Origin of the sequence: Arthrobacter sp. LAPM80, from assembly GCF_046736435.1 — a bacterium.
Classification (GTDB): domain Bacteria; phylum Actinomycetota; class Actinomycetes; order Actinomycetales; family Micrococcaceae; genus Specibacter.
Genome location: NZ_JBCHVD010000016.1, coordinates 1 through 57,671, shown reverse-complemented (window position 1 = coordinate 57,671; position 57,671 = coordinate 1). Strand labels below are relative to the sequence as shown.

The following is a 57,671-nucleotide window of genomic DNA, read 5'->3' as shown; positions in this document are numbered from 1 at the left end:
AGCATGTTGTGGGATACAGGGACATCGCCAAACTGCCAGGCTTCGAACACGCCGATCTGGACACAGTAATCGAACTTCTGGAACAGTGCGGGGACTTCATGGCTGACGCCGTGGCACCGACAAACCGCCAGGGTGACACCCAGGGGTCACGGCTCCGGCCCGACGGCACGGTGGTCACGCCCGACGGCTTCAAGGAGGTTTACCACCAGTACGTCGAGGCAGGCTGGGGCTCGGTGCCGCTGCCGGAGGAATTTGGCGGTGGAGGTTTCCCCCGCACAGTTGGCCTGGTGATTCAGGAGCTCATGACAAGCGCCAACATGGCCTTCTCGCTGTGCCCCCTGTTGACGCAGGGCGCCATTGAGGCCCTCCTTCATTACGGCAGTGACGCCCAGAAGGAGACGTTCCTGCCCAAAATGGTCAGCGGCGAGTGGACGGGCACCATGAATCTCACCGAGCCGCATGCCGGTTCGGACGTGGGCGCATTGACAACCAAGGCCGTCTCCAACGGCGACGGCAGCTTCGCCATCACCGGCCAGAAGATCTTCATCACCTACGGCGACCATGACATGGCTGAGCAAATCGTCCACCTTGTCCTGGCCCGTACCCCCGGCGCCCCCGAAGGCACCCGCGGTATCTCCTGTTTCATCGTGCCGAAGTTCCTGCTCAACGACGACCGAACCTTGGGAGAGCGCAACACCGTCACCACCGTTTCTCTTGAGCACAAGATGGGCATTCACGCCTCCCCCACTTGCGTGCTGTCATTCGATGGCGCCACCGGTTATCTCATTGGCGAGGAAAACCTCGGAATGCGCATTATGTTTGTCATGATGAACAGCGCCCGCCTCGGCGTCGGCGTCCAGGGCCTGGCCCTTGCCGAACGCGCCTACCAGCAGTCCCTCAACTACGCCCAAGAACGCCGGCAGGGCTTGGCCATTGGCGCAACGGGCACCAGTTCGGCCATCATCGACTTCCCGGACGTGCGCCGCATGCTGATGACACAGCGCGCCAGCATTTCGGCCCTGCGCTACCTCATGCTGCTCGACGCATCGTACGTGGACGTGAGCACGCACGACCCGGATCCCGCAGTGAGGACCCGAGCCAACGAGATCGTCGGCCTGCTGACGCCGATTTGCAAGTCCTACGGCACGGACCTGGGCAACGAACTGACCTCCCTGGCCCTGCAAATCCACGGCGGCATGGGCTTCATTGAGGAGGCCGGCGCCGCCCAGCACATGCGCGACGTGCGCATTGCGGCCATTTATGAGGGCACTAACGGCATCCAGGCCGCGGACCTTGTTGGCCGCAAGCTGGGGATGCGCGGGGGTGCCTCCATCCTTGAGTTTCTGGCCCAGATGCGTGAAGTCGAACAAGAACTGGCCGACGCCGGACCCGCCTTCGACTCCATCCGTGCCGAACTTGTCAGGCAGTTCGACGCCCTCGGCGAAGCCACGCGCTGGATGCTGAAAACCGGTGCACAGGACCCCAACGCGGCGCTCTCCGGTTCGACGCCGTTCCTGCGCATGTGGGGCCTGTGCACCAGTGCGTGGATGCTTGCCCGTGCGGCCGTCGCAGCCCAATCGGCGGGCGACCCTGAACTGGCCCACAGCCAGCTGGTGCTGGCCCGGTTCCATGCCGAGCAGTTGCTCCCGCAGTCCGCCAGCCTGCTGAGCGCCGCCACCGCCGGTTCCGAGGACCTGTTTGCCCTCGATGCGCGCCAGCTTGCCGGCACCGCAGGCAAGGTACGCAGCTAACGGGATCTGACGTTCGGACAATACCTAAGCGGCTCCCCGGACCTGCCCACCCCTGCGGGATGTGGGCGGCCCCCCGCAGGACAACATACTGGTATCGCCCGACAACTCAGGGTTGCCGTGAACGCGGCTTCGGCACATGGCCGCACGCACTGGGCAGGTGGCCATGGATTGACGGGCGCCCGGATCCGACGCCGCGCTATGGCAGATCACTGACGACCACTAATTCAGCCACCGGTGATCTCATTCACCCTAGAAGAGCTACCGAAAGCTCCGTCCTAACACCCGGGGCAGTACCGAAATCACCACGAACCGCGGAGTCCCTTTCGCCGGACAGGTCAAACTCCGCAGACAAGTCCCCGCTAGGACAGCCAGGCAAGTCAGCTCGATACTTGTCCGGTCGGGTACCGAGGGAATCGGCACGGCCAGTTAAAAATGGTGGGGAAGTGTGACGGTGGCTGTGGTGCCATGGCCAGGTTCGCTGGTGAGGCTGATAGTGCCGCGGTGGGCCTGGATGAGGTTGTTGGTGATGGCCAGTCCCAATCCGGCTCCCGGGATGGCGGCTTTGAGTACGCTAGCGGAACGGAAGAATTTAGTGAACGCGTTCTCGAGTTCCTCCGGTGTCATCCCGATTCCAGTATCAGTTACTTCGACGACGATGGACTTGGGTGTGTGGCGGGCGGTGATGGTGATGTCGCCGCCGGGAGAGTATTTGATTGCGTTGGAGATCAGGTTGTCCAAGATCTGGCCGATCCGAAGTGGATCCACAACTGTCGGCAGGACGGGCGGAATATCGGTGGCTATCAAAACATTATTGGCCTCCGCCCGTAGCCTTGCAGCGGTGACACGGGCGCGGATGAGTTCTGCGAGGTCGGTAGGCCGCGGTTCTATGGTGATTCCAGCTTCGGCGGTGGAGAGCAGATCATTGACTAGCTGCATGAGTCGTTCTGAATTGCGCATGGCCACAGTCAGCGACGCGCTAATGTTCACTGGTAGATCCGGCTCGTCAAGGGCCAGATAAAGGTAGCCGATAATGGAGGTCAGCGGCGTGCGTAGTTCGTGGGAAACGTTGGACACAAAGTGCTTTTGAGCGGCCATGGCGTTGATCAGGGATGTTACATCGCCACAGGAGATGACAGTGCAAGTTGAATCATCATCATCTTTGAAGTTCAGCGCCGACACGCTCAGCGCCCGAAGTGAATCCGGCGGGCCGATCCAGATAATTTCATCCGAAAATGACTCGCCCTGGGCCGCTCTCACCATTGGAATTTCCTGGGCAGATAGGGCAGTGGTGCCGTCAGGACCATAAACCAGCATTTCTGTCACCTGGCCGGAGCCGGAGCCCTCGGGAGTCGCATAATTCAGGTCGTATTGGTATCGGCTGTTACTTGTGGTGGGATTACCCTCGGCGTCCACCACGGCGATGCCGACATCGACGCTATCCAGGATGGCCTGGAGCAGGGATTCGTTTCTGCGGCTCTGCTTTAGCGATGCGTGTAGATCTTTATCTTTTTGGATCAGGGTTTCTCGGTGCGCTGCGGTCTCCGCTTCGGCCCTAATTCGGGCGTTGACGGCCTCTTGTGCTATTCGCAAGGAGGATTCAAGTTCCTTTTCGTAGCTGCGGCGCCGGGGAGCACTGAACACAATGATTTTATCCACCGCCGCCTTACCCGGGGCCGATGGTGAACGGGTGGCTGAAAGTAGGGCCGGATGATGCTGACCACCGTTCCCGATAATGTCCGCTGCAAGTTCGTTGAACTCCCCCGTGGACGCCAAATGGGGCAGGGCATGGGTCGCATACATGATTCTGTCTGCCACAGGGAAAAGTCTCAGTAAGTTCATGCCCAGCACGCTGGTGCGTTGCAGTCCCGACCAGACCAAAAAGGTGTCATTGACTTCTAAGATGGTCCCGTCGGTGCTGGTGATGATGTAACCAGCCGGCGCTTGGTGGAACAGAGCCTCGAAGTCTGTCAAGAAACAGGACTCAGCGTTTGTAATATCCATTAGATGGCGACGCTCAGTCGGGGCTCCACCTGCGGTGCGGTGCCGAGGTGTAGGTAGTTCACAATGGCTTCGGCGCTTTCGCCGGGGGAACTCACATGGGGGCAGTGGCCGGTCGCCGTGAGCTGAACCAAGTTGCTGTGGGGCAAGTTTTCCTGCAGGTAGTGGCCGATGTGGGCCGGGGCCAAGAGGTCATCGGTGCATTGCAAAATCAGGGTAGGCACGGTGACGTCTTTGAGCAGGTGGCGGACGTCGGAGAGGAAGGCGACACGGGAGAATTCCCTAGCGACCATCGGGTTGACCCGGCGGAAGGAGGCCTCCAGTTCACTAGCATTGTCCGGAGCATTTGGTGTCCCCATGATGACCGGTGCCATGGTGGCCGCCCAGACCAAGTAGTTAGCATCCAGAGATGACAGCAACGCATCGAGGTCCTCTGCGGTGAATCCGCCGACGTAGCCATCTGCGGGGTAGTCCAGGTAGCTGGGAGATGATGCCAGAAGCACTATTTTTCCCAAACGCCGGGGGTCCTTCACCGCTGCGGCGATGGCGATCATACCGCTGACACTGTGGGCAACGAGGGTTACATCAGATAAATCCAATGCGTCACAAATCTCTATCACATCTCCGGCGTAGCCGTCTAAAGTGGCGTACTTGACAGAGTCGTAGGAGGCCAAGTCCGAATCTCCTGCTCCAACATGATCAAAGAGCACCACACGGTGGGTTTCGATGAAATAGGGCAACATTTTTTCCCAGGTTCCACGGTCACAGCCGAACCCATGGGCGAACATCACCACAGGCCCGTCTTCGCGACCAAGGATGCGGGTGTTGTTGCGGGTGAAGACGTCAGTCATCGGAGCATCTACCTGTCGATTCTGGTGTGAGGACGATGACTACAGGGAGCCATCGGAACTGATTGGCGGGTCCATACCGCATCCGAAAATCAGGGCAAAACTCTAATTTTACATGGGATACGAGACGCTCAAGTCGCACTTACAGGATTTCTCGAAGGCCTGCCCGAGCGTATCTGGCTCTCCGTGGGTCGTGGTGAAATCCACTATTGTGATGGATGATTCACCGCTGTTCTGGCGGCAGTCGTGAGCATATTACGAGTCGCGTATTTGGTGCTATTGACGAAGCCGCGGCCGGTTCTTTTTGACGTGTTTGTTGCTGGTTGGATTCCTTCGCAAGTTTTTCAAGGTGGTCCTTGGCAAGCTCGGCGTTTTCCAAGGAGCCGGTGCGCAGCAGTGTTCCAACCTGGTCTGTCACGTCCCGTGCAGCCTTGAGCTTGCCGGTGGGATCGTCGCTGGTAAAGACTTTCTCCGATCTCGCTTTGGCTGGTTCCGAAAGGGAATCGGCGGCCCGCAGGAGCACCATCCGTTGCGCCCCGACCCCTGTATGGTCGCGCCCGTCAACAACACCAAGGATCTGCCGGGTATCCAAGTCAACAATCGTTGTCATCTTTTCGGCTCGATTCGCTGCCATGGTCAACGCGTTGTGCGCCAGCCGGCGCGTGGAACGAGCCCTCGGCACGAACCACTGCGGGATAAGTTTTCCGTCCGCACGGACCCGCCTCTGACTTTGGAATTCGTTGAGGCCATGCTCGCCACTACCTGCAAGGATTCAGATGGTTTGCTCGTCGTAGCCGAAACGGCGCGCTGTCATCTGCATCGACGGCAAACAGTCTGTATGAAAGTGGCACGAAACTGAGACCTTCAGTGATCGAGGGGAGGACATCGTTGCAGTTCAGGGCGATCCGCTTATGACAGCCAGTTCGGGTTCCCACACCTCCGGAGTGAACGCGGGCCTTGGGAGCCACGCCCCGCCAGGGTTGGGTGGTCAGGAGAGTCCGGCGTTGCGGGGAGGCGCGTACGCGAAGACAAGCAACATCGGGTGTTTGAAGTGGCTGACCAGGATGTTCTCAACCCCGGCGCAGTAGACGTTCTCGCCGCCGGTGATGATCATGTCCTTCTTCCTGTCCACACCCAGACAAAGCCTTTCCCCTGTTTCTCGGACCAGGTCCCTGGGTGGAACCAGCCGCCTTGAAGGCTGCGGCCGGCTCCTCTGGCTTGCCCCAGCAACCCTCCATCATGGTGGGGCCAAGGAAGAGGATCTCTCCGACCGCGCCGCGCGAGACGTCGTTCAGGTTCTCGCCAAGGTCCCGGCGTACGATTCGGCCTGTTCGGACACAGGGACGTTTTCAGCATCGGGGTCTGCGCAGATCGCTCGCCACTGGGTTGGCACGTTAGAGACAACGGCTCATCGAGAAGGTCATGTGGACCGTTGCCGACAGGGTGCCCACGCATTACGAAGAGGTGGTTGGCTCGCTTCCTGATGGGACCGCCGCTTTGACAAAGATCCGGGCGGAGGTTGACGCACATCTGTCCTACGTGCTGCAAGTGTCCGGCTACACCACGGCCTCGGTGCTCAATGCCGCACAGGTGCCCGAGCATGTCCGCGGCAGTCCCGTCGCCAAAGAGCACCTGTATAGCCGCTATTGGCGGAACCTCGTTGACCTGGGCTGCCTAGCCGGCCGGCCAACCCTTCCCATGATGCTGCTGAGCTTCCGTCTGGCCCACAGTCGCTACCTTCGCATGTTCCGGCGCCACCCGTCCGTGCGGAAGCTGCCCTCCGCTCGTGGTGGCTGGCGGCATGCTGTTTCTGGCCTCCGCCACGATCCGCTCCTTCCGCATCTTTGCCCTGGGCCTCCTGCCCGACTGAACCAGGACGGCGGAATCTCGTCGGCCTCGTCAGCCTCGGCGTTCTGCGTCCACCCGGAACAAGGCGTCCTGTTCCGGGTGGCCCGGACCGGGGCGGCACTGGACACCACCTGATGCGGTTCGCCGCGCCGATCCGGCAAAAAACACCGATCAGTAACGTATCCGTGGGCTGCCCACAGCTCTACCATTGGGAGCATTGAATGATTTATGTGCGGGCAGCGTTGTCGGGGGAGACCGGGGGCGCTGACGGTGCGGAATTTTTGGGGCTGCCCAACCCACCACTCTCCATGACGGAATCAGGCACCGGCCTGTCCACGTGGGCGGAATGATGCCATACGAGAAGGCACTCCCTTGGCAACTTTGGACATTCACGAATTATCGGCAACACTGACCGCGGCCAACGCTCGTTGGATCCCACGCATCACACCCCAGTCCCTCATGGGCGACGACGACAAGAAGGCACTTCTGGGTGTCGTTTTCACCCCGGCTGACGTGGCACTGCGGGCGGCGGGCCCGCAGGCCTCCGCTCCCGCCGGACCGGTCGCGTTTGCCCCCGAAGTCGACTGGCGCAACAAGAACGGCAATCATGTCACAGGCGTCGAGGACCAGAAGTACTGCGGTGCCTGCGTCTCTTTTGGTTGCACCGCAGTGGTTGAATCGATGGCATCCATTGAGTTGGGCCAGCTGTTGGATCTTTCTGAGGCTGACGCCCACTTCAACTCCAGCCACGGTCCGTCCTGTTCTGGTTGGGACACCGACTCCTGCATGACCCAACTGCAGGCCCGCGGCGAGGTGACTGATGCTTCCTTGACCTACATGAGCGCCTTTGACAACCCCCCGGTCATCGATCCGGCCACGAGCCTGTGGAAGCCGTACGTGCGTCCGACACCGAACCGCCCGGCGACCCAGGTGACCATCACCAGCCATGGACTGATCTCCGACATCAACGCGCGCAAGCAGTACCTTGATACCATCGGTCCCTGTGCGGCCTGCTTCGACGTCTATGACGACTTCTACAGCTATTCAACAGGGATCTACCACCATCTGAGCGGTAATGCCGTGGGTGGCCATTGTGTCGAGGTCATCGGATACTCCGAATCGCAACAGTGCTGGATCGCCAAGAACTCCTGGGGCACGGGTTGGGGCATGTCGGGTTTCTTCATGATCGCCTACGGCCAGTGCAACTTTGACGTCTACGCCTTCGCTAACGCACAGGGCGTGCAGGTGCCCTCTGCCCAGGGCTGGAGTGGCTGGGAGTCGCTGGGCGGGGTGATCACGTCCAAGCCAAGCGCCGTCTCGTGGGGGTCAGACAGGATCGACGCCGTCGCACGCGGCACGGACTCGGCCGTCTGGCACAAGTGGTGGGACGGCAACTCTTGGAATGGCTGGGAGTCGTTGGGTGGCAGCTGCCAGAGCGGTCCGGCCATCTGTTCCTGGGGTTCGGGGCGGCTTGACATGTTCGTCGTCGGAACCGACCATCAGCTCTACCACAAGTGGTTCCAGGCTGCCTGGAGCGGCTGGGAGGCTCTGGGAGGCATGCTGTCCTCGGACCCGACGGCGGTTTCGTGGGGGCCCGACAGGATCGACGTATTCGCCCGCGGGATGGACTCGGCCATGTGGCACCTGTGGTGGGACGGAAGCCACTGGGGCGGCTGGGAGAGCCTGGGCGGCGTGTGCGACTCCTCCCCCGCAGTCGCGTCCTGGGCCGCCAACCGGCTCGATACCTTCGTCAAGGGAACCGACAGCCAGCTGTACCACCAGTGGTGGGACGGAAACGCCTGGAGCGGCTGGGAGGGGCTTGGCGGCTACGTTGCAGGTGACATTTCGGCAGTCTCGTGGGGTCCGAACCGGATCGACATGTTCTATCCCGGTGTCTCGTTCGGCATGATGCACCGCTGGTGGGACGGGGCATGGAGCACGGAGGAGAACCTCGGCGGGGTGCTGTCCTCCGGAACAGGTTCATCCTCCTGGGCCTCGGGGCGCCTTGACTGCTTCGTTGAAGGCACCGATTCTGCCATGTATCACAAGTGGTACGCCTGAGGGCCGGCGGACGAAGTGATCACGGTCCATGCCGGAGAGATGTTCGACGTTGAATTCCGGGCGACACCCGCCACCGGCTACCAGTGGCAGCTGGCCGGGAGTCCAACCGGCGTCGAACTTGTCGGCGACTCCTTCAACGCCGACACCGGCAAGGACCCCGCACCGGTGCCCGTCGGGGGCACCCAAGCCTTCCATTTCCTGGCGGGCGAGTCGGGAAACACGACCCTGCACTTTGTCTTGAAACGGTCGTGGGAGTCGGCCTTCGTGGAACAACACGAGGAGGAGGTGGTGGTGCTGCCCTAAGCTTTGCCGCCACCTTCACCTCATTGGCGGGTGGCCGCTGTTCTTGGTGTGGGCTGGGCGCCTCGCGCATGCGCATGAGCAATGCTCGAATCACTTGCCCAGCAAGGACAATGCAATGAAATTTCATCCTTTGGCTCGCAACCCGGGCCACACAGGCACGGCGATGCTCGCCGCACTGGTGCTCCCATTCGCGGCACTCGTAGGCTTGCCGCTGGCACGGGCAAGGGCGGCTGCGGCGGTGACGTTGCCGGATGTGAGAATTCAGGTCCCGGCCAGCCTCATTGCGATCGGAATTGACCCCGCGACAGCCCATCCCGTACTGCGATCCACGCACATCACGTGGGATGCTGGCACGTCCACGTTTGTGCCGTCCATCGGCGTCTTCTCACCGCCGTCGGAGTACCAGTTTCCCTTGACAAGGTTCACTCTCAACGCCGTGAGCCCTGACGGAAGCATCGGATCCGTCGTGGCCACCAGCGCCAAGTCCGACTATTGCATCACGGGCGACAACCGCGTTGGCGGGGTCGCCAACACACCCGCACAAACATTCATCCCGCAATCCAACTGCACCGATCCGAGCAAACCGCGGGGCTGGTCGGTTGGCTGGGGCGACCAATATGACCAGACAGACGCAGGCCAACCCATTGACCTGAACGGCGTCCCGGCTGGCACCTACATCCTGCGGGCCATTGCAGACCCGCAATATGTGCCGGTGGACGCCGACTCCACCAACAACGTCACAGACACAACGCTGGCGATCAGTGGAACACAGGTCACTGTCCTCTCCCAAAGCAATCCAGGCGTTACCCCGCCGACCGTCTCGCTCACGCAACCCGCCCCGAACAGCGTGGTTGGCGGCACCGTCACGGTGTCCGCAACGGCGGCCGCAACCGCTCCTGCCACGATTGCTTCGGTCCAGTTCCTCCTCGATGGGCTCCCGCTCGGCGCACCCGTGACCGCGGCCCCGTACAACTTTGCCTGGACAGTCGGGTCAACGCCCATCAGCAGCCACACGCTGTCGGCCCGGGCCACGGACTCGGCCGGCAACAGCGGCACGGCCACGGCCGTCACCGTGAACGTCCTGCCACAACCGGGAACAGTCTCGGTTGACGCTTCAGTTGCAGCGCAGGGCGGCGGCGGCGCCGCGACGCCGGCATTCTCCACGTCCGTCGCCGGCGAAACACTGCTGGCGGAAGTTTCAACGGACGGCCCTACGGCGGCCGGCCAGACCGCAACTGTCAGCGGTGCAGGCTTGAGCTGGTCACTCGTGAAGCGCGCCAACAGTGTTTCCGGCGCCGCGGAAATCTGGACGGCGAAGGCTCCGGCAATTCTGTCGAATGTCGTTGTCACATCTAAGGCGACTCAGGGCGGGGCGAGCCAGCAACTCAGTGTCCAGGCCTTCATCAACGCAGCCGGAGTGGGGGCATCGACGGCCGCCTCGGCTGCCACCGGCGCTCCCAGCCTCTTTCTCATGGCGACAGCCGCCGGGTCGGTGGTTTACGCCGTCGGACATGACTGGGACAACGCCACGGCGCACGTTCCGGGGACCGGCCAAGCACTCATCAACCAGTGGCTGGACACCGGTTCGGGAGACACATACTGGGTACAGTCAACGACAGCGGCGACAACGGCAGCTGGGCGCACGGTGGCCGTCAATGACACCTCGCCAACCACCGACCAGTGGAACCTTGCTGCCGTGGAAGTAACACTGGCCGGCACGACGCCGCCTCCCGTCGACACGGTGCCGCCCACGGTTGCGATCATCAACCCTACCGCCGGGCAGGTCGTTTCCGGGCAGATCAGCGTGGCCGCCAACGCCAGTGACAACGTCGGGGCGGCATCCTTCCAGTTCCTCCTCGATGGCAAGGCACTTGGCGCAGCGTCGACAGCTCCCCCATATGCGCTCGCGTGGGACACGACGACGGCAACGGCAGGAACCCACGCGCTGTCCGCCGTGGCGACCGATCCAAGCGGGAACACCGGCACGGCCGCCACTGTCACGGTTACGGTACAAAACCCGGGGCCGCCCATGACGTGCTTCGTGCTTCAGACGCAGACCAGCGTTCACGGCAGGGGAACCTTGAAGGCCCCCTCGTTTAAGACCGCCATGGCCGGTTCCTACGCACAGTCGGGCGATGCCGAGGTGTGGCAGGCAAGCGCACCGGCAATCCTTGGCGCCGCAACGATCACCTCGGCGCTGAGTTCCGCCGGCTACTCCCAGAATCTGGCAGTGGCCGCCTTCGAGGGCGCCAAGGGAATCGGCGCCATCGCGACGGGTTCGGCAACGACGGGTGCACCGCATGTAAACGTCACCACGACCGCTGCCGCGTCCCCGGTCTTCGGGGTGGGCCACGACTGGGACAACGCGGTCACACGCACGCTTCCGACGGGATTCGTCATGTCCAACCAGTACCTGGACAATTCCTCGGGCGACACCGCCTGGGCTGAGTACACGAATCAAATCACCGGAGCGGCAGGGACCATTGTTTCGATCGGTGCAACGGCCCCCACAACAGACCAATGGAACATGGTGGGCGTGGAACTGCTCAACAGCGGCAATTGATGCGGCGCTGGAAAGAAGGACAAAATGACACGCAAATCAGTGGTCGTGTGCAGCAGTCCCTTGGAAGGACATGTTTCCCCCATGCTGGGAGTTGCCCTGGGGCTGATCGAGCGAGGATATCGCGTCAGGTTTCTGACAGGGGCGCGGTTCGCGGAGGCTGTGGCAGGCATCGGTGCAGAATTTCTGCCGTTGCCTGCCGAGTCGGACTTTGACCCTGCCGACGTGGTTGTCACAAGCACTGGCGGCAAACGGCTTTCGGGCCCTGCAGCACTGCGGGAAAACATCAAGACTATTTTCCTGGATCCGGCGGCAGGCCAGTACCGTGCCTTGACGGCAGCACTCGACGCCGAGCCGGCCGACGCAGTTCTGGCCGAAATGGCGTTCGTCGGGGCTGCCGCACTGACAGCCCAACCGCGCGGGCAGCGACCCCTTGTGGCGGCCTGCGGGATCATCGCGCTTGGGCTGTCCAGCCGGGATTGCGCTCCTTTTGGCATCGGAATCCCGCCAGGTTCGGGCGGTCTGGCACGCCTCCGGAACCGTGCCCTGAACTGGGCGGTGAAAAACGTGGTCCTGGCCAGGAGCCAGCACCAGGCGGAGCGAACACTCACGGAGTTGACCGGCCGTGGCTTGTACGGCCTATTTTTCATGGACTGGGTCCGCCGGGCCGAACTCATTGTGCAATTCACGGTCCCCGGCTTCGAGTATCCGCGCAGCGACGCCCCCGAATCCCTGCATTTTCTGGGGCCGGTTTCGCGACTTGCACTTTCCAACGCCTCGCTGCCGGACTGGTGGCCCGAGCTGGACGACGGCCTGCCAGTGGTGCATGTCAGCCAGGGAACGGTCGCCAACCTGGATTTCAGTGAACTCATCATGCCCACCATGGCAGCCCTTTCCGGGCAGGAATTGCTGGTGGTTGTCAGCACTGGGCACCGCCCCGTTTCCGAACTCGGAGCATTGCCCGGCAACGTCAGGGCCGCCGAGTTCCTGCCTTATGACCGGCTCATGCCCAAGGTCAATGTCGTCATCACCAATGGCGGCTATGGCGGGCTGCACTACGCCCTGGAGCGTGGCGTGCCGGTCGTGGTGGCCGGCGACACCGAGGACAAGCCCGAGACGGCCGCCCGCGTTGCATGGACAGGCGTGGGAATTGACCTTCACACGGGGGTGCCGAGCGAAGCCGCCATCCGCACGGCAACCCTACGGGTGCTCTCGGATGACCGCTACCGGCTCGCCAGCCAGCGCATTGGTGCCGAGATCTCCACATCACCGGGAATCGACGGGCTGGCAGGACTCCTGGAGGCCCGGGCTTGAACGCAGCTGCCGGCGGCGTCCATCCGGTTGTTCACCTGCCCCCATCCGTTACCACGGCCGGGAGGTACGGTCCATCGGCCAGCCCAGGGCGAGCATGAGCAGCCTCGAGCCAATGTTACGTGCGTCGAAACACCGCTTCCCATCGCCAGGCGTTGTTGGGCGCCCATGCCCTGAAAGCACCAACATGGCGAACAGCGGTATCGCCTCGGTGCTGCGCTCCTTCAAAGGCTTCAGGTGCGTCGTCGACACCTACTGTCTCCCAGCCTCGCTGGGCGCCTTGCATGAATTCAAGTATGCTGCAGGGCATCCACGCCACCCGTCCCGTGGCTGCTGTGGGGGAAACTCAATCGATCGCGCTGTCGATATGGTCATTCGCTGGTGATATATCAGCCGCGGATGACCATATCAACAGCGCGGCGTGAAAAGGGGGCGGCAGAGACCATCGGCACCCGGGTTGTGCACACATCTTGCCCGCCAGCCCCCACCAGCCGCAAATGGGCAACAAAAAACCGCTCAAACTCTGACTTTCACCAGTGTTTGAGCGGTTTTTGTTCGGTCGGGCTGACAGGATTTGAACCTGCGACCCCTTGACCCCCAGTCAAGTGCGCTACCAAGCTGCGCTACAGCCCGATTGGTTCAGTCCGCTGGGAAACAATCTCCCCTGGCTGAACCACCTGAAGTAGCTTACCCTAGATTTTTTAGGAGTAAGACCAAACAGGATATTTTGTGAGCCACGTTACTTTTTCCGGCTCCGCTTTTCACGCACGCGCATGGCAACCTCGATCGGTGTGCCCTCGAAACCAAAGGTTTCGCGCAGGCGGCGGGTGATGAAACGGCGGTATCCGGGGTCAAGGAACCCGGTGGTGAACAGAACGAACTTCGGCGGGCGGCTTGAGGCCTGGGTGCCGAAGAGGATACGGGGCTGCTTGCCACCGCGCACGGGGTGCGGGTGCTCGGAGACGAGTTCGCCTAGGAACGCGTTCAGGCGGCCCGTGGGGATTCGACGGTCCCAGTTTTCCAGTGCCAGGTCCAGGGCAGGAACCAGCTTGTCCTTGTGCCAGCCGGTCTTAGCCGAGATGTTCACACGCGGTGCCCACTCGACGTGCGCCAGGTCCTGCTCGATTTCGCGCTCAAGGTACTTGCGGCGTTCGTCGTCAAGGAGGTCCCACTTGTTGAAAGCGAGCACCAGGGCACGGCCCGATTCAATGGCGAGCTGCAGGATGCGCACATCCTGCTCACTCAGCACCTCGTCGACGGCCAGCAGCACAACGGCAACTTCGGCCTTCTCGAGTGCACCCTGGGTGCGCAGTGAGGCGTAGAAGTCGGCGCCTTGTGCCATGTGCTGGCGGCGGCGGATGCCTGCCGTGTCAACGAAGCGCCACGTGCGGTCGCCCAATTCGATGAGTTCATCAACGGGGTCGCGGGTGGTGCCTGCCACGTTGTCAACTACAACGCGGTCGGTGCCGGCCAGCTTGTTCAGCAGGGACGACTTGCCCACGTTGGGGCGCCCGATCAGGGCAATGCGGCGCGGGCCGCCCGTGCGCTCAACGCCGGCGACGGCGGAGAACTCCGGCAGGACGTCCATGACGCGGTCAAGCATGTCTGCAACACCGCGGCCGTGGACGGCCGAAACCGGGTACGGCTCGCCGAGGCCAAGGCCCCAGAGGGTGGCAACATCGGCTTCCTGGACCAGGTCATCGATCTTGTTGCCGACCAGGATGACGGGCTTCTTGGCCTTGCGCAGCATGCGCACGATCGCTTCGTCGGAGGAGGTGATGCCGACGATGGCGTCAACGACCAGGAGCACGGCGTCTGCCATTTCCACGGCGATCTCGGCCTGCTCGGCCACGCGGAGGTCAAGTCCGCGGGCGTCGCGCTCCCAGCCGCCGGTGTCCACCAGCGTGAAGTTGCGGCCGTTCCAGTCGGCCGTGTACTGGACGCGGTCGCGGGTGACGCCGGGGGTGTCCTCGACAACTGCCTCGCGGCGGCCAAGGATACGGTTTACCAGCGTGGACTTGCCAACGTTGGGCCGTCCCACAATGGCGAGCACCGGGTCCTGGCGCAGCGCGTCGAAGCTGGATCCGTCGTCGAACTCGCCGGACAGCAGTGCTGCATCCTCGTCGTCGAGCTCGTAGCTGGCCAGGCCCGCAAGGAGGCCGGCCGCGCGGGCGTCGGCGTCCTCATCGGAGATGGCAGCGAGCCTCTCGGCGATCTGGTCTGTACCGGAGGGTACGTATTCCGGGTGACCAAACTCACCGTCACCGACGGGTGTGGTTGACTTGGAGTCGCTCATGGTTGCTGTCCTTTGTGCTTTGAAGATAGGTGATCATCCGCAGGCAAATCCTGCCCTGTGGCGGCTTGCGAAGCGGCAATGTGTGCCGCCAGCCGCAGGCGGATTTGTTCGGTTGCTCTGTCCATTGAAACACGGCCGGAAACTCCCGGCTCGCGCGTTATTGCCAACGGTTCCCCAAACACCACATGCAGCCTTCGCCGTGGTGCCGGAATTTTGTCGCGGTGTTCCCCGCTGTGCCGGGTGCCCAGGATGGCAACAGGCACGACGGCGGCTCCGGAGTTCAGCGCCAGCCACGCGACCCCGCTGTTCATGCTCGCGGCGTCCCCGGTCCCCCGGGTGCCTTCGGGCAGGATCCCCACGCAGTCGCCGCGGTCAAGGACCGCCTTGGCGAATTGCAGGGCTGCGCGGTCGCCGTCGCGGTTGACGGGTATTTGGCCTGATGCGTGCAAGACCCGCCCCAGGAAGCCTTTGAACATGTCGTGGCGGACCATGACATGCATGTAGCGGGGGCCGGCGCCGACCATGACGGGGCCGTCAAGGTAGCTCAGGTGGTTGGCCGCAAAGACGACAGGGCCTTGCGCCGGGACGTTTTCACGTCCCAGAACTGTGGTTTTGTACACCACATGGTCAAGGATGCGCCCCAGCGGCCGGCTCCAACGCGTTTTCCACCGCGGCGGTGGCGCCGTCAGCACCAGCAGGTCACTGCTGCTCATGCAGCGGGACCGGCATTGACTGCCTTGCGGACCACGGCGATGACGGCGACAACTGTTTCCTCGAAGTTCAGCTCGGAGGAGTCAACAGTGTAGACACCGTCGGCCGCACGCTGGAAGTCAACGACAGTCGAGTCCTTGGCGTCCCGGGCAAGCACCTGTTCCACCAGCTGCTCGGCGCTCTGCGTGCCACCTAACTGCAGGCCGCGACGGCGCAGGCGCGCCTCCTCGCTGGCAGTCAGGATCAGGCGGGCCTCGGCGTTCGGTGCCACGACGGTGGTGATGTCCCGGCCCTCGACGACGATGCGGTGCCTGTGCTCGGCGATCAGCGCCCGCTGGCGGCGCACCAGTTCGGCGCGGGCGCCCAGGTTGGTGGCCACGGCGCTGACTGCCGCCGAAATCCCGGGTTCGCGAATGGCGTCGGTAACGTTCACACCGTTGACCTTGAACAGCTCGGTCTCGGGGACCATGCTCTGCTCAAGCTTAATGGTGCGTGCGGCTGCCTCGACGGCCGCGGCGTTTTCAAGGTTGATGCGCCCGTTCAGGCAGTGCCAGGCCACGCTGCGGTACATGGCGCCGGTATCCAAAAATGCCAGGCCAAGGCGCTGTGCGACAGCCTTGCTGACGCTTGATTTTCCCGAACCGGAGGGTCCGTCGATGGCTACAACGAGGGGCTTGCCCTGGCGCAACTGCTCATGTTCTGTCATTGCAAGACCTTCCAACCGCGTACAGTCAATTCATCCACCAGCGCCACCCTCCGGGAGGGCAGCACTGAAAGCTCAACCATGCCCACCTGCAGTCCGGCAGAGTGGTCGAGGCGCAGGTCCTCGACGTTGACCCCAATCTCGCCGATCTCGGTCAGCAGCAGCGCGATCTGGCCGGGCTTGTCATCGACGAGCACGGTAAGCCACGAGTACTGCTGGGCCGGGCCGCCGTGCTTGCCGGGAATCCGGCCCTGCCCAGCATTTCCTTCGGCGATGAGCTGGGCCAGATCCAGGCGTGCACCGGGCGCCGTGGGTGCGCTGAGCGTGTTGATCAGCCTGTCAAGGTCGGTGCGGACGCCCTGCATGATCTCCAGTACCTTAGGGGCGTTGGCCCCGAGGATCTGCACCCACAGCGAGGGATCACTGGCAGCAATCCTTGTCACGTCACGCAGCCCGTTGCCGGCCAGGGACAGCGCATGCTGGGGCGTGTCAGCCAGCCTACTGGCCACCAGCGAGGACATGATCTGGGGCAGGTGCGACACAAGCGCCACGGCTTCATCGTGCTCGTCGGGGGCAAAACGGAACACCACGGCGTCGAGGTCGATCGCCAGCGAATGCGCCACCTTGATGGCGTGTTCCGAGCTTGCTTCCGACGGGCACAGCACCCACGGCATGGAGTTGAAGAGTTGCCCCCGGGCAGCCACGGGACCCGAGCGTTCACGCCCGGCCATGGGATGTGTGCCGACGTAGCGCCCAAGCGCCGTGGGTGCAAGGGACTCGACGGTTTGAAGTTCGGCCAGGACGGAACCCTTTACGCTTGCAATGTCAACCACGACGGCGGACGGGTACCGTGCGAGGGCACCCGCCACAACCTGGGCGGTCACGTCAGGCGGGGCAGCCACGACCACCAGTTCCGGGGTCAGGTATTCGGCCGCGTCAAAGGCGCGCCCGGCGCCAATGTCCACGGCGACGGCCTGGGCGGATGGTGAGGGGTCGCTGACGATCACGTCAATGCCGTGGGCGCGCAGACCCAAGCCAATGCTGGCTCCCAGCAAACCGCTGCCAAGAACAAGCACAGGCCCCAACAAGTGCGAAGGATTCATCCGTTGCTTACATCCCCACGTCTGCGAGCAGGTAGCCGACCTCGTGACGGCCCAGAACACGGATGCTGCCCTGACGCTGGTCTCCCAGAGCGATAGGGCCGAACTTCACGCGGACAAGGCGCTCAACCGGGTATCCGACTGCTTCGAACATGCGGCGCACAATGCGGTTCCGCCCGGAGTGGATAACAACTTCGGCAAGGACGTGGCCGGGGGTCGAGTCAACGAGGCGGAAGGAGTCAACCTTTGCCCAGCCATCCTCGAGTTCCACGCCGTCCTTGAGCTGGGCTCCAATGCCCTGGGCCATCGGGCCGCGAACCTGGACCAGGTACGTCTTGGGGATGGCGTACTTGGGGTGGCTCAGGCGGTTGGCAAGTTCGCCGTCGTTCGTCAGGAGCAGCAGGCCCTCGGTGTTGTTGTCCAAACGGCCAACGTGGAAGAGGCGCTCGGCAGTCTGGCGCTTCTTGAGGTAGTCGCTGATGCACGGGCGGCCCTCGGGGTCATCCATCGTGGAGACAACGCCGTTGGGCTTGTTGAACACCATGTAGACAAGGTGGTCGTTGGTCTGGATGGTCATGCCGTCAACGGAAATCTCAGCGGTTTCCGGATCGACGCGCAGGCCCAGCTGGTTCACTGTCACGCCGTCAACCATGACGCGGCCTTCAAGGATCATGTCCTCGCACAGGCGCCGTGATGCAACGCCTGCCATGGCCATGACCTTCTGCAGACGCACACCCTCGGCATTGTGGATGTCAATGTCGTCGGTGGTGCGCATCGGGCGGCGGTTCTGCTCGGTGGGCCGGGCCTTGGACGGGGTGACAGTGCGGCCGTACTGCTCGTTCTTGAACGGGCGGGCACCTGACTGTGAGGGCTTCTTGCGGGCAGGCTGGGGGCCACGGGACTTGGTGGTGGTGTCCTTGTGGCCACCGGTCTTGTAACCGGCTGCACGGAGGGCGCCCGGCTTCATTTCGTCGTTGTTGGATCCGGTCCTGGGCCCGCCGGACTTAAAGCCGCCGGACTTCGGGGCACCTGACTTAAAGCCGCCTGACTTAAAGCCGCCGGATTTGGGGGCGCCGGATTTGAAGCCACCGGATTTGGGGGCGCCTGCGCGGGGTTTGCCGCCACGCGGCTGGTTCTGTCCGGAAGAGCTTCCGGAACGGGGCGACGGTGTCATGAGTTTGTCCTTAAAGTACTAAATGTTGTGGTCATGCTAGAAGTGTGAATCATCAAAATCTTGGAGGTTTTCCAGACCGGGAAGGTGCGGCGCAATTTGCGGCAACTCGTCAACGCTCCCCATCCCAAGCCGTTCTAAAAAGTACGCCGTGGTGCGGTACAGGAATGCCCCGGACACCGGATCGGTGCCCACTTCCTCAATCAGCCCGCGCTGCGCAAGAGTCCTTGCCACTGAGTCCACGTTAACTCCGCGAATGGCGGAAACGCGGGCCCGTGTCACCGGCTGGCGGTAGGCAATCACCGCCAAGGTTTCCAAGGCCGCCTGCGTGAGCCGGGCCGTCTGGCCGTCCACAACAAACTGCGACACGATCTCGGCGTAGGCTGCGCGTGAATAAATACGCCATCCTCCGGCAAGTTCCCGGAGTTCAAAGCCTCGGACCGGTACAGTGTCACCCTTCCTAGTATAACCGTCGTACTCCCTTGCCAGTTCGTGTAATAGCTCACGTACCGGGGCTGTGGGCAAGCCCACGACGGCGGCCAGCTGCTCCTCCGGCACCGGCTCGTCCACAACCATCAGGACCGCCTCCAGGGCGGCCCGCACGCTGTCGCGCGAATCCAGAAGTTCCGAGGCTTCCGTGGCAGGCTGTGCTGCGTTCTCAGTCATTCCCGCTCCCGTCCTCACATTCATCGAAGTCACTGTCGTTTGCCGCACGCGGCCCGGCCCCTGCACTCCAGCACACAGTCAGCTCCCCCAGAGGGGTGGGCTGGTCAAAAGCGACCATCTGGTCCCTGAACAATTCCAGCAGGGCAAGGAAGCGGGCAATGACCTCCATGGACGATTCCGCATCGGCGGTCAGGGCGGCAAAGGACCACGGCGTGGCGGTCCAGCCGGCCATGGCCGGGTCCTCCGTGGCAGGCATTCCCGCTGTCAGCATGGCGGTAATAATGGCAGCCTGCTCCCTGACGCTGACAGGCTGGACATGCAGGTGGGCCAGGCCGACAGTGGAGCTAGGGGATTCCTTGGGCTCCATGGCCTTGGCGGCCAGGTCGGCAAATTGTTGGGGCGTGTGCCGCCAGACAAGCTCGGGCAGAAGCGCGGCAAAGTGTGGTTCCAGACTGACCTGGCGGGGGAACCGCCGGGCCTCCCGGTCAAGTTCACCGCCCATGAGGGTTGCGACCTCCTTGAAGGCCTTGTATTGCAAAAGCCTAGCGAACAGGAGGTCCCGGGCCTCCAAAAGGGCCAGGTCATCCTCGCTCTCCACTTCCCCTGCGGGAAGGAGGCGAGCGGCCTTGAGGTCAAGGAGCGTTGCGGCAAGGACAAGAAATTCACTTGCCTCATCCAGCGCCCAGGGCTCCCCGAGGTCCTGCAGGGCCTTCAAGTAGCTGATGAATTCATCGGTGACAGTGGCGATCGCCACGTCGGTGATGTCCATCTCATGCTTGGAAATCAGACCCAGGAGCAGGTCAAAGGGGCCCGTGAAGTTCTCCAGTCGCACTTCGAAGCGCCTGGCAGGCATGGGTGTATCCGCCGCGATCCCCGCGACCTCTTGTGGTGACCTCAAGTTAGGGCGAGCCACCCCGTGCGATCAGTTCCTTGGCCAGGCGGCGGTAGGACTCGGCGCCCTGGTGGTTTGCAGCGTAGGAAGTGATGGGTTCAGCCGCCACAGATGCGTCGGCGAACTTGATGGTGCGCTTGATGACCGTCTCGAAAACCTTGTCGCCGAAGGCCTCAACCAGGCGGGCCAGGACCTCTCGGCCGTGCAGGGTTCGGGCGTCGTACATGGTGGCCAGCACGCCGTCGACCTGCAGGCGAGGGTTCAGGCGATCCTGCACCTTGTCGATGGTCTCCACCAGCAGGGCAACCGCGCGCAGGGCGAAGAATTCGCAAATCAGGGGGATGATGACGCCGTGCGCGGCGGTGAGCGCGTTGACAGTGAGCAGGCCGAGGGAGGGCTGGCAGTCGATGAGAACGACGTCGTAGTCGTCCTCAACCTTGCGCAGCGCGCTGGCGAGGACCTGCTCGCGGGCGACCTCGTTGACGAGCTGGACTTCAGCGGCCGAAAGGTCGATGTTGGCAGGGAGGATGTCGATGTTCTGAACATCCGTGTGGATGATGGCGTCGCGGATGTCCACCTTGCGGTCCATCAGCACGTTGTATACGGTGATGTCCAGCTCGTGAGGGTTCGTGCCAAGACCTGCGGACAGCGCGCCCTGGGGATCAAAGTCAACGAGCAGGACCTTGCGGCCGGCTTCTGCCAGCGCGGCACCTAAGTTGATGGTCGATGTGGTCTTTCCCACGCCGCCCTTTTGGTTCACCATCGCAATGATGCGGGCCGGGCCATGGGAGGAAAGGACCGGAGGTTCGGGGAATTCCGTCAGGGGACGCCCGGTGGGGCCCAGTACATCCTCGCCGGCGAGTGCCGTTGCACCCTGCTCGTTGCTCACCTGTCAGTCCACACTTTCGCCGCTAATTAACCCACCACTGCCATCTACTAGGTTACCGGCTCCCCGGGGCATGTTTTGAACATTTCCCCCTGACGGGTTTTGAGCCTTGACCCTCAAGCTGAAGCTTAACGTTTCCCTGGGTGGGTGCCGGTCCGCCTTTCCCTGCCCCGAGCAAGCCTATACTTCCAAGTGATGAGCAAAGCAACCAGTCCCTCCCCCAGCAAGCCCGAACGCCGCCAGGATGTGGTGCGTGCAGAGAAGTTGCAGGCGGGCTATTCCGGCAAGGCCGTCTGCGGCGTCGTCAGCTTCAGCCTGCATGCCGGCCAGGCCCTGGCCCTGGTGGGTCCCAACGGCGCGGGCAAGTCAACGGTCGTCAAGACGGCTGTCGGCCAGCTCGAGGCCGTCTCCGGAACGACCCTGATCAACGGCGCCGAAGTTGACGACAGGACCCTTGACTTCCGCCGCGAAGTTGCCGTGGTTTTTGACGATGACGCCTTCTTCCCGGCCTTGACGGTTGAGGAACACCTGGCCATTGTTGCCGCAGGCCACGGCGTCCATGACGTGGAGGAGGTCATTGAGGGCGAACTTGAATTCTTCGGGCTGACGGCGCAGGCCAAGTCCAGGCCGTACAACCTATCCTCGGGTCAACGGCGCCGCATGCTGTTGGCTTCGGCTTTTGTGCGTCCGCGTTCACTTCTGGTCCTCGACGAGCCTGAGCAGCGCCTTGACACTTCCATGCGGCACAAGCTGGCGACGCGTTTGCGGGCGGAGGTGGATGCGGGACTTGCCCTGCTGCTTGTCACCCACGACCCCGAGTTCCTCTCAACCGTGGCGACGAAGGCGTTGTTCATTGCCGACACCATCCACGCCATGACGCCCAAACAGGCCGCCGTGGCCATCGCCACCGAGAACCCGCACGCGGACTAGCGCCATGGCCATACAGACAAGTCAGCGCTTCAGCGCAAGGGAAATCCGCCAGTACACGTTCAGGGCGGGCCTCAGCCGCACCCAGGGCGGCCTCATGGAACTCGTATCTGAGGTCTACACCTCCATCCTCGGCGGCCTGACGCTGCTGACAATGGCCGGGGCTCTCATTGTCGCCCTGCGCCACAGCCTCGGAGTGGGCGACGAATCGGCGCTGCTGGCCCATGCGGTCGCGCCGGGCTTCCACTCGGTCACACTCCAACAGGCAAGCGCCACAGTGCTGCTCACGCTGGCCGCGGCCCTGCTGTCGGTTGAAATGACCATGGGCCCCATTGCGATGACGCTTCCGCAAACCGCGTGGTGGCTGGGGCTGCCCGTCCGCCGTCGTGGTTTCATCCAGCCCGGCTTCCTGAAGTCCATGCTCTGGCCGACCATCGCTGCCATCATCGTGGTGCTCCCCTTGGCCCTTGGCATGTCGGCAAATCCGACGCCCGGGCGAATTGCGCTGGCCGCGTTGTGCGGCGCGGGGCTGGCCTGGCTGCTGTACGGCCTGGCGTCCTGGTGCCAGATCACAGGATCCGGCGCGTGGCTGACGAAGGGTATGGGTGCCATCACCGTGATTGCCCCGCTGACCCTCGTCGCGACGGCGCTGTATAACAATGTCGCCGGGACCGGGGCCCTCACTGCCGAGCAGACGGCCTGGATGCAATACCTCCCCACGAGCTGGCCCTTGCTTGTGGCCGGGGGCGCAACCTGGCCGCTGCTGGTCGTGGCCCTTGCGCTGGGGCTGCTTGCCCTGGTGTACGTGAACCTTGAACGCATCCCCACGCAGGCGTTGAAGGCGAGTGCCGCGGCCGGCGCCTATGCCGCCAGCTCACTGCTCTCCATGGATGCCACCGAGCTCTCCCGCTCGCTCAGCACCGGCCCGTCGACGAGCAGCAGCAAGCTGCGGTTCAAGCTGGTCTTCACCAGAGGCACGGCCCATGCCCGGAGCATCAAGACGCTCATCAGCACCCACGCCACGATGGCACTGCGGTCCCCCGCCACCTTGCTGCGCGTCCTGGTGTTCGCGGCCATTCCGGCGTCGCTTGCGTCGGTTGAGTTCCTGGGAAATGCCATCCTGATTGCGGTGGCCGCGTACCTGTGCGCCCATTTCTCTGCGATGGCATTGGGTGCCACTGCCCGATTCTCTGCAGGCAACCCCGCAGTTGACATGCTCATGCCGCTGCCGGCCAAGACTGTACGGCTGGTCCACTACGTGGTTCCAGCGGCTGTCATGACGTTGTGGGCCCCCGTCTGTTTTGGGCTGCTGCTGGCCCTGGGGGTTGGCTCCCCGGCCCTGTTGATCCTGGCAACCTTCGCCGGCCCCGGGCTGGGAGCGGCAACCCTGCGCGCCGCCTTCAGGCCCACCCCGGACTGGAATATGCCAGCCGTCGCCTCCCCCACAGGCCCCATCCCCACGGGCGCCATCAGGTCCTTCCTGATTGGTCCTGACCTGACGCTCATTGTGCTGCTTCCCGTGCTGATTTGCCTGATCTCCGGCGGTGTTCCCCTGATTGCTTTCCCCGCCCAGCTCACACTGACCTGGTTGGCCTTCCTCTGGGGCACCCATGTCCGCAAGCCGAAGTCGGCCAAGGACGGCGGCCTGTTCGGCACACCGCCCGCCGGTTCGGCGCAGTAGGCCCACCTCGTTGAGGTTGGAGATAATGACGCCTCGGGAGTGGTTCGAGGTGTCATTATCTCCAACCTCAACGAGGTGGGGAAGCCTAGACTGTTGCGGGAATGCGATTCACATCCGCGGATGCCTTGTTGCCGGGCGCTCCCCCGTCAACGTCAGCGGAGGGCCGGGTGCCGTGCTCGTCGTCGGACATGTTGATCTCATCGAAGGGGTCGCGTCCTGCCAGGACTTCGCGCGCCTTGTCGATGTCCAGCTCCTTGGTCCACTTGCCAATTAGCAAGGTGGCTACGGCGTTGCCAGTGAAGTTGGTCAGGGCGCGGCACTCGGACATGAACTTGTCGATGCCCACGATCACACCCATGCCGTCGAGCAAGACCGGCTTGTGGGCGGCCAGACCGGCAGCCAGCGTTGCCAGGCCGGCGCCTGTGACACCGGCGGCACCCTTGGAGGCAATTACCATGAAGACCAACAAGCCAATCTGCTCGCCGAGATTCATCGGCAGGCCCATGGCCGTGGAGATGAACAATGCACTCATGGTCAAGTAGATGGCGGTGCCGTCAAGGTTGAAGGAGTAGCCGGTGGGGACGGTGATGCCTACAACAGGCTTGGAAACGCCGGCGTGTTCCATCTTGGCCATCAGGCGCGGGAGGGCTGATTCGGAGGAGGATGTTGCGAAAATCAGCAGGTATTCACGGCCCAGGTAGCGCATCAGGGTGAAGATGTTCAGGCCGGTTACCAGGCGCAGGAGGGACCCCAGGATCACCACAATGAACAGTGCGCAGGTCAGGTAGAAGGCGCCCATGAGGATGGCCATGGAACCAATAGCGGCCCAACCCGTTGCCCCCACGACGGCGGCAATGGCACCAAAGGCGCCTACCGGCGCGAGCCACATGATCATGGTCATCAGTTTGAACACCACTTTTTGGATGTGCTTGACACCGTTGAGGACGGGCTCCCCGGCCTTGCCGAGGGACTGCACGGCGAAGCCAACCATGAGCGCCAGCACCAGGGTGGGCAGCACGGGGATGTCAGCGGGGATCATCTCCATCAGGAACTTCACCGTGGCGTTTTCTTCCGTACCTCCACCGGCCTTGTACGGCTGCAGGTGCAGACCGGCGCCCGGGTGGATGATGTTTCCCACCAGCAGCCCAATGGCCAGGGCAACAGTGGACATGGTCATGAAGTACAGCAGCGCCAGGCCGCCTACCTTGCCAACCGTGGCCGCCTTGGCAATGGAGCCAACACCGATCACCAGCGTGCAGAAAATAATGGGTGCAATAACCATCTTGATCAGTGCAATGAACATGGTACCCAGAGGCTTGAGCGACTTGCCCAGCTCAGGAGCCATCAGGCCGATCGCCGCACCCAGGACCACGGCGGCGATGACGGCAATATAGAGCCAATGGGTCTTGTCCATCCTGCGCCGCGCGGGCTTTGCAGTGCTGACGGTCCCTCGTCCTTGAGAGCTCATAGTGACTCCTTGTGTTGCTGGTGATTAGCATTGGTAGGTGGCGTGCGATCCGCCTCACACCAGATTGCCCCTCGGCGTGACTTATCTCACCGTTGTGTTCATATTGGTCGTATGAAAGGGTTCACAGTGTTTTGGCGCGGCTGGAGTATTGCCCGCAGGTTGTTCGTCGCCAACCTGCTCTTTGTGGTGCTCCTGACCGCAGGGTTTGCCGCATACATGGTGTCCGACGCCGGCTCCCGCACTTATGAGCAGACCCGCCAGCGCATGCTTGCTGTCGCCACGGCAATTGCAGATTCCCCTGCCGTCATTGCGGCCGCCCAGAAACCGGACCCGACAACAACGCTGCAGCCCTACGCCGAGTCCGTCATGCGCGATGCCCACGTCGATTTCATCACCATCATGGATCCTTCCGGTGTGCGGTGGACCCACCCGAATCCGGCGGAAATCGGCAAACCCTATGTAGGGTCGATTGTTCAGGCGCAGGCTGGGAACACCTACTTTGAAACCACCGCTGGCACCTTGGGCCCCTCGGTACGTGTCATTGTGCCCATCAAGAACTCTGCCGGGACGGTGCAGGGCATGATTGCCGCCGGCGTGACGGTGAGTAACGTCCAGGTTCTCGTGGCGAGCCGTCTCCCAGCCGTTCTCGGTCTGGCCGCGGCCCTCTTGCTGGCTGGATCCCTGGCCGCGTGGGCCCTGGGCAGGTACCTCAAGCGTGTGACGTTTGGCTGGGGGCCGGCAGAATTGGGCCAGCTGTTCGCCTACTACGAATCGGTGCTGCATTCAGTGCGTGAGGGTTTGGTGCTGGTAGATACGCACGGAACCATGGTTCTCTACAACGACCATGCCACCCTGCTGCTGGGGATCAAGCCGCCCCCACCCGGAGAAAATCCTGTCAGCCCATCGGGGTCAGGCACATTGGAGCCGGGCGCAGCCACGGCCGCGCAGCCGCGTCTGGACACCCTGGGGCTGCCCGATTCGCTCCGAGAACTGCTCCAAAGCGGGCGGAGCGCCACCGACGAGGTCCACGTGGCCGGCGACCGACTCCTGGTTGTCAGTCAGCGCCCGGCTTGGACACCCGGAAGCAATGCCCCTGCCGGTACTGTGGCCACCTTGCGTGACCACACCGAATTGACGGCCCTGGCCGGCAGTCTCAGCAGCACGCAGACCTTGGTGGAGGCTCAGCGTTCACAGACCCACGAGCATGCGAACAGGCTGCACGCCATCATCTCGCTGATAGAACTTGGCAGGCCCCGGGAGGCTTTGGACTTTGCCACGGCCGAACACGGCGAGAACCTTCGGCTCGGCGGGGACTTTGTCGAGGCCCTGGACGAGCCTTTTCTGGCCGCACTGCTGCTGGGCAAGCTTGCCCAGGCGGATGAACACGGGGTGCGGCTGGAACTCACGGCGTCGGGCACACTGCCGCCGCAGACTATGGATACGCGCGAACTCGTGACCCTGCTGGGCAACCTCGTGGACAACGCGATTGATGCCGCGGCCGGCCACGGTGAGGACCCCACTGTCTGGGTGGACCTGTTGGTGGCCGACGGGGAGCTGACCATCACGGTCGCGGACAACGGCCCGGGCCTGCCCACGACAGACCTGGACGTGCTGGGCAGGATCGGCACCACTGGCAAGACATCGGCGGCCCCGGGCGGCCGCGGCTACGGCGTTGCCCTGATGAGGCGCGCCACCGCTGCCCTGGGAGGCACCATCTCAGGCGAGAACGACGGCGGCGCCGTCATGACCGCCGTCGTGCCGCTTGCCCCCTCCACCGAGGCGGGGCGGAAACCATGAGCGGATCCACGCCAATCCGTGTGCTCGTGGTGGACGATGAGCCGATAGCACTGGCCGCCCACGCCGCCTATGTGCGGCGACTGGAAGGCTTCGAGGTTGTGGCGGAGGCGAATGGCATGGGGGCGGCGCTGGCCGTGCTTAACGATCCCGCCATGGGATCCATCGACTTGATCCTGCTGGACATGAACCTGACCGACGGCCACGGATTGGACCTGCTGCGACGCATCCACGGGCTGGGGCTGGTGCCGGACGTCGTGGCAATCACTGCCGTGCGGGAGGTTCATGTGGTGCGATCAGCCGTCGCCCTGGGCATAACGGCGTACCTGATCAAGCCGTTCGCCTTTGCCGCCTTTCGGGAGAAACTGGAGAATTACCGCAGCTACAACGCGGTGCTTGCCGACAGGTCCCAGACCTCCCAGGATGCGATTGACAGGGCCTTGTCGCAGTTGCGTCCCACGGGAAAACTTGCACTCCCCAAGGGCATGCTGGCCGAGACGCTCCGTTCCGTGTCCGACTGGCTGCGGACACACCCTGGCCCCGCCTCGGCAACGGAGGTGGCCGCGGGGCTAGCCATGTCCCGGGTCACGGCCCGTCGGTACCTGGACCACCTGGTCGAGACGGGGTCCGCCGGCAAGGCCCCGCGCCATGGTTCCCCCGGCAGGCTCGAACTCGAATACAGCTGGTCCCGCCCCCGTTGAGGTTGGAGATCATGACGCCTCCACGATACGGGGCTGTGGATAACTCCGGACGGCATTGTTGAATTTCGGTCAGACTTTGTTCATGACCAATTCCCAGCCCTTGCCGGAATGGATCGGTGGACGAACCTTCACCTTGAGGGAATCCGACGGGTGTGGCGTCAAACGCCGACGGACAACCGGCAAGGACCTTCACACACCCAGCCGCGGAATCCGGGTGCCCTGGGGAATTGAGCAGGATCTCGAATGCCGCATCCGCCCCATCCTTGAGGTGACCCCGGGTGGGATTGCCAGCCACAGCACTGCGGCGATGCTCTGGGGAATTCCACTGCCACCGTGGCTTGCCGGTGGTTTCGCCGTCCATGTCTCCCGGGTCGCGGTCAAGAGCCCACCGTGGCGCGCCGGGGTGGCCGGGCACCACACCCGGTTCAAGGCAGGTGAGGTTGTCAGGCTCAATGGCATGCCGGTGACATCGCCGCTGCGCACGTGGTTGGATCTGGCCGCCATGCTGGATTTGGACGATCTTGTGGCGGCCGGCGATTTTCTGGTGTGCGAACACGACCGGATTTTCGGGCCGCGACGCGAGCCACTCGTGCCCCTCACCGCCATCAAGGAAGCCGTCAACCATGAATTCCACCGGCGCGGCATCGTCAAGGCGAAGGAGGCTGCCGAGCTGATCCGCATCGGTGCGGACTCGCCGCCTGAAACCAGGATCCGGTTGGCCCTGGAACGCGCCGGCCTGCCCGTGGCGACCCTCAACTTCGTGGTGGTGGACCTCGAGGGACACTACGTCTCGTGGCCGGATTTGGCGTTCCCGCAGTGGAAGCTCGCCATCGAGTACGACGGCGCTCATCACCTGAGCGGGCGCCAACAGGACATCGATTCGGCACGGGACAAACTGATGAAGCGATTGGGCTGGCGGCAGCTGAGAATCACCAAGGACATGTTGGACGCCGACGGTGACATGGCCGTCGTCGCCCTTGCGAAGGAAGCACTCCACGCCCAGGGCTGGAACGGACCACTCACCCCTCGGTGAGGCGTCATTATCTCCAACCTCAACGAGGCGGGGGGAGGGACGGATTACGTGCTCTGGCCCACACCCCGTACTATTGCTGAGGCGTGTTCTGCGCCACAGCCGCGTCGCACCACCCCCGCGCGCGACAAAATCGTCGACCCGAGGACCACAATGAAACTACTAAAGTCGATCCCCCTGCTGGGCTGGATTGTCCTGGCCATCATCCTGGGCATCCTCACCGGCCCCATCATGCCCGCGTGGCTCGGCGGGGTCTTCCTGACTTACAACTCGATCTTCTCCGGATTCCTCGGCTTTATTGTGCCGCTGATCATCTTGGGGCTCGTCACGCCGGCCATCGCCGAGCTCGGCAAAGGCGCCGGAAAATGGCTCGGGCTCACCGCCCTGATCGCCTATGGCTCGACAATCCTCGCCGGCCTGCTCGCGTACTTCGTGAGCCGCTGGCTGTTCACCCAGACTCTTGCCGGTGGCGGCCTGGCCTCCATCAGCGAAGGTCCCGGCTCCGGCTTCACCCCATTCCTTACCGTGGTTGGCGCCGCAGGCGGATCGGCGACTGAGATCGTGCTTCCGCCGGTGATCGGCGTGATGAGCGCCCTCGTGCTCGCGTTCGTGATCGGCATTGGCGTCACAGCCTTCCACAGCAAGGTGATCTTCCGCGGCGCCGTCGAATTTCGCACGATCATCGAATCAGTGATCCGGCGCATCATTGTGCCCGCGCTGCCGCTGTTCATCTTCGGCATTTTCCTTGACCTCTCGGCGAGCGGTTCGGCCATGACAATCGTCACGAAGTTCCTGCTCGTGGCGCTCGTGTCCTTCGCGCTGACGTTCGTCGTCCTGCTGGCGCAGTACTCAATTGCCGGTGCAATGAACGGGATCAACCCACTGAAGGCACTGTGGAACATGCGCGATGCTTACTTCACGGCGCTGGGCACATCCTCCTCGGCCGCAACGATTCCCGTAACGCTTGCTTCGACCAAGGGAAATGGCGTCTCCGACTCAGTGGCGGGCTTCGTTGTTCCGCTGTGCGCCACGATTCACCTCTCAGGTTCAATGGTGAAGATCACCTGCTTCTCGATCGCGGTGCTCCTGCTCACCGGCGGCGACGTATCGTTCAGCGCCTACCTGCCCTTCATACTGATGCTTGGCGTCATGATGATCGCCGCCCCTGGCGTCCCCGGCGGCGCGATCGCCGCAGCGGCGGGGCTGCTCGCGCAGATGCTCGGCTTCGGCGAGGTCGAGGTGGGTCTCATGTTTGCGGCGTACATCGCCCTCGACAGCTTCGGTACTGCCACGAACGTGACCGGTGACGGTGCGATCGCGCTCATCATGAACAAGCTCACGCGCGGCCACCTCGGCACGCAGGCCCAGGATCCCCTCGATGAGAACGTGGAACCGGCGAACGGCAGCGAGGCCCAGGAACACACCCTGGCCCTGTAGCCCGGAACCACACTCGCACAGCCCACAAGCTCCTGGCGTAGCCGACAAAAGATTCGGCAACGTCAGGAGCTTTCGTGCATCAGGGCGCCGAAACCCGGCCTCAGCTAGCGTGGGCGCAGGACCGGCATGAGCGCCTCAATCACGGAACCGTCCTCGATGGTCGATGGCACCACGTAGTCGTCGCCGTCGGCAATCTGGCGCATGGTCTTGCGCAGAATCTTCCCCGAACGGGTCTTGGGCAGCGCGTCCACCACCACTGTGTTCTTGAAGTCGGCCACCGGGCCGATCTCCTTGCGGACCAGGGCAACCAGTTCCTTCTCCAACTCCGCCGGCGTGATGGAAACCCCTGATTTCAGGACAACGAACCCCACGGCCATCTGCCCCTTGAGCGCATCGGCAACACCGATGACGGCGCATTCGGCCACGGCCGGGTGCGTGCCGAGCACCTGCTCGATGGCCCCCGTGGACAGCCTGTGCCCTGCCACATTGATGACGTCATCCGTGCGACCCATGACAAACACGTAGCCGTCGGTGTCGACGTAGCCGGAGTCGCCCGTCGCGTAGAACCCCTCAAAGGCGCTGAGGTAGGAGTCAACGAAGCGTTGGTCGTCGTTCCACAGCGTGGACAGCGTGCCGGGCGGCAACGGCAGGCCAAGAACAATGTTCCCCTCCTCCCCCGGCGCCACATCAACGCCCATGCCGTCGAGCACGCGAAGGTCGAAGCCGGGCATCGGCAGGCTTGGTGAGCCGGCCTTGATCGGCTGCGGGTCAAGGCCGCGCGGATTTCCAACGATGGCCCAGCCCGTCTCGGTCTGCCACCAGTGGTCCACGACCGGCACCCCGAGCACCCTGCCCGCCCAATGGTAGGTGTCGATGTCCAGCCTCTCGCCCGCGGTGAACAGCGCTTGGAGGCTGCCGACGTCGTACTTCTTCAGCAGCTCAGCCTCAGGATCCATCTTGCGAATGGCGCGCAAAGCGGTGGGCGCGGTGAACAGGGCCTTGACCCTGTGCTGCTCGATGACGCGCCAAAACGCACCGGCGTCGGGCGTGCCCACGGGCTTGCCCTCGTACATGAGCGTCGTGGCACCGGCCAGCAGCGGTGCGTACACAATGTAGGAGTGCCCCACCACCCAGCCGACGTCCGAGGCCGTCCACCAGACATCCCCCGCGCCGATGCCGTAGTGGTTGGCCATGGTCCACAGAAGTGCGACGGCGTGTCCGCCGTTGTCGCGGACAACCCCCTTGGGCGTCCCTGTCGTCCCTGAGGTGTACAGGATGTAGAGCGGGTCGCCAGATTTCACAGGCACCGGCGAGGCTGGCACGGCGACTGCGAGCGCGTCATCCCAGTCGACGGCGTTCAGCCCCAGGGCTGCGGGGTCGGCGGCGAAACCGTCCCTGTGCTTGATGATGACAGGCAGGCCAGGGGCATCCGCCTTGGTCAGTGCCTCTTGGACGGTGGGCAGGTATTCAACCCGACGATTGGGCTCGAGGCCCCCCGATGTTGTCACAACGGTGGCCGGCGCGGAGTCCCTGATGCGCACGGCGAGTTCACTGGCGGCAAATCCGCCGAACACCACAGAGTGGACGGCTCCGAGGCGGGCGCAGGCCAGCATGGCGATGGCAGCCTCGGGGATCATGGGCATGTAGATCAGGACCCGGTCGCCACGCCCCACGCCTTGGGCGCGCAGGACGCCGGCGAAGAGCGCCACCTGCTCGGTGAGTTCCCTATAGGTGTACACGCGCTGCGTGCCCTCCATGGCTGAATCGTGGATGAGCGCCGGCTGGTCGCCGCGCCCGGCTGCGACGTGCCTGTCGAGGGCGTTGTGGCAGGTGTTGAGCTCACCGTCGGGAAACCACCGGCAGCGGGGTGCGGGCTCCTTGTTGTGGGCCCGCGCCGGCTTGACCGTCCAGTCAACAGCCTCCGCGGCCTGCAGCCAGAACCCCTCGGGATCGCTGATGCTGCGCAGGTATTCGTCCTTGTAACGTGTGGCCTTCACTGCCATGGCGCTCTCCATCCGCATTGATGTGACGCGCCCCATGCTACCGGGAGAAGCCGGACGGGAACAAGGGTTAATGTATACATACTTCATGAAACATCCCGCGTTTCGCCGTTAATTGTCCGAAAAGACTATGCTTTGTATACACTGGCACTGTATTATGTTTCACATAGTCCAACCACCGAGGGAGGTTCCATGCGGGCAAGCGAACGCGCCTATGCCACGTTGCGCAGCGACATCATTGACTGGCGCCTGACCCCCGGCACGGTGCTCGGCGAGGTGGAGCTTTCCGAACGGCTTGGCGTATCACGCACCCCCATCAGGGAGGCGCTGGCCAAGCTGACTGCCGAAGGGCTGACGGAACCGCAAAGCGGCCGCGGCATGGTCGTGAGCCAGATTTCCCTTGACCACCTCGGCGAGCTCTTCGAACTCCGTTCGGCCCTTGAATGCCGTGCGGCGGAACTGGCAGCGCGGCGCTGCGACCCTGAGGTCTTCAAGGCCCTGCACCGCAAGCTCACCAACGCCGGCGAGCTCATCACCGACGAGGACCCCACCCGCACCGACTACTACAGGCTGGCTGGTGAGCTGGACAACGCCGTGGATGCCGCCGTCGGAAACCACTACCTCAACCAGGCCCTGAAGAACCTGCGCGTCCACCTTGTCAGGGTCAGGCGCCTTGGCAAGGACAACCCTGCAAGACTCCGAGATGCCGCACGGGAACATGCCGCGATCGCGCAGGCCATTGCCAACGGCAACTCGGCGGTGGCCAGCGCGGCAACCACCGTCCACCTGGACAACAGCCTGCGCCACCTGCTGAGCACCTCACCCCAAGAGACTTTTCCCTCAATTTTTCAGACACTTAAGCGATAGGAACACCATGACAGTCGATCACAACGTTCGTGTATACAAGAGCGAAGAGAACCTGGGCCGCGAGGACCAGCTGGCCTACAAGATCGCCAAGGTTGCCGCCGACCCCGTGGCAGTCACCGCCGAGGTCACGGACATGATCATCAACCGCGTGATCGATAACGCCTCGGTGGCCATTGCCTCCCTGAACCGCGGGCCCATCGTTGCAGCCCGCGCCCAGGCCCTGACCCACGCTCCCTCCACCGGTGGCGCCGGCGCCTCCGTCTTCGGCATCACCGAAAAGGTCTCCCCCGAGTGGGCGGCCTGGGCCAATGGCGTTGCAGTGCGCGAGCTCGACTATCACGACACGTTCCTGGCCGCCGAGTACTCCCACCCGGGCGACAACATTCCGCCGATCCTCGCCGTCGCCCAGCACACGGGCGCCTCGGGGGCGGACCTGCTCCGCGGGCTGGCCACCGGCTATGAGATCCAGGTCGACCTGGTCAAGGCCATCTGCCTGCACAAGCACAAGATCGACCATGTTGCCCACCTGGGCCCCTCCGCCGCAGCCGGCATCGGCACCCTGCTGCACCTCGAGGTCGAGACCATTTTCCAGGCCGTCGGCCAGGGCCTGCACACCACCACGGCAACCCGCCAGTCACGCAAGGGCGAGATCTCCACGTGGAAGGCACACGCCCCCGCATTCGCAGGGAAGATGGCCGTTGAGGCTGCGGACCGTGCCATGCGCGGGCAGACCTCCCCCGTGCCGATTTACGAGGGCGAAGACGGTGTGATCGCCTGGATGCTCGATGGGCCCGACGCCCAGTACACGGTTCCCCTGCCGGCCGACGGCGAAGCGAAGCGCGCCATCTTGGACACTTACACCAAGGAGCACTCGGCCGAGTACCAGGCACAGGCCTGGATCGACCTTGCACGCAAGCTGCACGGGGAGCACCCGGAGGTCACGGACCCGGCCAACGTTGCCAGCGTCCTGATCAAGTCCAGCCACCATACCCACTACGTGATCGGCTCAGGCGCCAACGATCCCCAGAAGTACGATCCCACCGCCTCACGCGAGACCCTTGACCACTCCATCCCGTACATCTTCACCGTGGCCTTGCAGGATGGCGCCTGGCACCACGTTGACTCCTACTCCCCCGAGCGTGCCGGCCGCCCCGACACGGTCGAGCTGTGGCACAAGGTCACCACCGAGGAGGACGCCGAGTGGACGCGCCGTTACCACTCCCTTGACATCGCCGAGAAGGCCTTCGGTGGCACCGTTGTCATCACGCTGAACGACGGCACAGTCATCACCGATTCAATCGCCGTCGCCGATGCCCACCCGCTTGGTGCCCGCCCATTCGCCCGTGAGCAGTACATCAACAAGTTCCGCACCCTGGCAGCGGGCCTGGTCGATGAAGCGGAGATCAACCGCTTCATCGCTGCCGCAGAGAAGTTGCCGGAACTGGCCGCGGGCGAACTTGACCAGCTGAACATCACGGCAGCCCCGGGCGTCATCGACCTGGCATCTGCACCCAAGGGCCTGTTCTAAATGCTGTACTCCAAGAAGACAGCCGAGCAGAAGCGCCGTGACCTGCGTGCCATGCTGGTCCCGGGTGCTGCCCGCCAGTTCCCCGGTGCGTTCAACCCGCTCTCGGCCCGCCTGATCGGGGAAAAGAAGTTCGACGGCGTCTACATCTCAGGTGCCGTCCTCGCCAACGACCTCGGCCTGCCCGACATCGGCATGACCACCTTGACCGAGGTTGCGACCCGCGGCGGGCAGATTGCCCGGATGACGGAGCTGCCGTGCCTGATCGATGCCGACACCGGCTTCGGTGAGCCCATGAACGTGGCCCGCACCATCCAGGAACTTGAAAACGCAGGCCTGGCCGGCTGCCACATCGAGGACCAGTTCAACCCGAAGCGGTGCGGCCACCTCGACGGCAAGAACATGGTCGATCTGGACACGGCGGTCAAGCGCATCGCCGCAGCCGCCGACGCCCGCCGCGACCCGAACTTCCTGATTATGGCCAGGACAGACATCCGCGCCGTGGAGGGCCTGCAGGTTGCCATCGAGCGGGCCAAGGCCCTTGTCGACGCCGGTGCTGACGCGATCTTCCCGGAAGCCATGAAGTCGGTGGCCGAATTTGAGGCCGTGTGCAACGCCGTGAACGTCCCCGTGCTTGCGAACATGACGGAATTCGGCAAGAGTGAGCTGTTCACCCGGGATGCGCTGGCTGCGGCCGGCGTGGCCATGATCATCTATCCCGTGACGCTGTTGCGCAGCGCGATGGGTGCGGCCGAGCGGGTCCTTGACGCCATTGCGGCCGACGGTACCCAGGAAGCGGCCGTTCCTGACATGTTGACCCGTGCCCGCCTCTATGAATTGGTGGACTACGAGGCGTATAACCAGTTTGATACAGGAATTTTTAATTTCCAGGTCCCTGGCCTGGACATCAACAGCAACAACAAGAATCTGTAGGGACAAGGGAGTGCCAACCGTGACTGAAGAAGAAGTACGCAAGGGCCTTGCCGGGGTGGTTGCCGACTACACCGCAATCTCCAAGGTCAACCCGGAGTCCAACTCGCTGCTGTACCGCGGCTATCCGGTGCAGGAACTGGCAGCCAAGAAGTCCTTCGAGGAAGTTGCCCTGCTGTTGTGGACGGGGGAACTGCCGACCGAGGCCGAGCTGACGGTGTTCGAGGCGTTCGAACGGGCCAACCGCTCACTGGATGCGCAGGTCAAGGCTGCCATTGACCTGCTCCCGATTGACTGCCACCCCATGGACGTGGGCCGCACCGCGGTCTCCGTGCTGGGCGCCGGCCACCCCTTGGCGCAGGACTCCTCCCCCGAAGCTGAACTGGACAAGGCCAAGTCCCTGTTCGCGCAGTTCCCGGCGGTTGTCGCGTACGACCAGCGCCGCCGTCGTGGTTTAGGTGCCGTGGAACCCCGAGCCGACTTGGACTACCCGGCCAACTTCCTGTGGATGGCCTTTGGCGAGGAAGCGGCACCGGACGTTGTGGATGCTTTCAGGGTGTCCATGGTGCTGTACGCGGAGCACTCTTTCAACGCCTCAACGTTCACGGCGCGCGTCATCACCTCGACGCTCTCTGACCTGCATTCTGCAGTGACAGGTGCCATCGGCGCGCTGAAGGGCCCGCTGCACGGCGGCGCCAACGAGGCCGTCATGCACACCTTCGACGAGATCGGCATCCGCGCCGAGGAGTCCCGGGAGGAGGCTGCCGCCCGCGCCAAGGTGTGGATGGAGGACGCGCTGGCCGCTAAAAAGAAGGTCATGGGCTTTGGCCACCGCGTCTACAAGAACGGTGACTCCCGGGTGCCCACCATGAAGGCTGCCCTGGAGCGGATGATCGCCCACTTCAACCGGCCGGAGATGATGGGCCTGTACGACGGCCTCGAACAGGCCATGGAGGAGGCGAAGGCCATCAAGCCCAACCTCGACTACCCTGCCGGGCCCACGTACCACCTGATGGGCTTTGACACCGACATGTTCACGCCCATCTTCATCGCCTCGCGCATCACCGGCTGGACGGCGCACATCATGGAGCAGCGTGGCGCCAACGCGCTGATCCGCCCGTTGAGCGCCTACAACGGTGTGGACGAGCGCCACGTGTAGAGCGACTGCTTGGAAAGTTCGACGCCGCCGCCCGCCGCCCGCTGTGGGTGCGGGCGGCGGCGTTTATCCACGCAACGACGCCATGATGTTGCAGATCACCCAAGGGGCGGTACTGTGAAGGGGTCTTACGCCCCAACGATCGGTTTACAAGGAGCATCGTGGAAAAATCATCCCTGACAGCACTGGCCCGCGAACTCATGGCTTCGGCCAAGACGAAGAACAGCGGCCGCAGCTCACGCACCGTTTATGGCGGACATGAGCGGACCCTGCGCCAGACAGTCGTGGCGCTCACGGCCGGCTCCTCGCTAGATGAACATGACAACCCCGGTGAAGCAACGGTCCAGGTACTCGCCGGCCGCATCATCTTGAAATCCGGGGATGTGGCGTGGGAAGGTTCTCCCGGCGACCACCTGGTGGTGCCGCTGGCCCGCCACAGTGTCGACGCCGTCGTGGATTCGGCATTTCTGTTGACAGTCGCCAAGCCCTAGCCGTTTAGCTGCCCCTGGGTTCCCCTGGCAGGCGCCGCAGCGGTGGCGTGTGCGTGCTTGAAGCGACCGTTTCGTTGTCGTCGTTGAGGACCACGCGCCAGTGTCCCCTTTCGCCGGAGAGGAACGCCGGGAGCCAGTGGATCGCGTCGGCCCACATCTGCGCGTGCGGCAGCTGGTCCACGGGGTACCACTGGGGCGCAATCTCGGAGCTTTCCACGGCGTCACCGGAGAATTTGCGGCACAGGAAAACAGTGGTGAACATGTCCCAGGCGGGCTTGACTGGAAACACGAATTCCACGGTACCGGCCGGGACCAGGTCCATGGGGCCGATGGTGATGCTGGTTTCCTCGGCAACCTCGCGGCAGATGGCCGCCACAACGCTTTCCCCCGGCTCGACGTGCCCGCCGATGCCGACAACCTTGCCAACGCCCACACCGGTCTTCTTCAGGCCCAGCAGCACCTCTTCACTGCTTTGGCCCTCACGAAGCAGGAAACACAGGGTTACATCAGCAGCAGTCATGACGAAAGCTTATGCCTTAGACCGTCAGCCTCGGCAATGCGGGCCCCGGAATTACTGGTGGGCCGCAGGGACCAGCGGCCTTGCCGCCTTGTGAGTTAGTAGGCAATCCGGCTGATGTTCGTGCGCCATTGATCGAACGGATCCACCGCATTGCCGACCGCTGGCGCCACTTTCGCGACAGGCATCAAGGCGCGGTCATTCCCGGCGTCGAAATACTCGTAAAAGAGTGCGTCGTCGAAGCCAGCATCCGCCGCGTCGTGGCGGCTGGCCGCGAAGTAGATCTGGCTGATCCTGGCCCACAGGGAGGAGGACAAACACATGGGGCAGGGCTCACAGCTGGTGTAGAGCGTTGCCCCGGACAAATCGAAACTGCCAACGCCCTGACACGCATTGCGGATGGCTGACACTTCGGCATGGGCAGTGGGGTCCAAGGTGGCCGTCACCCTGTTCAAACCCCTAAATTCACGGCCGTCTGCCGTGACGACAATCGCGCCAAAAGGTCCACCGTTGTTGAGCACGTTGGTCGTGGCCAGCTCAACGGCTCTAGCTAAATAGTGTTCTGGTCGTTGTGGCGCATCCATGGGACGGCTCCTGTGTTGTTCAGTGCCGGGCCCGCAGGGTCCGCCACCATGTGCTGGCTCAACGATTGCCGGGCCAGAGTCATCCAACGGGCCACTGCGGCCGCGTGAGACGAGACTAACAACCCCTTCGTGCCATGACAATGCTGCGCGTTGAACGTTACCCGGGTTCGCTGAACCCAGCCGCATACGCCGGGCACCTCCGGCACGGGAGCCTGGCAGGCATGTAGGCTCGGTGGTTGAGGAACTGCTTGCTGCAAGAACTTGCCTGCTACGACAAAGAAGTTGGAGCATCACCATGATCAATCCCCTGCCCGTGCGGGGCACGGAGCCAGCCTTCACCATCAACTCCGTCGTGCGGCACTTCGGACCGGCGGCTTCGCACACCACTGCCCTTGATTGGTTGCGCAGCAATGGTCTCACCGGGGCCAAGGAGGGCTGCGCCGAGGGGGAATGCGGTGCTTGTGCCATCATGGTGGCCCAGACGGACAGGAAGGGTGGAACGAGCTGGGCTGCCGTCAACTCTTGCCTGGTGCCCATGGCTTCCTTGGACGGCCAGGAACTGGTCACGGCCGAAGGCCTGGGTTCGGCGGAAGCACTGCACCCGGTCCAGGAAGCCATGGCCGCAGCGGGTGGATCCCAATGCGGTTACTGCACCCCGGGGTTTGTGTGCAGCATGGCCTCGGAGTTTTATCGTGAGGGACGCTCACCGGTTCCGGAAGGGGTAACTCATGAAGAGGTAACTCGTGGGGAAGCACCATGCCAGCATCCAGGCTTCTTAGCCAATGGATTTGATCTCCACTCCCTGAGCGGCAACCTGTGCCGTTGCACCGGTTACCGGCCCATCCGCGACGCGGCCTACTCGCTGGGAAACGCCGGCGACGACGCGTTCTCCCGCAGGCGATACGCGCCTGCACCTCAGTTCCCCAACACCGTGCTGAGGCGAACAGACGGGGTCTTTGTTCGTGCCACTACCCTGCATCAGGCGCTCACCCTTTTGGCTGACAACCCCGAGGCAGTCCTTGTCGCTGGAAGTACAGACTGGGGTGTTGAGGTTAACCTCCGTGCCAGGCGTGCACCACTTGTCATCGCGATCGACCGTATAACTGAACTTGATGAGATCACCGTGGGTGAAACGGAGATTGAGATTGGCGCCGCCACACCGTTGTCTGAAATTGAACGCGTGCTCGGTGATCGTGTGCCGCTGCTGGGACAGTTCATCCCCCAATTCGCCTCACGGCTGATCCGCAACCGGGCGACCCTGGGCGGGAACCTTGGAACTGGATCCCCCATCGGTGACAGTCCCCCAGCCCTCCTGGCCTTGGACGCCCTTGTTGTCCTCGCGTCCACGAGCGGTGATCGGGTACTTCCCTTGTCGGAGTACTTCACCGGCTACCGCAGCACGGTGAAGGAACCGCATGAACTCATCAAATCAGTCCGGATCCCGCTACCGCTCGCCAATGTCAGCGCATTTCACAAGATCACCAAGCGCCGCTTTGACGATATTGCCAGCGTTGCCGTTGCCTTCAGCTTGCACATCCAGGACGGCGCCATCCGCCAGGCACGCATCGGCCTTGGCGGGGTCGCCGCCACCCCCCTGCGGGCCCGCGCAACCGAAGAGCTCCTTACCGGGCAGCCCTGGAACGCCGAAACCGTCTGCCGGGCCGCGGCTACGCTCGGCGCCGAGGGATCCCCGATGGATGACCACAGGGCTAGCGCACGCTACCGTTCCCTGATGCTGTCAAATGCTCTCATTAAGCTGCACGCTCAGATCAGTTCACCCCCGGAGGCCTCCTCATGAGCCATCTTTCTCAGCGCCCCGCTTCCCCGGCAGTTGGCAGGCCAGAACCCCACGAAAGTGCCCGGCTCCACGCCACCGGTCAGGCCCTGTACACAGATGACTTATCCGCACGCACACCCCATGTACTCACGGCCTGGCCCGTGCAGTCTCCACACGCGCATGCCCTGGTCCGCTCCATCAGCACCGAGGCGGCCCTCGCCCTCCCGAAGGTGCTCAGGGTCCTCACTGCAGAGGACGTTCCGGGCATCAATGACTGCGGCGTCAAGGACGATGAGCCGCTGTTCCCGTCCGAGGCCATGTTCCACGGACACGCTGTGGCATGGGTTCTGGCCGAAGACCAGGAAGCGGCCAGGGCCGGCGCAGCCGCCGTCAAAGTTGACTACCAAGTGCTGCCTTCCCTGGTCACTGTAGCGGACGCCATCGCCGCAGGGTCCTTTCAGGGACTACCTAAAACGGTCAGCCGCGGGGACGTCGATGCCGGGCTCGCCAGCGCCCACACGGTGTTTTCCGGTGTCACCGAATTCTCCGGCCAAGAACACTTCTATCTTGAAACGCAGGCGGCGTTGGCCACCGTGGATGAAGGCGGTCAAGTGTTCGTCCAAAGCAGCACACAGCATCCCTCAGAAGCGCAGGAAATCCTGGCCCATGTGCTGGCTCGTCCGTACCACGAGATCACCGTGCAAAGTCTGCGCATGGGAGGCGGCTTCGGCGGCAAGGAAATGCAATCCCACGGGTTTGCTGCCATTGCGGCCCTTGGGACGCTGCTGACAGGGCGCCCCGTCCGCGTGCGACTAAACCGCACCCTCGACATGACCATGACGGGGAAACGGCACGGCTTCCACACCTCCTGGGACGCCGGCTTTTCCTCCGACGGAACCCTGCTGGCCCTGAAAGCCCAGCTCACATCCGATGGCGGCTGGTGCCTTGACCTCTCTGAGGCGGTTCTGGCGCGGGCCCTGTGTCACGTAGACAACGCCTATTTCATAGAGCATGTGGAGCTCCGGGGTCGGGTCGGAAAAACCAATAAAACCTCGCAAACTGCATTCCGTGGTTTTGGCGGACCCCAAGGGATGCTGCTGATCGAGGACATCTTGGGCAGAAGCGCACCACTACTGGGCCTGGCGCCCGAGGAACTACGACGAAAAAACTTCTACCGAGAGGGGCAAAACACCCCCTACGGCATGCCCGTCCGACATGCCGATCGGATCACCACCATTTGGGAACAGGTGCTTCAGCGCAGCGACTTCGCTGAACGCCGCCGGGAGATCGACCGCTTCAACGCGGCACATGCCCATCAAAAACGCGGCCTGGCCATCACCCCGGTCAAGTTTGGGATCTCCTTTAATTTAGTGGCCTTCAACCAGGCCGGCGCCCTGGTGCACGTGTACAAGGACGGCTCAGTGCTGATCAACCACGGCGGGACGGAAATGGGGCAGGGCCTGCACACGAAAATGCTTCAGGTTGCGGCCACAGCGCTGGGCGTCCCGCTTCACACCGTCAGGCTTGCCCCGACCCGCACAGACAAGGTACCCAATACCTCCGCCACTGCGGCAAGTTCAGGGTCGGATCTCAATGGCGGGGCCGTCAAGAACGCCTGTGAACAAATTCGCGACAGGATGGCGGCAGTGGCCGGCGGTATGCTGGGCGCTTCTGCCGGGGACGTGCGTTTTGCCAATGGTGAGGTTACCGCCTTGGGCGTCCTGGAGCGGAGTTGTACTTTTGCCGAGGTCGCCATCAAGGCCTACCTGCAGCGGGTCCAACTATGGGCCGCCGGTTTCTATCGGACAGAAGGTTTGCATTGGAACCCGCAGACCATGCAGGGGGAACCTTTCAAATACTTTGCCTGCGGTGCGGCCGTGGCCGAAGTGGAACTTGACAGGTTCACCGGCAATTACACCCAACGCCGGGTAGACATTGTCCATGACGCAGGGGACTCCCTGTCCCCGATGATCGACATTGGCCAGATTGAAGGCGGCTATGTCCAAGGAGTGGGCTGGTTGACCCTGGAGGATTTGCGCTGGGACGAGGGGACCGGGCCAAACCGCGGCCGGCTCCTGACCTCATCAGCAAGCACCTACAAACTTCCCAGCTTCTCGGAAATGCCTGAAGTATTCAACGTGCATCTGTTGGAGCATGCCGCGGAGGAAGGCGCCGTTTATGGTTCCAAGGCTGTGGGCGAACCGCCCATAATGTTGGCATTTAGTGCCCGGGAAGCAATCCGTGACGCGATTGGCGCCTTTGGCCCTGCCGGGCGCAGCGTCACCCTTGCCTCTCCGGCAACACCGGAAGCGGTTTTCTGGGCCATCGAAGAGTCCCTTCAGGCAGCGGCATTCGCCGATGGCACCCTTGGCCAGGAAACTGTCTCGCCTGTGCCAAGCACGCTGGGTCAGTAGGCACCTGCGTGGACTGGTTGGAGGCAATACTTCGCCTACGCGAGCTGAATGAAGCGGCCGTCGTGGTGACCCTGGTGCAGGCGCGCGGACATTCACCCCGGGATGCCGGGGCCAAAATGGCGGTTTCCGCCACCGGGTTATGGGGAAGTGTGGGCGGGGGAAACTTCGAGGCGGAGGTAGTCGACCGTGCACGGGAACTTCTTTCCTCCGGCTACACCTCGACGGAGCTGATGAACTTCGCGCTCAATGACAAGGTGGTGACAAGCCATGGTGTGCAATGCTGCGGAGGTGAAGTGAGCGTGTTACTGGAGGTGCTGCCCGCCAGGCGGACTGTGGCGATCTTTGGAATGGGCCATGTAGGCTACGAGATCGCCCATATTCTGGCCAGGCTTCCCGTGAATCTTGTACTTGCCGATTCCCGCCAGGACGCTGTGACCGCGGAAAGGATGCATCCGCTGACACAGGGACAGGCCAGCGTAAGCGCACATCACGCCCCGGCTCCCGAGGTGGTGCTGCAGGGACTCCCCCCGGGAGCCACCATTTTGGTGCTGACGCATGACCATGCCGAGGACCTCATTCTCTGCGACGCCGCGTTGCGGTCCCAACCGTCCTACATTGGGCTGATCGGTTCCCGCAGTAAATGGCAGCGGTTCCGCAAAAGGCTGCAGGAGGAGGGACACGACGACGGACAGATCGGCAGGATCACCTGCCCCATCGGACTTCCCGCGATCACCGGCAAGGACCCGGCAAGCATTGCCATTGGGGTCGCCGCGGATCTGAGCAGCCGCTGGGGCAACGTCCAATGCACGGGCAACGCCTCGTGACGCGCCCAGTGACTCGCCCCAATGACTCGATTTTTCTGGGTCCTGCCGCATTTTCATCATCGTGGGTACAAAACAGTACAAGTCACGAACTACGACGATGGCCCGGGCAGTGTAACCCGGGCCACGGTGTCGTTGTTGTTTATGGGGAGGTGAGGGTTCCTTCTGGGGTAGGGCGCAGCCCTCACGGACTAGACCGCGTTCAACAAGCTTGAGCCGTGCGGCGGGGCGCCCGGTGAGAAGGTGCCCAATCGCCTCGATACTGAGCAGGCGCAATTCGCCGCTGTAGGGGCCCGAGAAGCGCGGGAACGTGCCCCACGCGCGGGGGTGTGGCGACGCCGTGGCAGCGCCCTGTCGATCAGAGCCAACAGTTGCGGCGCATGAAAACCTCCGAACTCAGCAACGACGGAGCACAACTGTGCCAATTCCCCCGTTGCCGCATCCACACCCGGCGTGTCCGTCAGCCCGGAGGGCGCCCTGCGGAGTCAGGGCACGCAGCAGCCGTGGCTATGCCCTCATCGAGCCGGTCGAGGCATTCCCACCCCGTGCGCCACGGGAAGGCGAAGCCCTCAGGGTTGTCGTTCCAGCCGGCAATCCTTTTCCGCACACAGCGAGCGTAACGTCGTCGATCGGCGCATACGACAGTCCATCCTGGCCCAGCAACGCTGCGGGGACACCCTGACTAAGCTTGGCGTAATGCAACGGATTCACCGGCAGCTGCAGGTCCGAGTGGGCGTGCATGTCAATGAATCCCGGGCTCGGCACTGCCGTCCACGACGGTGGCGTTGATGATGACGGTCTGCACTGCGGTGTTCTCGCGTGCCACAGCTTAGAAGAACGTGTGGATGAGATCCACAACCTGGTAGCCGGTGCCGGGGCTTCCCGGATTGGCCGTGCTGGCCAGTACGGGAATGAGCGTCCACTTGTCAAAGGCCGTGCAGGGGTGCGAGAGACCGAGACGGACCACATCACCAATGTTCACAGTTGTTGTGGCGGGGTCAAAGCGCAGGAAGCAGTGTTGATCGTTGACTGCACTGATGGACGCACCGGCAAGGGCGACCATCGATCCTCCGAGTTCCGAACCCAGAAACTGCGGTTCAGGCATCCCCTCGTCCACGGGCATGTCCCGCTTGCCCGCGTCAAGGATGGCCAGGCCGGGCTCAGGCTGGGAAACAACGCGGGCCCAGGCGTGCATTGCCGAGGCAAAGGGCGGCTGGCCTGCTGTGGCCTGACCACCACGGGCGAACGGGGATATGTCGCGGTAGAATCCGTCATCGTGGACCATGTAGGCGCCGCTGCGGATGATGACATCGACTCGTTCTCCACCGGCACTACCGCCCGCCTCATCGCCCTGGGTGCCGTCCGAAACGCAGCCTGCAAGAACTGACACAACATCATCAAAATAGGCGCTTCCTCCGGCAGTGACGATCCGGTCAACACCGGGGGCGTAAAGCTCTTCCGCAAGTATCTGTTCGTGGAGGCCTTTCAGTGCCGAGAGGTATCCATCCACAGTGGCCAGTGCCCCGGCGTCGGCCGTGTGGGCCAGGGAGCCTTCATAGCCGCCGACACCAACAAGACGCAGATGTTTGGAGGCATGGACTGCACGGGCAACCTCAAGGGCCCCGGAGATGCTTCGAACACCGGTGCGGCCGCCTTCACCGCCCAGTTCAACAATGATGTCAAGGACGGAGCCGGGGACTGCGTCAAGAACAAGTTCCTGCAGGGCCACGGTCTGCAACGAGTCAACCCAGGAGACCACGAAGAAATCCGGACCCTGGGTGTTGGCCAGCCAGTTTATGGCCTGCGGATCGGTCAGGCTGTTAGCCAGCATGACCCGGCGGACCCCAAAGGCGTGAGCCACACGCAGCTGGGAGACATTGGCCAGCGTGATGCCCCAGGCGCCACCGTCAAGCTGGGCGCGCCACATCTGCGGGGCCATGGTCGTTTTGCCATGCGGGGCCAGCAGCACGCCTTTCTCAGCGCACCAACGGGCCATGCGCTCAACATTGGAGTCCATGGCCGCCGCATCGAGGGTCAGTAACGGTGTTTGCAGATCACCCAAAGAAACGCCTGATGCCACATAGTCTGCGGCGCTGCGGCCGTGGGAAGCCGCCGGAACCGACTTGTATTTCCACCCGAGTTCCACCAAACCCAGGCCGTCCACTCGGACGGAGTTGATGCCAGAGTTTTCCGCACCGCCCAATGACCGTGTTGTTGTGCTGCCCATCGTCGTTTCCCTTCACACGCCAGACATCCAGCCCCGTTGCTTATTTTCCAACCCTTGTCGCATGCTTATCAAGGGCATCGTCAACATGGTCTTTATTCGCCAGTCATAGCGGCAATATGATTTCGGTCAAAGTCAGGCTGGCGTGCAGCACATTCCACCCAGTTCGGCGTTGCGGGCACTAGGTGCCAATGCCGTCCCTGGCCGCTTAGCCTCCAGCCGTGGGCGTGGCCGCCGGGCGTGCAGAAGCTCACTGGGTGGAACCAGGCGGCGCCGCCTGCACGCCCGCACCTGGCCGAACTCGAGCTGGTACATGAACAAGGCTGAGCGCACGACAGGCGTGACCATGAATCGTGGGTGCGCTGCATCGCTGCCCCGTCAGGGATGCCAGCGGCGCCGCGGTGGGAGCGCCCTCATTCTCAATTCCCGTCTTTCCACTCGAAGAGTGAGAAAACTATCGTCCAGACTCGCCGCACCTTGGAAAAGATCACGGAAAACGTTCCCAGCGGCCAGCTCACCTCTTGCACGACGGCAGGCCGTTGCGCGCCCAGTACTCGATTCCGCCGGTCATTTCCCTGACAGGGTAGCCGAGCTCGGCGAACGCCAGAGCTGCAAAGGTGCTGCCGTTGCAGCCCGGCCCCCACGAATACACCACGACGGGAGTGCCTGCGGGAATCAGGACTGCGCCCTGTGCAGGGATGCGCGCCGTAGCTGCGTTCATCGTCCCAGCGCAGCCCCGTGACTATGCACATCACGCCCTCATTCGGCGTCATTTCACCGAAATGAGGGCGTGATGTGCGAAGTCGCGGACGAAGAGGCAGGGTTTGAGTCAGCCAAGGGCCCGCGGGTGCGCCGCGGCATACACCTCACGCAGCGTTTCGGCCGTGACTAGCGTGTACACCTGGGTGGTGGTGACCGAGGCGTGGCCGAGCAGTTCCTGGACCACACGGACGTCGGCGCCGCCCTCAAGCAGGTGCGTGGCGAAGGAATGGCGCAGCGTGTGCGGGGAAACCTCGGCCTCAATGCCGGCGCGTTCAGCCACGGTCTTCAGGATGGTCCACGCGCTCTGCCGGCTGATCCGCCCGCCCCGTGCGTTCAGGAACAGGGCAGGCGTCCCCTTGCCCTTGGCAACCAGCGCAGGCCGGCCGCGGACCAAATAGGACTCGAGTGCGCGCAGCGCGTAGGAGCCGATGGGAACAATGCGCTCCTTGGAGCCCTTGCCAAAGAGCCGGACGAGGGAGGGGCCGTCCTTCGAATCGTCGGGCAGCACGAGGTCGTCAACGTCCAGGCCCACTCCTTCGCTGATGCGCGCGCCGGTGGAATACAGGAATTCGAGCATGGCCGCATCACGGAGCCCTGTGGGGGTGTCCGAACCTGACGCTTCAAGGATCGCCGACACGTCATGGACGCTGATGGCCTTGGGCAGCCGGCGCCCGGCCTGCGGCGGATGCACGTCGGCGGCAGGATCCGCGTCGCTGACACCTTCCAGGGCCCAAAACTTGTGCAGCCCACGCACGGCCACAATGGTGCGGGCGGCGGAACGGAGGCCAAGGGCCGAGCCCCCGTCGGCACCATCGGCGAGGCCCTGCGCAAACTGGCTGACGTGGTGGCGGCTGATGCCAGCAGGCTCAACCACCCCTGCCGCCGTCAGGAACTTTTCGTAGCGACGCAGGTCGCGGGTGTAGGCCTGCAAGGTGTTGACGGCCAGCCCGCGCTCCACGCCCATGTGCAGCAGGTAGTCCTGGATGCCGCGGCCAATCCGGGTGGTTGTTGCAGCGGCGGGACTGGTGCCGGTGGCTGTCACCGGGGGCGGTGGGCCGGGTGTTCCGGCCAGGGGGCGTTTCCCGGGCGCAGCGTTGCGAATCCTGTGCGCACAGCCTGCGCGGCGGCAAGGATGCCCACGACGGCGGACGGGTTGTGGATGTGGCCAGCCAGGACGGCGTCGGCTGCTTCATCCAGGTCAACCCAAGCGAACGCTATTTCGGCTTCTTCCTCGGTCCGCACGTGGCGTTCGTCCTCGGGGACCATCGAGATCTGCCGAGCAAGATAGATCCGGATGGCTTCACTTGACGAGCCGGGGGAATTGAAAAAGTCTGTCAGGACATGCCACTGCCCAGCAATGAGGTCGGCCTCCTCCGCCAGTTCGCGGGCGGCGCCCACAACGAAATCCTCGCCCGCGATGTCCAGCAGGCCGGCCGGGATTTCCCACAGGTTCATCTGGACGGGGTGGCGGTATTGGCGTAGCAGGAGAACCTGGTTGCGCTCGTTCATGACAACCACTGCCACTGCCCCGGGATGGTCAATGTAATCCCGGGTCAGCGGCGCGGCGTCAGGAGTCAGTGAGAACGTGTCTGAGACAACGTTCCAGATACGGCCTTGGTACACCGTGGACCGGGAATGCAGGGCCCTGCGGCTGTCCTCGTCGGCTACGAAAGCCTGCGGTTCGGCGGCGGGCAGCGTCCCGGTCCGCGATGCACCAAGGTCGTCCACTTATACCTCCAGCAGGCGTGTGGCGTTCTGGCGCTCAAGTGCTGCAGCGACCAGGCCGGCAAAGAGCGGGTGCGGCCTGGTGGGACGCGAGCTCAGTTCCGGGTGTGCCTGGGTGGAGACGTAATACGGGTGGACTTCGCGGGGAAGTTCAACATACTCGACCAGCTTGCCGTCGGGCGAGGTGCCGGAGAAGACCAGGCCTGCCTCGGCGATCTGCGCCCGGTACTTGTTGTTCACCTCGTAGCGGTGGCGGTGTCGCTCGGACACATCGGTGCTGCCGTAGGTCTGCGCAACGACAGAGCCTTCGGTCAGCACTGCCGGGTACAGGCCAAGGCGCATGGTGCCGCCAAGGTCGCCCTTGCCGTCAACGATGTCCTGCTGCTCTTCCATGGTGGCGATGACGGGGTAGGTCGGGTTGTCGTCGAACTCCGAAGAAGACGCACCTTCCAGGCCCACCACGTTGCGTGCGTATTCGATGACCATTGACTGCAGGCCAAGGCAAAGACCCAGGGTGGGGATCTTGTTTTCGCGGGCGAACTTCAGGGCGCCCAGCTTGCCTTCGAGTCCACGGATGCCGAAGCCGCCGGGTACGCAGATGGCGTCAATGTCGGCAAGGGCCGTCCTGGCGCCTTCTTCGGTGGCGCAGTCGTCCGAGGGGACCCAGCGGATCTTGACCTTGGTGGCGTTGGCGAAGCCACCGGCACGCAGGGCCTCTGTGACCGAAAGGTAGGCGTCAGGCAGGTCGATGTACTTGCCGACCAGTGCAACCTCAATGTGGTGTGCGGGGTTGTGCACAACTTCCAGGAGCTTGTCCCACTTGGTCCAGTCGACGTCCTTGAAGGACAAGTCGAGGGAGCGCACGATGTAGGAGTCAAGGCCCTGGGCGTGCAGGGTCTTGGGGATGTCGTAAATGCTGGCGGCATCAGGGCAGCCGATCACAGCTTCCACGTCGACGTCGCAGGCACGGCCGATCTTTGCGTGCATGGCGTCGGGCAGGACCCGGTCTGAGCGCAGGATCAGGGCGTCGGGCTGGATGCCCAGCGAACGCAGCGCGGCAACTGAGTGCTGCGTTGGCTTGGTCTTCAGCTCCTGCGACGGGCCGATGTACGGCACCAGCGAAACATGCGCGAAGAACACGTTGTTGCGGCCAATGTCCTGGCGGACCTGGCGTGCCGACTCAAGGAACGGCTGAGACTCGATGTCGCCCACCGTGCCACCGATTTCGGTGATGATGACATCGGGTGCATTCTTGCCTTCGGCAGGCAGACGCATGCGGCGCTTGATTTCATCGGTGATGTGCGGGATGACCTGCACGGTGTCGCCCAGGTACTCGCCGCGGCGTTCCTTGGCGATGACAGTTGAGTACACCTGACCGGTGGTGACGTTGGCTGAGCCTTCAAGATTTTCATCGAGGAAGCGCTCGTAGTGCCCAATGTCCAGGTCCGTTTCGGCGCCGTCGTCGGTGACGAAGACCTCGCCGTGTTGGAAGGGATTCATGGTCCCTGGATCCACATTGAGGTAGGGATCGAGCTTTTGCATTGTGACCGAGAGGCCGCGTGCGCGGAGCAGGTGACCGAGGCTTGAAGCCGTCAGACCCTTACCGAGCGAGGACGCGACACCGCCGGTGACGAAGATGTGTTTGGTCGTCTTGGACTGACCACTGAACCGGGAATTTGATCGTTGAACCACGGAATTCGAGCCTATCATCTAATGAGCCAATAATCTCTAGTAGCCGGCACCCCAATTGTGCACAACTCCTTGGGTGCCTACCTGACGGGACGCACAGCCTGGGCCAACAATTCCTTGGCGTGGGCCTGCGCCGTCGCTGAATCCTCCTGCCCTGCAAGCATTCGGGCCAGTTCAACAACTCGTTCCTCATAGGTCAAAAGCCGCACATTGCTGGTGGTGATTCCTGTTGAGTTTTTGCTCACAGAACTCTTCGTGACAAGGATGTGCTGATCGGCGAAGGCCGCCACCTGGGGCAGGTGCGTCACCACAAGGACCTGCACGTGTTCGGCCAGCATGGCCAGCCGGCGGCCGATCTCAACGGCTGCCTTGCCACCCACGCCAGAGTCAACTTCATCGAAAACGAAGGTTGGGACGGGGTCGACGGCGGCCAGCACCACTTCCAGCGCCAGCATGACACGGGAGAGCTCACCGCCGGATGCGCCCTTGCCCAACGGACGCGGCAGGGCTCCGGCGTGGGGTGCCAGCAGGAAGGAGATGTCGTCCTCGCCGTGGATGCTGCGCTCCGCCGGCGTCATCTCAATGACAAGTCTCGCATCCGGCATGGCCAGGGCCTTCAATTCGGCACTGACGGCCTTGGAGAGTTTGTCGGCTGCGGTCCTGCGCAATGCGGTCAGTGCGGCCGCCAGCACGCCCAGCTCGGCCAATGACGCCGCTTCCTCAGCCTCGAGTGACTCGATCCGCCCCGAGTCATCGCTCAGTTCGGTCAACCTCAGGCGGGCTGCGTCGGCCCATTCGATGACCTCGTCGATGCTCGGCGCATATTTGCGCACCAGGACAGCCAGTTCCCCGCGGCGGTCCTCCACCTCCGCGAGCCGGCCGGGCCCTTCCGAATCCAGGGACGTGGCGTAGCTGGCAAGGTCCCTGGCTATGTCGGCGAGCAGATAGCCCACCTCGGAGAGCCGCTTGCTGGTTTGCGTCAGCTCCTCGTCGGCGTCGGCAACGCTTTCCACGAGGCGCTTGGCCGTGTCGACAAGGCCCGCGGCGTCAATGCCGTCGCCGTAGTCTTCGGCGCTGAGTGCCTCGTGGGCGCCCAGCGTTGCCTTGCGCAGTTCCTCGACGTTGCCGAGCTTTACGGCCTGGGCCTTGAGGAGTTCGTCCTCGGCGGGCAGCGGGTCGACGGCGTCGATCTCGGCCAGCGCAGTGGTCAGCGCGTCTGCCTCGCGCAGGCGTTCCCTGCTGGCCGAGCGCAACTGCGCAAGCTCGGCCTGGACTGCACGCCACCGCTCAAAAACGCCCCTGTAGCTTGTCACCTTGCCGGTGAATCCCTTGTTCGCCTCGGCGGCAAACTTGTCAAGGGCGACGCGTTGGGCCGACGGGTTCTTCAGCCTGATCTGGTCAGACTGGCCGTGCACCGCCACGAGCGCCTCGCCCAGCTCGTTGAGCACGCCGATCGGGACGCTGCGTCCGCCGAGGTGGGCCCTGCTGCGGCCGTCGGCGTTGACTGTGCGAGCCAGAATCAGCTGGGCGCCGTCGTCGAACTCGTCAATGCCTGCCCCGGCCTCCAGGGCGCGCAGCAGCGCCGGATGACCGGCGGGCAGGGTCAGGGTTGCCTCCGCCGAGGCGCTCTTGGCACCGTTGCGCACCGCGCCGGCGTCGGCCCTGTTGCCCAAAAGCAGTCCGACGGCGGTCACCACCATGGTCTTTCCGGCACCGGTCTCGCCGCTGACCACGCTCAGGCCCGGGCCCAGCGGCAGGGTTGATTCGGAAATGACACCCAGGTCCCGAATACGTATTTCTTCGATCATTTGCTGTCCTCCCCGTAAAAGCCTGTGGTGCCGGAGTAATAGCTTTCCTGCGGCGGGATGGTCAGGTCTGGGACTTGCGGGATGGGGCCCGTGGGCGGCCCCTCCAAGGCGGTTTTTGGTGTGCGTGTCCTGATGATGGGCAACTGCGTGGTGGGCGTTGGCGATTCCTCCACCGACGGTCCGCGCCAACCCTGCACCGGCAACTCAAATTTACGGACCAAGCGTTCGGAAAAAGGTGACTGCTGGGTCCGGGCGAGCTTGACCGGCTTGTCGGAACGGGTCACTTCGATGCGGGAACCGGGCAGCAGGTCCACCGTGCGGCGTCCGTCGCACCAGATCACGCCATACGCGCCGTTGCGGGAGAGCACTTCGACAGCCATAGTCGATGAGGGGGCCACGACGAGGGGCTTGGCGAAGAGGGCGTGGGCGCTGATGGGGACCATGAGAAGTGCCTCGACGCCTGGCCACACCACGGGGCCACCGGCGGAAAACGCGTAGGCAGTGGATCCGGTGGGGGTTGCCATGACGACGCCGTCACAGCCGAACGAGGTCAGGGGGCGGCCGTCGACTTCTGTGACAACCTCGATCATGCGTTCGCGGTTGCCTTTTTCCAAGGCGACCTCGTTCAGCGCCCACGTGTGGGCCACGATCTTCCCGGCTACCTTGACGATGACATCAAGGCACATGCGTTCCTCGACCGAGTACTTGCGCTCCACGACGGCCGCGACAGTCTGGATGAGTTCCTCGCGTTCACTTTCCGCCAGGAATCCAACATGGCCCAAGTTCACGCCAAGCAGGGGGACGTCATAGTCGCGGACAATTTCGGCCGCGCGCAGGATGGTGCCGTCCCCGCCAAGGACCATGACGAGTTCAATCTCTGCCAGCGTGACGTCCCTGTCAAGGATTTCCATATTCACGCCGGAGACACCCAGGTAGCCCGTCATATCGGCCAGTTCCTCGGCATACATGACGGGGACGATGTTGTTTGCATGAAGCTCAACGCACGCCTCGAGGGCGGCAAGCATCGACTCTTCGCGGCCGGTGTGGGCCAGAATCAAGACGCGCCGTGTCATGTGCAGTTCCTCTTCATTTCGTGGCAGTCCCGCCGGAGAAGGACATCATGGCAGGACGGGCGGGCAAGCCTACGGCCAGAGTTGCGCCAACAACGCCTCGACAGCGACGTCCTGTTCTTCGATCTTAGGCGCAGGCCCTGACACTGCTCGCGAGGCCAGCAGAAAATACTCAACGTTTCCCTCTTGGCCTGGCAAGGAACTGGTGCCGATGCCTTCCAAGACCAGGCCATTGGCGACGGCGGAACGGGCAACGAAGGCGACTGCCCGGCGTCGTTCATTCTCACTACTGACGACGCCGGTACGCGCCAGATTAGCCTTGCCCACCTCAAATTGTGGTTTCACCATGAGCAGCAGTTCGCCACCGACTTTGGTGGCAAGCGTCAAGGGTGCCATGACCTTGGTCAGTGAGATGAAGGAAAGGTCACAGACGGTCAGATCCGCCGGGCCGCCAATGTCTTCCACGTTCATGTAGCGGATGTTCAGGCCCTCATAGACTTCAACCCGGGGATCGTTGCGCAGCGAATCGACGAGCTGGTCGTGGCCCACGTCCACCGCTGCCACACTTGCGGCACCTTTGCGCAGCAGGACATCGGTGAAGCCGCCTGTGGAGGCTCCTGCATCGAAGCAGCGCTTACCCGCAACACTGACCTGAGAGAAGTGCGCCAGTGCCCCTGCGAGCTTGTGCCCGGCCCGGGAAACATAGTCCTCTTCATTGCCGTCCAGAACGGACAGCTCCATGTCAGCAGTAATGATTTGTGAGGCTTTCAGGGCGGGGCTGCCAGCAACCGTAACCCGTCCGGCCTTAATGAACGTTGCAGCAACTGTGCGGGAGCGGGCCAGGCCGCGGTTCACGAGTTCGGCGTCGAGGCGGGTCATGATGTGGCTCCCTGATTCTGGGCTGCGGGGGTGGGCGCGGTGTGCATGGCAGCGCTTTGCATGGCGGCGCTGGGGTCTGCATCCAATTCGCGCTCCAAACCCTGCAGTACGTGTGTGTAGTGGTCTTTGTGTTCGCTGGCGGGCAGCTGTGCCGCCTGGGCTGCCTGTGCAATGAGCGCGTCGACGGCAGGATCACCAGTGGACCCTGCCGCCTGCTTTTGCCAGCTCACGCTGTGCGCCCTGTCCATTCCAGGAGCGGGTTGGTGGCCTGATCCGCAGAAGGAGCAGCCGCCCACCATGCGGCGCAGGCTGCACGCCAGGCATCGGTGTCGGTAGCTGTGCCGGAGATCTGCACTTTGCGCGCCCCCGCGTTGCCGGTGATAACGGTTGCGGCAGCGGCACCACAGCGCACGGTTGCGCCGTCGAGCACTACGGCCGGATACGGTGCGTAGAGCTCAGCCAGCGTGTCAATGATGAAATCGGGGCGCTCCGCCGTGCAGGCACGAAGCGCGGTTTCCCCGGAATCGACGCCTGTCAGCACCAAAGCAGTTGCCATTCCTGCCTTGTTGCCGCCGAGAATGTCAGTGTCAAGACGGTCGCCAACCACCAACGCGGCCGAGGCCCCCAGCCGCGTCGCGGCCGTGTGGAACAGCGGAGATTCGGGTTTGCCGGCGACCAACGGATCATGTCCGACGGCGGCACGCACCGCAGCGACTAGGGTCCCGTTACCCGGGGCGATGCCGCGGTCCCGGGGAATGGTCATGTCGGTGTTCGTGGCAATCCAGAGCGCGCCAGCATTGATGGCGTAGGCGGCCTCGGCGAGGTCCGCCCAGCCAAGCGTTGGCTCAAAGCCCTGGATGACGGCGTCAGGAATGTCGGTGGCGCTTTCAACCACCGTCATGCCTAAGGCCTGGACCTCCTGGGCAAGGGCGTGGCTGCCTGTGACAAGCACCTTGGAGCCGGCAGGGACTTTTTGTGCAAGCAGGGCAGCGCCCGCTTGGGCGGAACTGACAACCTGTTCGTCAGCTGCCGGAGCTCCCAAGTCGCGCAGATGAGCGGCGACCTGCGCCGGCGTACGTGAGGCATTGTTCGTCACGTACGCCAGCTTGACGTTGGCACCAGCGAGGCCGATCAAGGCCTCGATGGCACCGGGTATGGCGTTTGGACCGGCGTATACAACGCCGTCCAAATCAGCCAATACCGCGTCAAATCCAGTCAGCAAGGAATTAGCTGTCATGCTTGTTGGGCTCGTAGGATTCCTCGTCTTCGGTGGCGTCGTCATCTGCTTCGTCAGCGCTGTCGTCATCGGACTCGGCGTCGTCGGACTCAAAGTAGGAAGACTCGGCGTCGTCCACGTTGGGTGCGTCTTCCTGCTCATCATCAGCATCAGCCGAGGTGAGCTCGGCAGCTGCCAGAGTATCGGCGTCGTTCATCACGGGTGCAACCGGGGCAGCCATGACATCCGAAACACGGACGCGAGGGGCATCCAGCGGGATGTCCTCGTCGTCGCCCAGGTCCATGATGATCTGGTCGGTGCCTTCGTCGATGCCCAATGCTTCCTCGGCAACCAAGGCCTGGCGTTCCCAGGTCTTGGCCTCGTCCTTGCGGCCCGCTGCGCGCAGGACCATGCCGTAGGCACGGAACAGGCGCGGGCTGAAGGAGAACGCGCGGTTGATGTCCAGCTGCGGGATCTCGAGTGCCGACAGTGCGGCCTCCATCTCGCCGAGGTCACCGCGGGCACCGGATTCAACAATGGCCAACTCAACCTTGCCGGCGGTGTCCAGTGTCTGGGCATCCTCGGACTGGATCAGGTCCAGGGCACGGTCGGGACGGCCCAAACCGCGCTCACAGTCAGCCATCAGGGGCAGGTGCGCGTTGGAACCGCTGATACGGCGGAAGGTGCGCAGTTCGCGCAGGGCTTCGCCGTACTTGCCGGCAGCGTATGCCGTCATGGCCACAGCTTCACGGACACAGGCGAGACGGCCGCCGCGGCGGCTAGCAGCCAGTGCGTGCTCGAAGGCCAGCTCAGGAACGAAGTCGATCAAACGACCGGCCATGACCAAGTGCTTGGAGACCCATTCATTGTTGCGGGAATCCAGGATGCGCAACTGGGCGCGGGTCACCTTGTCCAACTCTTCGCCCGTTACATCCGGATCAATTTCCGGTGAACGGTCGCGGTCGGGGCGGTTGGAGCTGCGCAAATCGCCTGCATTGCGCTCCGGTGCCGTGCGGGGGCCGCGGTCTTCGCGGGCACCGTGGCTTGGACGGTCTCCACCTGAGCGGGCCGGACGGTCATCACGGTTGCCGTAGGCGGGGCGATCGTTGCCGCGTGCGGGACGGTCACCGTAAGGACGGTCTCCACCTGAGCGTGCCGGACGGTCATCGCGGTTGCCGTAGGCGGGGCGATCGTTGCTGCGTGCGGGACGGTCACCGTAAGGACGGTCTCCACCTGAGCGTGCCGGACGGTCATCGCGGTTGCCGTATGCGGGGCGATCGTTGCTGCGTGCGGGACGGTCACCGTAAGGACGGTCTCCACCTGAGCGTGCCGGACGGTCATCGCGGTTGCCGTATGCGGGGCGGTCACCGGAAGGACGGCTGTCGCGGTTGCCGTATGCGGGGCGGCTGTCGCGGTCGCCGTATGAGGGGCGATCGTTGCTGCGCGCGGGACGGTCACCGTAAGGACGGTCTCCACCTGAGCGTGCGGGACGGTCATCGCGGTTGCCGTAGGAGGGGCGGTCGCCGGAAGGACGGCCACCCTGGCCACCGCGGTTGTCGCGGTCGCCGTATGAGGGGCGATCGTTGCTGCGCGCGGGACGGTCACCGTAAGGACGGTCTCCACCTGAGCGTGTGGGACGGTCATCGCGGTTGCCGTAGGAGGGGCGGTCGCCGCCCGAGCGGGCCGGACGGTCGTCACGGTTGCCGTATGAGGGGCGATCGTTGCTGCGCGCGGGACGGTCACCGTAAGGACGGTCTCCACCTGAGCGTGCGGGACGATCGTCGCGGTTGCCATATGCGGGGCGGTCGCCGGAGGGACGGCCACCCTGGCCACCGCGGTTGTCACGGTCACCATATGAGGGGCGATCATTGCTGCGTGCGGGACGATCGTCGCGGTTGCCATAGGCAGGACGGTTGTCACGCTCGCCAAAGGGCTTGCGATCTTCACGGCGTCCGTTGACCATGGGCCGATCTGCGCTGCGGTTGTCGCGGTCACCGTATGACGGGCGGTCGCCGCCCGAGCGGGCCGGACGGTCGTCACGGTTGCCGTATGAGGGGCGGTCGCCGGAAGGACGGCCTCCCTGGCCACCGCGGTTGTCGCGGTCACCGTAGGAGGCGCGATCGTTGCTACGCGCCGGACGGTCACCGTAAGGACGCGCCGGCTGGCGGTCGTTTGTTGGGGGTCGGTCACCGTAAGGGCGGCCGCTGCTGCCGTTGTTGGCGTTTCCGCGAGAATTGTCCTCGCGCTTTCCTTCGTAATGCTCAGCCATGCCGACTCCTAAACCTTCGAGCGCACTAACTGGCACAGTAACAGCCGCTCTTCACTATTGATGATCTCCGAAAAAATCTCTGGACCAACTGGTCCATCTACCATTCTAGTCGAGCTTCGACGCCCCACCCATGAATCTGGCGTATCTGGACAAGATGAGTGGCCAATCACAAACAAACGACTCGTCCGAAGCATCATCGCTGGCATCTACGCGCAAAAAACCAACGCGGACGCGTGTCATGCCATTTTCAACAGGCTCAAAGTGAATTTCGACGTCGGACCCACCATGTAGGTCTTGGCCCAGGGTCCAGTGAAGTTTGATGAATTCGGGAGACTCCCACTCCAAGACATCCGCCCAGACCATTTCTTCGCCGTCTTCGGCTTCCTCGACCAAATGGTCCCGCAAAAGAGCAGCATGGCTCCCATCGCCGAAGACGCTTTGCTCGGCGACGGGCCACCAGAGATGCACAGCATCCGTGAAGCCATCGAAGGCCTGATCGATCGGAACATCGAGGACAACTGACGATTCAGTGGCCTCCGAAGTTCGAGGGGCCACATAGTCGGGTTCGTGTGCGTGGGAAAAAAGACTAGGCATTGACCCACCTTACTTCTCCAACAGCGTCAGGGCCCCCATCTGCGTGTGAATCATTGCAAGCATTGGATTCATCACACAATTTCCCCGGCTTGAGCCACGAGCGCCGGGACAGCCGGCCAGATAAGCTTCAGCGCTGTGAATGCCCTGCCAAAGAACCGGGCCCTCGCTTAAACAGCTGTGGCCGCCTGGGGGCGGCCGTGTGGGGTGGTG

Annotated in this window: 48 protein-coding genes, 1 tRNA gene and 1 pseudogene (1 of these 50 running past the window's edge); 20 read left to right on the top strand and 30 right to left on the bottom strand. The window is 63.4% G+C overall.

What is annotated here, in order from left to right; all coding sequences use genetic code 11:
- Positions 1-1,751, top strand: the 3' portion of a protein-coding gene (locus tag AAGW05_RS14765) for an acyl-CoA dehydrogenase (protein ID WP_411805313.1). The gene continues 46 nt to the left of window position 1, outside the view; the window shows 1,751 of its 1,797 coding nt (coding positions 47-1,797); its start codon lies beyond the left edge, outside the window; its stop codon occupies positions 1,749-1,751.
- A gap of 426 nt (positions 1,752-2,177) precedes the next feature.
- On the opposite strand, the gene AAGW05_RS14760 is transcribed toward AAGW05_RS14765, so the two are convergent.
- From AAGW05_RS14760 to AAGW05_RS14745, 4 genes are all read right to left on the bottom strand, one after another.
- On the bottom strand, positions 2,178-3,722 hold the full coding sequence (locus AAGW05_RS14760) for an ATP-binding protein (protein ID WP_411805312.1): 1,545 nt from the start codon (positions 3,720-3,722) through the stop codon (positions 2,178-2,180).
- Between the two features lie 29 nt (positions 3,723-3,751).
- A complete protein-coding gene (locus AAGW05_RS14755) occupies positions 3,752-4,600 on the bottom strand; it encodes an alpha/beta fold hydrolase (RefSeq protein ID WP_411805311.1) in 849 nt (282 codons plus the stop codon).
- Positions 4,601-4,820: 220 nt separating this feature from the next.
- Positions 4,821-5,231: a hypothetical protein gene (locus tag AAGW05_RS14750; protein ID WP_411805310.1), complete on the bottom strand. Its 411-nt coding sequence runs from the start codon at positions 5,229-5,231 to the stop codon at positions 4,821-4,823.
- Between the two features lie 354 nt (positions 5,232-5,585).
- Entirely contained in the window at positions 5,586-5,729 is a 144-nt protein-coding gene (locus AAGW05_RS14745; RefSeq protein WP_411805309.1) for a hypothetical protein, read from the bottom strand.
- A 290-nt stretch (positions 5,730-6,019) separates the two neighbouring features.
- Between AAGW05_RS14745 and AAGW05_RS14740 the strand changes: the two genes are divergently transcribed.
- The 5 genes from AAGW05_RS14740 to AAGW05_RS14720 all read left to right on the top strand — a co-directional run bounded on the left by AAGW05_RS14740 (position 6,020) and on the right by AAGW05_RS14720 (position 12,683).
- Positions 6,020-6,580, top strand: a complete 561-nt coding sequence (locus AAGW05_RS14740; RefSeq protein WP_411805308.1) for a hypothetical protein — start codon at positions 6,020-6,022, stop codon at positions 6,578-6,580.
- Positions 6,581-6,817: 237 nt separating this feature from the next.
- Positions 6,818-8,506 carry a C1 family peptidase gene (locus tag AAGW05_RS14735; protein WP_411805307.1) on the top strand — a complete coding sequence of 563 codons (1,689 nt, stop codon included), beginning with the start codon at positions 6,818-6,820 and terminating at the stop codon, positions 8,504-8,506.
- Positions 8,507-8,521: 15 nt separating this feature from the next.
- Entirely contained in the window at positions 8,522-8,809 is a 288-nt protein-coding gene (locus tag AAGW05_RS14730; protein ID WP_411805306.1) for a protease inhibitor I42 family protein, read from the top strand.
- Positions 8,810-8,924: 115 nt separating this feature from the next.
- A complete protein-coding gene (locus AAGW05_RS14725) occupies positions 8,925-11,372 on the top strand; it encodes an Ig-like domain-containing protein (RefSeq protein ID WP_411805305.1) in 2,448 nt (815 codons plus the stop codon).
- 24 nt (positions 11,373-11,396) lie between these two features.
- Positions 11,397-12,683 carry a glycosyltransferase gene (locus AAGW05_RS14720; protein WP_411805304.1) on the top strand — a complete coding sequence of 429 codons (1,287 nt, stop codon included), beginning with the start codon at positions 11,397-11,399 and terminating at the stop codon, positions 12,681-12,683.
- 556 nt (positions 12,684-13,239) lie between these two features.
- Here the strand turns inward: AAGW05_RS14720 and AAGW05_RS14715 are convergent.
- The 9 genes from AAGW05_RS14715 to AAGW05_RS14675 form a co-directional block, all read right to left on the bottom strand.
- Positions 13,240-13,313 (bottom strand) — tRNA-Pro (locus AAGW05_RS14715).
- Positions 13,314-13,419: 106 nt separating this feature from the next.
- Positions 13,420-14,976 (bottom strand): ribosome biogenesis GTPase Der, encoded by a 1,557-nt coding sequence (gene der, locus AAGW05_RS14710; RefSeq protein ID WP_411805303.1) that lies wholly within the window; start codon positions 14,974-14,976, stop codon positions 13,420-13,422.
- The gene (locus AAGW05_RS14705; RefSeq protein ID WP_411805302.1) at positions 14,973-15,689 is read right to left on the bottom strand and encodes a lysophospholipid acyltransferase family protein; all 717 of its coding nucleotides are present in this window, start codon (positions 15,687-15,689) and stop codon (positions 14,973-14,975) included. The genes der and AAGW05_RS14705 overlap by 4 nt, the downstream gene beginning before the upstream one ends.
- A complete protein-coding gene (gene cmk / locus AAGW05_RS14700) occupies positions 15,686-16,393 on the bottom strand; it encodes a (d)CMP kinase (protein ID WP_411805301.1) in 708 nt (235 codons plus the stop codon). Before cmk ends, AAGW05_RS14705 begins: the two co-directional genes overlap by 4 nt.
- On the bottom strand, positions 16,390-17,493 hold the full coding sequence (locus AAGW05_RS14695; RefSeq protein WP_411805300.1) for a prephenate dehydrogenase: 1,104 nt from the start codon (positions 17,491-17,493) through the stop codon (positions 16,390-16,392). Before AAGW05_RS14695 ends, cmk begins: the two co-directional genes overlap by 4 nt.
- 7 nt (positions 17,494-17,500) lie before the next feature.
- Entirely contained in the window at positions 17,501-18,664 is a 1,164-nt protein-coding gene (locus AAGW05_RS14690) for a pseudouridine synthase (RefSeq protein ID WP_411805299.1), read from the bottom strand.
- Between the two features lie 36 nt (positions 18,665-18,700).
- The gene (scpB, locus tag AAGW05_RS14685; protein WP_411805298.1) at positions 18,701-19,327 is read right to left on the bottom strand and encodes an SMC-Scp complex subunit ScpB; all 627 of its coding nucleotides are present in this window, start codon (positions 19,325-19,327) and stop codon (positions 18,701-18,703) included.
- Positions 19,320-20,180 carry a segregation and condensation protein A gene (locus tag AAGW05_RS14680; RefSeq protein WP_411805297.1) on the bottom strand — a complete coding sequence of 287 codons (861 nt, stop codon included), beginning with the start codon at positions 20,178-20,180 and terminating at the stop codon, positions 19,320-19,322. Before AAGW05_RS14680 ends, scpB begins: the two co-directional genes overlap by 8 nt.
- Before the next feature lie 46 nt (positions 20,181-20,226).
- Positions 20,227-21,108 carry a ParA family protein gene (locus AAGW05_RS14675; protein ID WP_411805296.1) on the bottom strand — a complete coding sequence of 294 codons (882 nt, stop codon included), beginning with the start codon at positions 21,106-21,108 and terminating at the stop codon, positions 20,227-20,229.
- 192 nt (positions 21,109-21,300) lie between these two features.
- Between AAGW05_RS14675 and AAGW05_RS14670 the strand changes: the two genes are divergently transcribed.
- Both AAGW05_RS14670 and AAGW05_RS14665 read left to right on the top strand, forming a co-directional pair.
- Positions 21,301-22,035 (top strand): ATP-binding cassette domain-containing protein, encoded by a 735-nt coding sequence (locus AAGW05_RS14670; RefSeq protein ID WP_411805295.1) that lies wholly within the window; start codon positions 21,301-21,303, stop codon positions 22,033-22,035.
- 4 nt (positions 22,036-22,039) lie between these two features.
- On the top strand, positions 22,040-23,713 hold the full coding sequence (locus AAGW05_RS14665) for a DUF6297 family protein (RefSeq protein WP_411805294.1): 1,674 nt from the start codon (positions 22,040-22,042) through the stop codon (positions 23,711-23,713).
- Positions 23,714-23,798: 85 nt separating this feature from the next.
- Here the strand turns inward: AAGW05_RS14665 and AAGW05_RS14660 are convergent, their stop codons facing one another.
- Positions 23,799-25,181 carry a cation:dicarboxylate symporter family transporter gene (locus tag AAGW05_RS14660; RefSeq protein WP_411805293.1) on the bottom strand — a complete coding sequence of 461 codons (1,383 nt, stop codon included), beginning with the start codon at positions 25,179-25,181 and terminating at the stop codon, positions 23,799-23,801.
- A 111-nt stretch (positions 25,182-25,292) separates the two neighbouring features.
- On the opposite strand from AAGW05_RS14660, the gene AAGW05_RS14655 reads away from it, so the two are divergent.
- From AAGW05_RS14655 to AAGW05_RS14640, 4 genes are all read left to right on the top strand, one after another.
- Positions 25,293-26,978: an ATP-binding protein gene (locus tag AAGW05_RS14655; RefSeq protein ID WP_411805292.1), complete on the top strand. Its 1,686-nt coding sequence runs from the start codon at positions 25,293-25,295 to the stop codon at positions 26,976-26,978.
- On the top strand, positions 26,975-27,676 hold the full coding sequence (locus tag AAGW05_RS14650; RefSeq protein ID WP_411805291.1) for a response regulator: 702 nt from the start codon (positions 26,975-26,977) through the stop codon (positions 27,674-27,676). Before AAGW05_RS14655 ends, AAGW05_RS14650 begins: the two co-directional genes overlap by 4 nt.
- Positions 27,677-27,758: 82 nt before the next feature.
- Complete coding sequence (locus AAGW05_RS14645; protein ID WP_411805290.1) at positions 27,759-28,709, top strand: endonuclease domain-containing protein; 951 nt, start codon at positions 27,759-27,761, stop codon at positions 28,707-28,709.
- Between the two features lie 150 nt (positions 28,710-28,859).
- On the top strand, positions 28,860-30,143 hold the full coding sequence (locus tag AAGW05_RS14640) for a dicarboxylate/amino acid:cation symporter (RefSeq protein ID WP_411805289.1): 1,284 nt from the start codon (positions 28,860-28,862) through the stop codon (positions 30,141-30,143).
- Positions 30,144-30,247: 104 nt separating this feature from the next.
- On the opposite strand, the gene AAGW05_RS14635 is transcribed toward AAGW05_RS14640, so the two are convergent.
- Positions 30,248-32,146 (bottom strand): AMP-binding protein, encoded by a 1,899-nt coding sequence (locus tag AAGW05_RS14635; protein WP_411805288.1) that lies wholly within the window; start codon positions 32,144-32,146, stop codon positions 30,248-30,250.
- Positions 32,147-32,335: 189 nt separating this feature from the next.
- On the opposite strand from AAGW05_RS14635, the gene AAGW05_RS14630 reads away from it, so the two are divergent.
- The 5 genes from AAGW05_RS14630 (at position 32,336) to AAGW05_RS14610 (ending at position 37,112) form a co-directional block, all read left to right on the top strand.
- Positions 32,336-33,010, top strand: a complete 675-nt coding sequence (locus tag AAGW05_RS14630; protein ID WP_411805287.1) for a GntR family transcriptional regulator — start codon at positions 32,336-32,338, stop codon at positions 33,008-33,010.
- Between the two features lie 7 nt (positions 33,011-33,017).
- Positions 33,018-34,538, top strand: a complete 1,521-nt coding sequence (locus tag AAGW05_RS14625; protein WP_411805286.1) for an MmgE/PrpD family protein — start codon at positions 33,018-33,020, stop codon at positions 34,536-34,538.
- Positions 34,539-35,468, top strand: a complete 930-nt coding sequence (gene prpB, locus AAGW05_RS14620; RefSeq protein ID WP_411805285.1) for a methylisocitrate lyase — start codon at positions 34,539-34,541, stop codon at positions 35,466-35,468.
- A gap of 19 nt (positions 35,469-35,487) precedes the next feature.
- Positions 35,488-36,624, top strand: a complete 1,137-nt coding sequence (locus AAGW05_RS14615; RefSeq protein WP_411805284.1) for a bifunctional 2-methylcitrate synthase/citrate synthase — start codon at positions 35,488-35,490, stop codon at positions 36,622-36,624.
- Between the two features lie 158 nt (positions 36,625-36,782).
- On the top strand, positions 36,783-37,112 hold the full coding sequence (locus tag AAGW05_RS14610) for a cupin domain-containing protein (RefSeq protein WP_411805283.1): 330 nt from the start codon (positions 36,783-36,785) through the stop codon (positions 37,110-37,112).
- 4 nt (positions 37,113-37,116) lie between these two features.
- Here the strand turns inward: AAGW05_RS14610 and AAGW05_RS14605 are convergent, their stop codons facing one another.
- Complete coding sequence (locus AAGW05_RS14605) at positions 37,117-37,632, bottom strand: 8-oxo-dGTP diphosphatase (protein ID WP_411805281.1); 516 nt, start codon at positions 37,630-37,632, stop codon at positions 37,117-37,119.
- Between the two features lie 95 nt (positions 37,633-37,727).
- The gene (locus AAGW05_RS14600) at positions 37,728-38,213 is read right to left on the bottom strand and encodes a nucleoside deaminase (RefSeq protein ID WP_411805280.1); all 486 of its coding nucleotides are present in this window, start codon (positions 38,211-38,213) and stop codon (positions 37,728-37,730) included.
- 295 nt (positions 38,214-38,508) lie between these two features.
- Here AAGW05_RS14600 and AAGW05_RS14595 point away from each other — a divergent pair, with 295 nt between their 5' ends.
- Genes AAGW05_RS14595 through xdhC form a run of 3 tightly spaced genes read left to right on the top strand, consistent with a single transcriptional unit; the run spans position 38,509 to position 43,228 of the window.
- Positions 38,509-40,011: a xanthine dehydrogenase small subunit gene (locus AAGW05_RS14595; RefSeq protein WP_411805279.1), complete on the top strand. Its 1,503-nt coding sequence runs from the start codon at positions 38,509-38,511 to the stop codon at positions 40,009-40,011.
- Complete coding sequence (gene xdhB, locus AAGW05_RS14590) at positions 40,008-42,404, top strand: xanthine dehydrogenase molybdopterin binding subunit (RefSeq protein ID WP_411805278.1); 2,397 nt, start codon at positions 40,008-40,010, stop codon at positions 42,402-42,404. The genes AAGW05_RS14595 and xdhB overlap by 4 nt, the downstream gene beginning before the upstream one ends.
- 8 nt (positions 42,405-42,412) lie before the next feature.
- The gene (gene xdhC, locus AAGW05_RS14585; RefSeq protein ID WP_411805277.1) at positions 42,413-43,228 is read left to right on the top strand and encodes a xanthine dehydrogenase accessory protein XdhC; all 816 of its coding nucleotides are present in this window, start codon (positions 42,413-42,415) and stop codon (positions 43,226-43,228) included.
- Between the two features lie 457 nt (positions 43,229-43,685).
- Here xdhC and AAGW05_RS14580 read toward each other — a convergent pair whose 3' ends face one another.
- The 13 genes and pseudogenes from AAGW05_RS14580 to AAGW05_RS14520 form a co-directional block, all read right to left on the bottom strand.
- Complete coding sequence (locus tag AAGW05_RS14580; RefSeq protein WP_411805276.1) at positions 43,686-43,832, bottom strand: hypothetical protein; 147 nt, start codon at positions 43,830-43,832, stop codon at positions 43,686-43,688.
- Positions 43,833-44,054: 222 nt separating this feature from the next.
- Entirely contained in the window at positions 44,055-45,452 is a 1,398-nt protein-coding gene (locus AAGW05_RS14575; RefSeq protein WP_411805275.1) for an alanine racemase, read from the bottom strand.
- A 511-nt stretch (positions 45,453-45,963) separates the two neighbouring features.
- Positions 45,964-46,131: pseudogene (locus tag AAGW05_RS14570) on the bottom strand (sulfurtransferase); the annotation flags it as partial.
- A 147-nt stretch (positions 46,132-46,278) separates the two neighbouring features.
- Entirely contained in the window at positions 46,279-47,253 is a 975-nt protein-coding gene (gene xerD / locus AAGW05_RS14565) for a site-specific tyrosine recombinase XerD (RefSeq protein ID WP_411805274.1), read from the bottom strand.
- A complete protein-coding gene (locus AAGW05_RS14560; RefSeq protein ID WP_411805273.1) occupies positions 47,250-47,939 on the bottom strand; it encodes an NUDIX domain-containing protein in 690 nt (229 codons plus the stop codon). The genes xerD and AAGW05_RS14560 overlap by 4 nt, the downstream gene beginning before the upstream one ends.
- A complete protein-coding gene (locus tag AAGW05_RS14555) occupies positions 47,940-49,646 on the bottom strand; it encodes a CTP synthase (protein ID WP_411805272.1) in 1,707 nt (568 codons plus the stop codon). It lies immediately after the preceding gene.
- A 59-nt stretch (positions 49,647-49,705) separates the two neighbouring features.
- The gene (recN, locus tag AAGW05_RS14550; RefSeq protein ID WP_411805271.1) at positions 49,706-51,433 is read right to left on the bottom strand and encodes a DNA repair protein RecN; all 1,728 of its coding nucleotides are present in this window, start codon (positions 51,431-51,433) and stop codon (positions 49,706-49,708) included.
- The gene (locus AAGW05_RS14545; RefSeq protein WP_411805270.1) at positions 51,430-52,506 is read right to left on the bottom strand and encodes an NAD kinase; all 1,077 of its coding nucleotides are present in this window, start codon (positions 52,504-52,506) and stop codon (positions 51,430-51,432) included. The genes recN and AAGW05_RS14545 overlap by 4 nt, the downstream gene beginning before the upstream one ends.
- A gap of 69 nt (positions 52,507-52,575) precedes the next feature.
- On the bottom strand, positions 52,576-53,382 hold the full coding sequence (locus AAGW05_RS14540) for a TlyA family RNA methyltransferase (RefSeq protein WP_411805269.1): 807 nt from the start codon (positions 53,380-53,382) through the stop codon (positions 52,576-52,578).
- Positions 53,379-53,612, bottom strand: coding sequence for a hypothetical protein (locus tag AAGW05_RS14535; RefSeq protein ID WP_411805268.1), 234 nt, complete (start codon positions 53,610-53,612; stop codon positions 53,379-53,381). Before AAGW05_RS14535 ends, AAGW05_RS14540 begins: the two co-directional genes overlap by 4 nt.
- Positions 53,609-54,619 carry an HAD-IIA family hydrolase gene (locus AAGW05_RS14530; protein WP_411805267.1) on the bottom strand — a complete coding sequence of 337 codons (1,011 nt, stop codon included), beginning with the start codon at positions 54,617-54,619 and terminating at the stop codon, positions 53,609-53,611. Before AAGW05_RS14530 ends, AAGW05_RS14535 begins: the two co-directional genes overlap by 4 nt.
- Positions 54,609-56,867: a hypothetical protein gene (locus tag AAGW05_RS14525; protein WP_411805266.1), complete on the bottom strand. Its 2,259-nt coding sequence runs from the start codon at positions 56,865-56,867 to the stop codon at positions 54,609-54,611. Before AAGW05_RS14525 ends, AAGW05_RS14530 begins: the two co-directional genes overlap by 11 nt.
- A 105-nt stretch (positions 56,868-56,972) precedes the next feature.
- Positions 56,973-57,461, bottom strand: a complete 489-nt coding sequence (locus tag AAGW05_RS14520; protein ID WP_411805265.1) for an SRPBCC domain-containing protein — start codon at positions 57,459-57,461, stop codon at positions 56,973-56,975.
- Between the last annotated feature and the right edge of the window lie 210 nt (positions 57,462-57,671).

Bases quoted from the DNA above. Each gene is read 5' to 3' on its own strand.
- AAGW05_RS14755 (WP_411805311.1), bottom strand. From the start codon at position 4,600: ATGACTGACGTCTTCACCCGCAACAACACCCGCATCCTTGGTCGCGAA.
- AAGW05_RS14750 (WP_411805310.1), bottom strand. From the start codon at position 5,231: ATGGCAGCGAATCGAGCCGAAAAGATGACAACGATTGTTGACTTGGAT.
- AAGW05_RS14740 (WP_411805308.1), top strand. From the start codon at position 6,020: ATGTGGACCGTTGCCGACAGGGTGCCCACGCATTACGAAGAGGTGGTT.
- AAGW05_RS14725 (WP_411805305.1), top strand. From the start codon at position 8,925: ATGAAATTTCATCCTTTGGCTCGCAACCCGGGCCACACAGGCACGGCG.
- AAGW05_RS14720 (WP_411805304.1), top strand. From the start codon at position 11,397: ATGACACGCAAATCAGTGGTCGTGTGCAGCAGTCCCTTGGAAGGACAT.
- der (WP_411805303.1), bottom strand. From the start codon at position 14,976: ATGAGCGACTCCAAGTCAACCACACCCGTCGGTGACGGTGAGTTTGGT.
- AAGW05_RS14705 (WP_411805302.1), bottom strand. From the start codon at position 15,689: ATGAGCAGCAGTGACCTGCTGGTGCTGACGGCGCCACCGCCGCGGTGG.
- cmk (WP_411805301.1), bottom strand. From the start codon at position 16,393: ATGACAGAACATGAGCAGTTGCGCCAGGGCAAGCCCCTCGTTGTAGCC.
- AAGW05_RS14695 (WP_411805300.1), bottom strand. From the start codon at position 17,493: ATGAATCCTTCGCACTTGTTGGGGCCTGTGCTTGTTCTTGGCAGCGGT.
- AAGW05_RS14690 (WP_411805299.1), bottom strand. From the start codon at position 18,664: ATGACACCGTCGCCCCGTTCCGGAAGCTCTTCCGGACAGAACCAGCCG.
- scpB (WP_411805298.1), bottom strand. From the start codon at position 19,327: ATGACTGAGAACGCAGCACAGCCTGCCACGGAAGCCTCGGAACTTCTG.
- AAGW05_RS14680 (WP_411805297.1), bottom strand. From the start codon at position 20,180: ATGCCTGCCAGGCGCTTCGAAGTGCGACTGGAGAACTTCACGGGCCCC.
- AAGW05_RS14670 (WP_411805295.1), top strand. From the start codon at position 21,301: ATGAGCAAAGCAACCAGTCCCTCCCCCAGCAAGCCCGAACGCCGCCAG.
- AAGW05_RS14665 (WP_411805294.1), top strand. From the start codon at position 22,040: ATGGCCATACAGACAAGTCAGCGCTTCAGCGCAAGGGAAATCCGCCAG.
- AAGW05_RS14660 (WP_411805293.1), bottom strand. From the start codon at position 25,181: ATGAGCTCTCAAGGACGAGGGACCGTCAGCACTGCAAAGCCCGCGCGG.
- AAGW05_RS14655 (WP_411805292.1), top strand. From the start codon at position 25,293: ATGAAAGGGTTCACAGTGTTTTGGCGCGGCTGGAGTATTGCCCGCAGG.
- AAGW05_RS14650 (WP_411805291.1), top strand. From the start codon at position 26,975: ATGAGCGGATCCACGCCAATCCGTGTGCTCGTGGTGGACGATGAGCCG.
- AAGW05_RS14645 (WP_411805290.1), top strand. From the start codon at position 27,759: ATGACCAATTCCCAGCCCTTGCCGGAATGGATCGGTGGACGAACCTTC.
- AAGW05_RS14640 (WP_411805289.1), top strand. From the start codon at position 28,860: ATGAAACTACTAAAGTCGATCCCCCTGCTGGGCTGGATTGTCCTGGCC.
- AAGW05_RS14635 (WP_411805288.1), bottom strand. From the start codon at position 32,146: ATGGCAGTGAAGGCCACACGTTACAAGGACGAATACCTGCGCAGCATC.
- AAGW05_RS14630 (WP_411805287.1), top strand. From the start codon at position 32,336: ATGCGGGCAAGCGAACGCGCCTATGCCACGTTGCGCAGCGACATCATT.
- AAGW05_RS14625 (WP_411805286.1), top strand. From the start codon at position 33,018: ATGACAGTCGATCACAACGTTCGTGTATACAAGAGCGAAGAGAACCTG.
- prpB (WP_411805285.1), top strand. From the start codon at position 34,539: ATGCTGTACTCCAAGAAGACAGCCGAGCAGAAGCGCCGTGACCTGCGT.
- AAGW05_RS14605 (WP_411805281.1), bottom strand. From the start codon at position 37,632: ATGACTGCTGCTGATGTAACCCTGTGTTTCCTGCTTCGTGAGGGCCAA.
- AAGW05_RS14600 (WP_411805280.1), bottom strand. From the start codon at position 38,213: ATGGATGCGCCACAACGACCAGAACACTATTTAGCTAGAGCCGTTGAG.
- AAGW05_RS14595 (WP_411805279.1), top strand. From the start codon at position 38,509: ATGATCAATCCCCTGCCCGTGCGGGGCACGGAGCCAGCCTTCACCATC.
- xdhB (WP_411805278.1), top strand. From the start codon at position 40,008: ATGAGCCATCTTTCTCAGCGCCCCGCTTCCCCGGCAGTTGGCAGGCCA.
- AAGW05_RS14575 (WP_411805275.1), bottom strand. From the start codon at position 45,452: ATGGGCAGCACAACAACACGGTCATTGGGCGGTGCGGAAAACTCTGGC.
- AAGW05_RS14555 (WP_411805272.1), bottom strand. From the start codon at position 49,646: ATGATAGGCTCGAATTCCGTGGTTCAACGATCAAATTCCCGGTTCAGT.
- recN (WP_411805271.1), bottom strand. From the start codon at position 51,433: ATGATCGAAGAAATACGTATTCGGGACCTGGGTGTCATTTCCGAATCA.
- AAGW05_RS14545 (WP_411805270.1), bottom strand. From the start codon at position 52,506: ATGACACGGCGCGTCTTGATTCTGGCCCACACCGGCCGCGAAGAGTCG.
- AAGW05_RS14540 (WP_411805269.1), bottom strand. From the start codon at position 53,382: ATGACCCGCCTCGACGCCGAACTCGTGAACCGCGGCCTGGCCCGCTCC.
- AAGW05_RS14530 (WP_411805267.1), bottom strand. From the start codon at position 54,619: ATGACAGCTAATTCCTTGCTGACTGGATTTGACGCGGTATTGGCTGAT.
- AAGW05_RS14525 (WP_411805266.1), bottom strand. From the start codon at position 56,867: ATGGCTGAGCATTACGAAGGAAAGCGCGAGGACAATTCTCGCGGAAAC.
- AAGW05_RS14520 (WP_411805265.1), bottom strand. From the start codon at position 57,461: ATGCCTAGTCTTTTTTCCCACGCACACGAACCCGACTATGTGGCCCCT.